Raw genomic sequence first — 57,671 nt, forward strand, 5'->3', positions numbered from 1 at the left:
GATATGATCAAAAATACGCCGATATAACGCAGCAGTGATGTAGGGTCGCCAAAGGCAAAAACGCCCACCAGAAACGTACCGGCAGCGCCAATGCCGGTCCATACAGCATAGGCTGTCCCCAGTGGAATATCCCTTTGCGCCAGATACAGTAAGAAACCGCTGACACCCATAAATGTAATCGCCATGGCGATGCCACCCCATTTGTACTGGCCGCTTTGAGATAATTTCAGGCCCAGAGGCCAACCAATTTCGGTTAACCCTGCCAGCACCAGATAAACCCAACTCATCGTTTTCTGCCTGCGACCGCAAGACAGGGAAAGTGCAGCCGGCAGTAATTCAGGCAATCAATAATCTTAAAAATGAAGCAAATAGACATGGTTTTTGACCATAAAACGCGGAGCGTGCCGGTAGACATCATTTCGCCAGGCGGCCGCCAGCACGGGCCCGTAGCGGAATAGTTTAGTAATGAGTTGAAAAGACGCTGGCGGAGGAATTCTGAGGATCAGATTATCCTCAACTCTTATCTTTTTCGCCCACTTCCGCCACGACCATCCAGTACAGCACCAGCATGACGACGACAAAAACAATTGTGAAAATCATACCCAATACCGTGCCTCCACCTGCATGAGCCGGCGCAGCAAGAAAGAAAGACAACAAGAGTAAATACAGTTTCATAACGTCCCCTTTGACATTGTGCGGATTTCGGGCCAGACCACGACTGGACGAAACTCTTAATTGGCAGAATCAAAAGTAAACCCGCAGAGGAACAATAAACAGGTACAGAAAGCGTACATTTTTCTATAACAGATCGTTTATTCGCTTGTTATAATCTGATGAAGCTTTGGCCGGAGTAAGCAATGGCGAAATATAAAATTTTAGCCGGGCAAATAAAAGAGCAGATCGAGCGGGGGATCTGGCTGGAACATGAAAAGCTTCCGTCGCTGCGCAAGCAGGCCCGCCAAACAGGTTACAGCCTGATGACCGTGCTCCATGCCTATCAGATGCTCGAAAGTCAGGGTTTGATCAGCTCCCATGAGCGCTCCGGCTTTACAGTTACATCAGCAGCCCGCCCGGCTGATGAGAACAAAGTACAAACAGCGGAAGCGGTGAGCATTAATGATTTTGTTTATGAAGTGCTTCAGGCATACCGCGACCCGCATATGTTCAGCTTAGGGTTTGCTTATCCCGATCCTGCTCTGTATCCCAGGCACCATCTGAATAAGTCCATCGTCGCAGCTGCACAACAAATTTCACTGACCAGTGCGATGGATAACCTGCCACCGGGTAACCCTGAACTCAGACAAATAATTGCCAAACGCTATGCGGCGCGGGGTGTGAATATTTCCCCTGATGAAATTGTTATCACGGCAGGCGCACTTGAAGCACTCAGTCTGAGTTTGCAATCCTGTACCAGGCCGGGTGACTGGGTAGTGATTGAATCTCCGGTGTTTTATGGCGCTATGCAAGCACTGGAACGGCTTGGCTTAAAGGCAATTACAGTAACGGTTTCGCCGCTGAACGGGCTGGATATTGACGCACTCGAGCGGGCTTTTCAAAATCATCCGGTGAAGGCGTGCTGGCTGATGAGCAGCTTTCAGAATCCGGTAGGCTACTCACTTAGTGATGACAAAAAGCAGCAGATTGCGAGGTTACTCAAAACCTATGGGGTAACACTAATCGAAGATGATGTTTATGCTGAATTGTATGCCGGACAGACACCACCGTTGCCTATTAAACATTTTGTCGAAGACGGCTACAGCCTGCTTTGTTCGTCTTTTTCCAAGTCACTGGTAGCAGGCTATCGCATAGGCTGGGTGGCTGCCGGCCATAAGTCGCTGGACATTCAGAAACAACAGCTGATGAGTACACTGGCTACCAGTGCGCCTGTTCAGCTGTCACTGGTTCACTACCTGTCTTCCAAAAACTACGAGTCGCACTTGAAGCAACTTCGTAAGAAACTGATAACCAGAAAAAAAACTATGCAGGCCTGCCTTGAAGCACTTTTACAGGACGTTGCTAAAATTCATTCGCAGGACGGCGGTTATTTTTTATGGATAGAATGCCAGCCTCACGTTAATGCGATGGATATCTATTTTGAAGCATTACGCCTGCACATTACGATTGCCCCCGGAAAGCTGTTCAGCCTGCATGATGAATTTAATCATTGCTTCCGGCTGAACGCCTCGTTGGAACTAAACGGGGCGCGTCGTACGTTACTTAAGAAACTGGCGAGTTATATAATTGATATCACTCAGTCAGGGAAATAGCTGCTAAGAAGCAACCTTCCTATAGGTACTTATATTCTCAGTAAAACGCCGGTAAAAGGGAACGTAAAAACCTAGCTTACAATTAAACCAAGAGGACCGAGCAGGGATTCCTGCTGCCAATCACAAATTTTCACGCCAGTTAAATCTATTCTGCGGATGTCGAGTCCATGTAAGTCCACATGCCGGAGATCACAGTTTTTCAAGCTGAACGTGCCCCAGTGGTCTGAAGAAAAATCGCCACGGCTGAGATCTGCGTCATCCATACTCACGCCGCTGAGGTTCGCGCCGCGCCAGATGTTTTCTGATAATTCGCACTTCTCAAGCAGCTGTCCTTCGAAATCCGCATAACTCAAATTACAACCGGTTATCACTACAGAGCAAAAGAAAGACTTCGTAGTGATAAAGTTCGCAAAAGAAGCTTGTCTGAAATCAGCACCTTTTAAATCACAATCTCTGAATTCAGCACCAAATCCGTCGGCACCACGGAAACTGGCCAGTGCCAGACGACAATTACGGAAGCTGGTATCGCGAATGTCAGCAAAAGAAAAGTTGCAACCTTTTTCGCCGTCTGAAGTGGTAAAGGCACAACCTGATAATTCTGCGCCTGACAATTTTGCGCGGGTAAAGTCGCAATCGATAAACCGGCAATTTTCGAATTTTACAGCTTCGAGATCTTCATCAAAATGTTTTCCCTCAAACTGCTCGCCTTTGTAATGCATATTAAAACTCCACGAATATTTCTTTGCCAGGTAACCATGAATCCGCAACAAGCGAGAGAACAGCCCTGTTTTCAGCCAACGTCAGGCACAATCACATAGGTGAAGCGCCTGAATGTCAATACGAAGTTAGTAGCAGGCTCATTTTCAATCCATAAAAAAACCGCACCTGCTCAACTATCAGGTGCGGTTTCAACGGTTGTTACAACTTCAATCAGAAGCTATAACGGGCACTCAGTACAAAACGTCTGTCCAGTTCCTGAACAAAGAACGTGTTGTTTTGTGTACGGCCATACTGACGCTGACCTTCTTCCAGCAAGTTGATGACATCGAGGCTCATGGTGAAGTCATCTGTGAAGTCGTAACTGACGTTCAAATCTAACTGCTTGTATTCATCAATGAACAGCGGGTTACGCTGTGACGATACAGAACGGTTAACTTCTGCCAGGAACGCGTCACGCCAGTTGTAAGCGATACGGGTAGACAGGCCATTCTTCTCGTAAATTAATACGAGGTTAGCACTGTCACTTAAGCCTTCCAGAGCGAACTGCTCGATAGCTGGGCTCGCACCTACATCGTAACCGATATCACCGTCTACGATGGTGAAGTTAGCCTGGTAACCGAAGCCACTGTCGCCAAAGAAATGCTGCCATGCGAACTCGTAACCTGAGATACGTGCACTCTGGTTGTTCACAGGTTGAGTCACCTCAAACTGCATTTCCGGGTCACCGGCTTGCGGCTCGACGTTATTTGACGCAAATACTGCATCAGCGAATGCTTGACCTTCTTCGAACTCATCAGCACCACCCGGGAAATTATCCGGGTTGGTTAACAGAGCTGTCATGGTAAAGAAGTTACGCTCTGTCACTTCTACACCACGGGCTTCAAGTTCAGCAATCGCTTCAGCAGATACCGTACCGGCTGCACCGGAAGTAGGGTCAAGCAGACCGAACAGACCTTGAGAAACCTGCTGCGTACCTACGAAGTTGTCTACGTCTTTACGGTAGTAACCCACAGACACCATAGACGCATCACCGTAGTAATACTCTAATGACAGGTCGAAGTTATTTGATTCCAGCGGATCCAGCGCGGCGTTTCCACGGCTACCGGAACCCTGGCCACCTAAATAGGTAGGACGACCCGGCGCCCCCACTGTGGTAGCAGTGTACATCTGGTTGTAGGCCGGACGGGCCAGCGTCATGCTGTAAGAAGCACGGGCTTTTAAATCGTCTGTCAGGTTGATCGAGAAGTCAATATTCGGCAGGAACGCTTCATAAGAGTGTTTCTGCGACAGTGCCTGTGTTTCGTCACCTAGTACAGTACGGAAGTCGTTGTCTGATACCCAGTTGATTTGCAGTGGGACGGTTTGTAAAGAAATCGACTCGACGTCTGTTTTTTCATAGCGTGCACCAACTACCAGGTTAGTCTCGAAACCACCCAGTTCGCCGTCCATTGACGCCATACCGTATAAAGACAGAATGTCTTCTTTCACTGTGTTATCAGCTGAAGAAATCGCATTGAACGTATCCAGAGTGTAACCGTACATAGGCGCGATGCTGTTAACCAGCTCTACTGCATTACCCTTGAACGACACGCTACCCAACGGAATAGTTGATGAGCCGGCCGGAACAGCCATGGCGTCAGCACCAGCTACGCCAGTGATATTCGTGTCTTCAAACGCACAGGCAGTACAAGTGACTTCCAGCAGACCTTCCGGAATATTACCTACATCAGCGACACCCCAGCCACCAAGCTGCGCTTCGGATTCGAAGCGGTTCTGGTTCATCTCGGTTGAAATATAGCCAACACCAAAGTCGATTTTCACGTCTGCGCCCTGATCCCAGGTACCGTCAAAACGGACCTGATCAACAGTTTGCTTCTGATTGGATTCAATGGCGCGTGCAACCTGAGGGCCTACATCCGGCATATCGAAAATACCGTTATCGTTACCCTTAATGGAGTCGTCTACCACGATACTCACTTGCGGGAACCCTGAAGACATATCAACTGTCTGCCAGCCTGCAGTTGCACCGGCAACGTTCATTCGCACAACGTTTTTACCGGAAGGGCCGTCACCACCACTTTTTGCTTCTGATGACGCAACGTCAAAGCGCAGGTTTAGTTCATCAGACACCCACCAGTTCGCATTTAAGCCGAAGGAGTGCAATTCATCTTTCGCGGCCAGCGCCAGGTTCTGGAAGAAAAAGTCTTTACCGCCGTCGATGTCTTCGCTGAAACGGATAGGTGTGGCAACAACAGGGTTACCATCGAACTCCATATCAGTGAACTGACGGGCAAACCAGACACCGTCTGTGATAGACGTGGCCTCCATGGTGTTGCTTGCGTACGTCGCATCAGCAGTAATGGTTAACGTATCTGACGGTGCATATTGCAACGTAACCATGCCGTTTAAACGCTCACGGTTGTTTTCGTTAACACCGTAACCTACGTTAGTTGGCATCGCTACCAGCTGACCTTCTTCCGGTGGATTGGTCACATTCGCACCATCGACCAGACCAAAGGTACCCGGTGAAGTGGAATCCCAGTTAAACAGCTGATACTGAGACACGTTCATCACGCGGCTACCGGAATTACGTTCCTGATAAGAACCAAATACTGCTACACCCAGGGTATTGTCGTCGTTAGACCAGTTACCCATACCACTCAGTTCCGGCGTTACGCCATCACCACTTTCGTCTTTCATTGCCTTAGCACCGAAAGACATGCGGTTTTCACCCTGAGACAGTGGTTTAATGGTGTTAATGTTAATTGTTGCACCGATACCACCTGACGGTACTGCTGCACGGCCGGTTTTGTATACTTCAATACCGCTTACACCTTCAGAGGCAAGGTTAGAGAAGTCGAATGAACGGGTAGAGCCGGAGGCCCCCTGGTCATCTGAGTTACCGGTAATTGATGCTACGTTTGCAGCCGGCATCTGACGGCCGTTTAACGTGATTAAGTTGAAGTTACCACCAAAACCACGCACGGTAACTTCAGAACCTTCACCGTTTACACGGTTAATTGATACACCGGTAATCCGTTGAAGTGATTCTGCCAGGTTAGTATCAGGGAATTTACCCATGTCTTCTGCCGAAATGGCATCAACAACACCTGATGACTGACGCTTCACGTTCATAGATTGAGACAGTGATCCCCTAACACCACGGACTTCAATCTGTTCCATTTCTTCAGGCGCTTGCTGAGCAAAGGCCTGAGACGCAACCACAACGCTTAGAGTACCTGCCACCGCGCATGACAGTTTTGATTTTTTAAACATTATTTGGTTTCCAATTGAGTTTTTGTGACACAAATGAAATGCATGTCCCTTACTGAGCGCCCCGTGATATCGATGTCATCATGGTTTCACGCTTTGGCTCTCAGACCCCATCACACATTTCGCGTATCGGGCTATTTCTCTCTTTATCGCCCTTTTTGTTGCATTAAACGGCTTAAAGGTTAATTTAATGTAACAGGTAGGTTATATATTAAACATGCGTTTGATTGCAAGCATTTTGTAAAGGCGCTTAACAAATGATATCGATAGCCAATTTTATTTTTAGGGAGAAAAAGCCGGAAGGAGATATGGCGGACAACATGTCCGCCAGGAATGAGAATTGATTGAGTTAATGGTTTCGAAATTACGAGGATACAGTCAGTTTGATGATACCTTCGTATTTACCTGGCTTGACTGGCGTAACTTTTCCGTCAACAGTCATTGTTAACTTACCGTTTTTAGCTTTCATTTCCGCGCCTTCTGCAATAGTCAGGGAGGTGATAATACTCTCCCCTGTTACCAGCCAAACTCCCGTGTCTTCAAGCACAACTTCGATATCGTTGACACCATTGAAAAAAGGCTTGTTTTTAACATGTCCGAGATAATAGTACTCAGCATCAGTGAATTGAGTGTTCTGGTCCCCATGTTCATCGATATGAATAGCGCTCGTACTACTGATAGCACCAATGATGATGGACCTGTTACCCATAGTAACTGTGAGTTTATCGCCTGGTTGGTTTCCAAAATAACCTGTCGCGTTGTAAAGGTCACCTTCAAGCTTAATGCCTTCTGCTTTTAACGTCACATTGGCGCGTTTTTCATCAGTCACAGACTCAAGTGAATAATCGATACCGGGATAGCCAGCTTTCTCGGTGAACGTAGTATTAAAGTGAAGTGCAACCTGAGACTTAGGATCGATACCCACCAGCATGTCATCGTTGTCCATCATTTGAAGTAATACCCCGTTACCCGGAGTGAGTTCAGACCGATCTTTTACTGTTATATCAACATTACCGTCTTTAAGCAGGAAGGTACTTTTGCCGGTCTTCACTTCTGTACCTTCGGCTATCACCAATTTGCCATCGCCATGAGACATCCAGCCAAAATTGTCTGAATAGATGTAAGACTTTTTACCTTTCCCGGTGATCTTTGAAAACGCGGGCGTTTCATCAATCTGAATATCAAATACCTGTTGTTCGTTGCCGAAAAAATCAATGAATGTTTCACCCGTTGGAATTTGTAAACGGGGATAGATATTTAATGGCTCGTCAAACGTCGAGTCACCGTAGTAAGCCTCACCTTCCCGCACAATTCCACCGTAGGTACCGGCGTGAATGGTTACACCGTAATAGAAGTGCTCAGATCCCAGAATATAACTGCCATAACCGCTGCCATAACGGGTACTAAAGAGGTCTTTTTCACCATTTAATGTCAATGAGGAATCTACAATAGTCATCAACATTGCAGCGCCCATATCAGTAGACAACACCCCCCAGTTTGCAGCTTCGGCTTCACTACGCACCATGGTAAACGTCGTACGGTTTCCCATCATGTTAGTGCCACGTGCGCTACCTTTGATACCCAACACCCAGGGAGGAGCAAGCATCGCAGAGAAGTCAGCCGAGTTAGGGTACCCTTCATAAAGTTCCCCACCATCTACTTTGAATGTTGAGTCTGTGATCAATAAGTCTGCATCTTCATATGCATACAGGGCCAGACGTGCCACACCCGACACATCAATGTTGCTGTTTGAGATAGCCAACCGGGCGCCGTTATAAGCTGCAAATGCTGCACCATAGCCGGAAAAATCGCTGTTATCACTGCCATCGGCATCAGAGCGGAAATCAACGTTTGCACCGTCAACACGATAACTCACGTTGCCATCGACCATCACACCATTGAAATTTCCGCTATCAGATACCAATGTGATATCTTTCGCCTCCGACGCAGAATATTCGCCGCCCTGAATGGCTTGAATGACTGAACGTTTTTCATCAATCCCTTTCCCGGTAATTAGCAAAGCTGTGCGAAAATTGTCGACTCCCCGGTCATTTTTACCAGTCGGGCTTTGGTAGAACTTATCGGTAATGACCAGTTCCACATTATTATATTTACCCGGCAACATAGCGGTTTCCTTGCCATCAACCAACATCGTAACGGATTTGCCAGGTCGCTGAATGGCCGCGCCTTTTTCCAGAATGAGTGTGTTAACGCGAGTATCCTGGAAAATCTTCCACGGCTCGCCGGCCTTCACGTGCTGCTCATTTACTGAAACATCGAAAGCGTGTGTCGCTCCCGCGAAAGCAATAAGGGTCGCTAAACAGGTTTTTCTAAAAACTGAAGGTAGAGTCATACATATTTCCTGATAAATTAAATAGTTTCGATTATGAGATTGCCGCCAGAGGGCTGACTGATTTTCCCGGGCTTCAGATGAGATGAACGAATAGTTACCGTTACTCCCGGGTTGGTTTGTATTTGCTTGAGGCCCATTGCATTGTCCACCTCAATAACGCTGTTACCTGTTGCATGCCAGGCGCTCGTTTCATCAATGCTCAATGTCACATTGGATAACGCACCATTTAGTACCGATCGTTTATTCAATGAAACTACGAGTCCTCTTTCGCTGTCCTGATTGACGACATCACCCGATAGCTTGCTGTTTTCAATCGACAGAGCTGTTCCGGGTACGCGGGCTCCGTTTACCTGGGTACGGAATTTGTCCTCATTGACTTCGGCCAACAAAAGCACACCAGATTCAGACACAATAGAGGTGTTTTTTAAGGTGATGACTGCGTTCGCGCTTTTCACCCAAAATGCAGCATCTTCTGCATTGTGTTTCCCGCCATCAACAACTAACCGCCCTTTTTCCTGCGGATTGCCCATGACTGAGTGAATCATGACTACGTTGCGACCCGAGCTGGATTCGCTATTAAAAAAGGCCATTTCAGCCTCTCCCGCAATCACGCCAGCGTACGTTGCCACATCAAATACAGTACGGTTTGCCACCACTTTTGCACCAAAATCTGCATAGGCGCCATATCCGCTATTATTAACAGTGACCTGACTGTCGTTCACTTCAAGGTAAGCTTCTCCGCCAGCGGCATCCGTAGACAATGCACCCCACCCATCAGCAATGAATTCACAGTTGTAGAAATAGCTCCGGGCATTACTCATGGTAAGCAATGTTCTGGCGGTACCGGTAATACCCAGCGGGGCCGGAGGCTCTTTCATACCGGGACCAATGACCGGCACGTAATCTTCAGGCAGCTGTCCGCCATGAGAAACGAACTTACTATTAAACCCTTTAAGCGTTGCACGCTCCGCAGCCACAAGTGCACTGGATACCACACCCGACGTTATAATTTCACTGTCATACACATAAGCCACGCCACCGGTAACAAGTAAGCCCGCCCCTTTGCCCAGAAAGTCGTTGCTGCCGTCTCCACTCAGGTTGACAGATGTATCGCTGATTTTGACTAATGCGCCCGGCTCCTCAATGATGATGGCATTGAAGTCATCTTCATGTGATTTTAGCGTTAGTCCATTGATTGCAGATTTGCCTACTTCACCGCTAACAGTTACTTCTGCAGTTTCGCTTCTTTGAACCGCTTCACCTGCGATTGTTATATAGCTTTTATACTGCGTGTCTTGAATACGCGGCATGGCCGGTGGAGGGCCAGGAGGCCCGTTTGGCGACTGTTGCGCCAGGGCACTTCCTATCATCACGACGCCTGCCAGCAGCGCGAAAGCGCTACTGGCAGATTGCTTGAGCTTACTACCCGTTAAAGTATTCATCTTCGTTCCTGAAAAATTTAAAAGCGATAGTTTAGTGACACACCAGTAGTTCTTGGTGCTCCGCCGACCACATACCCTGTGAAGAAACCAGTCTTGACAGCTTCATCAGTAAAGTTTTTCACATAGCCTGAAACACTTAGTTTATCTTGTGCATCATGCCAGGTTACGGTTATATCTCCTGTGAAGTAATCACCTTGCAAGGCAATATCCTGATTGCTTGGAGCAACGTATTGCTCAGTGACGTACCTCATTTCGATTCTGGGGATCAACAGCCAGCCACCGTTACCTTCATAAATGTATTCGTAACCTGCTTTGATAGTCAGATCCGGTGAATGTGGTAGCCGTTCCCCCTTAAAGTTAATCGCATTGGCCCCTAACCCGTCACATTCTGCGTCTGCCGCGCCGGTGTACCCGCTTGGATTAAGACAAAGGTCTGACTCAATTTCAGAGTTTAAGTAAGCGAGAGAGAAGTTGATTCGGTGGGCGTCAGAGGGAATTGCCAACATTTCCAGTTCAGCTCCCCAGTTCACCGCGTCAGCATTGTAGAAACTTAGATTAGGTCCCGTGGCTGTGATAAAGAAATCAACGATTTGGAAATCGGAATAATCGTAATAGAACGAACTGGCATTAAGCTGTAATGCACCATCCCATAGTCTGGATTTGATACCTGCCTCATAGGATAAAAGCTCCTCGGGGATGATGGTATTACCGTCAAACGGATTTACGCCACCGGGACGGAAACCGGTTGCAGCCTGTACATAGACCAGTGCATTATCAGAAAGGTCATGCTCAAGTCCCAGCTTCCAGTCGAAAAAGTTATCGTCCCTCGTACCTGCGTACCCATAAATTGGAGCTGGCGCAGTTCCTTCTGATTCTCTCTCGTCCCAGGTATAGCGCGCACCTGCAGTTATCCTCCAGTCTTCTGCGACAGGGAAGGTTACCTGACCAAACAACGCATCGGAATCACCACTGGTAAAACTTGAATCTTCAACACCACTGGTTGTACCGTCTGCATATAATTCCTCGGCGACCAGGCTCTGCTCATAATCGTAATGGAAAAAACCCACAATCCATTCAATGTCTTCGCCAGGAAGACTGCCATAGCGCACCTCCAGAGCATTTTGTTCTACATTTTTAGGATCGTAACCGGCAGTCCCCCTCCCGGCAAAAATTGCCTCATTCGTACCATCTCCAGTCTGATATGAAGGCAGAATAGTGAGTTGTCCGGGCCCCACATTCCATTGCAACTTGGCATAATACTTATCCGACGTATAATCCTGCCCATCACCAATTCCCGAATCATCAGTGGTGTAGTAGTCACCACTCTCCCAGTAGGCACTTTCAGTGGCACCCGCTCCCATGCCATCCAGATGGATTCTGTCGTAACCCAACAGTAAGCTGAAATCGTCACTCGGCTGATATAGCGCCTTGATTCGCTGACCATCACCTTCTAAATCGTTATGCCCGTTTGATAAAAAGCCATCTCGTTTTACGATAGTACCCGCCACACGCACCGCAAAATCTTCAGACACCGGTATATTGACGGCCCCCTCTCCCCGGCGAAAATTGTAGTCGCCGGCGCTTACTCCAACATGACCACCAAACTCCCCTAATATCGGAGAGTGTGATATAAAGTTAATCACCCCGGCTGTAGCGTTTCTTCCATAAAGTGTCCCCTGGGGGCCGCGCATGACTTCGACACGTTCTAAATCATAAAACCCTAGCTGACCAGCTTCCGCACGAATGGAGTACACCTCATCGTAATTGGTAGATACCGAACTTTCGCCAACACCCGGGGGTAAATCGGAGCCCAGGCCGCGAATAGCAAACACTTTACCTCTGGCTGCTCCCTGCACTTCGACCCCTGCTACATTGGCAAGCACGTCATCTGCTGACACGCGGGCAGCCTGAGCCAGACGCTCGCCATCCACTACAGAAATAGCAGCAGGGACTTTTTGCAGAGGTTTGTTCGTTTTCGAAGATGTAACCATAATTATTTCGAGGTCTTCTTTTTGTTCTGCAGATTCTTGCGCTGTGGCGGTTGCACAAGTTGCAGATAAAACCGAAATAGCTACAGCACTCAGAAAGAAGCGATATTGCTGTTTTTTCATCTCAGACGTTCCTTTATTTATTCGAAGATCACTGACGCAGAATGATTAAAATTAAACCACTGCACATATGTATTTTTTTATTTAATTATTTGTTAATAACCGCATTTTTATTTTGCTAAATTGAAACGAAATTTAGAATTCGAATTAACAAATAGAGAGATTTTGCGGAACGAATAAAGGGGGTTGATAAAATAGAAATAGAAAAGGGCGACCTTTTATTGAGATCGCCCAAGGTAAAGTTAATTTTACTTGCTAGTGAGGAGAACCCAGTGACCGTGTTTTCCCATCAGATGTATATGTAAAATCCAAATAAGATACCGTTAGCTTTTTAATTTTCCCGAGATGATTAATTTTATAAATAATGGACCCGTAGTAATCAAAGGCATCACCTTTTTTAATCTTACCGAACGGTGAATTTTCATCATCCCGGATAACGGTAAAATGAGCATGCAGATCAACAGCAAGGGTATCGCCGTCAAAAACAAATTCATTCACAGTTAAGTCTTCTTTCATCAATGACCAAAGGCCGTGATAGTGTTTTTTTACCGCGGGTATACCTTCTAATACCAGGCCTCCATTTATATACACAATATCATCAGAAAAATAAGCTTCGAATGCCTGAGGGTTTTTCTCATTGAACAGTTTTATGTAATGCATATAACTGGCTTTGTTTCTTATACCGAACGTAGGTAAATCTTCGTCATTAATCGTTTCCATAGCACTGGCAGAAACAGGAAACATTGAGAATACTGCCAGAAAAAATACTACTTTAATTTTATTAAACATTATTACTTCCTTTATATTATCGAGTCTGATCACGCGCCATTTTTAATGGCAGAGTTAATACCACTATTCTTTTTTGGTAGCGTTACTATAGAGATAACAAACATGGCCAGCGCTACTCCGGCAAAAACTCTAAAGCTTTCAAGGTGACTACCATTTGCCAGGTTCGCGAGCACCCAGGCAAAAACGAGCGTTGTTACGAACTGGCCGGTGGCAAACGTGGATTGCCAAATACCAGCGCCCCGCGCCCGAACAGCATGACTCAGCGGTTTAACGGCCCAGGTAAGCATGGTGGGAAGCAGCATGCCGGCGCCAAACTGGTTCAGGAACCCGGCAGCTACGAAAATTTTGTAGTCAGGTGCACTGGCCATCGAGAAGAAACCCAGCGCCAGAATGCCAAATTCGAGTGCGATAAGATTTTTAAGACCCAGCCACTGATGTATGTAACGATATGCAATTGCTCCCATAGGCACGCCGATACTGGCGAATGACAGTAACCACCCGGTGATAGCTGAGTTATCTATATCGAACTCACCCAGAGCTGCAGCCATTTGAAATTGAAGCAGGTAAAAAAGAATACCGCCGATTAAAGTAAAACCGCACACTGTGCCCATGTGCCCCCAAGGAAACCTATTTACATGCTTAGTAACGCGGGCTTCAGATTGGACTTCCTCATCTGACTGAGAGCCAGTTTCCCACGTAAACAAAATAGTCATTACCGCTAATGGCAAACTAAGCGCGTACAGTGCGAAAGGTCCTTTCCAACCATAGGTGGCACCAAGATATCCTGCGAGAGGAAACAGACACATAGCAGTGAGAGAGGCAACGGCAGCCTGACTTCCTAACCATTTATTCCTGTCATCGCCCTTGAAATAGTCCCCGATTAACGTTGTGGAACACGTCATCAAAAAGGCTTCACAGACTCCAACCAGTAACCTGGAGCCAAAAACCATCCAGTAACTATCAAGAAATAAGGGAGATACGCCACAAACCGCGTAAACAAACATACTCGCAATCAGCAATTGACGGCGTCCGACTTTATCAGCGATATAACCGGCCAGAGGAGCACCGAGTGCGATGCACAACGCTGGCAGAGAAAGAAGTAGAGGTACCCAATAGTTTGCATTTTCCATATGCCCAAATGCCTGCATGAGCTGCGGCACGATAGGAGCGAGAAGCACGGAACCCATGGTACTGAGGGTAATAGGTAATATTAGCACGATGCCCTGAAGGGTACCGGCTCTGCGATCTTTAATCATGGATTTGCCTTTTGTAGCTTTAAGTTATTAATTACCAGCCAGTCGGAAAAATGCGCGACAGTATTCTGCAATAGCATTTGAGCAGGCGAACTATTCAGGACAAGACTAACTGCAGTATCAGTGTGCCGACAAATTCGCCTTACGAATAAGGTTCATATAAATAACAAATTGATAACAAATAAAGCCGAAAGAACAGAATATTTACAATACTGATAATGTCATTCCGAACAATCGATAGGGTCTTAATTGTGTTTGTAAGATTCGATGAGTAATCATAGTGCAGATAACTACTGACTAATTAGCCACGACACGCACAAATCGCTGTCGATACAGGAGCACGACATGTTTGAACCGTTCAAAGGAAATTACGTCTGGAATCTTCAGGTTAATCTCGCCCTTGCATGCGGAGGGAATCACGGCGAAGTAGATGCCGCCTGTCGCCCTATTTTTGAGGCCGCCGCCAACGGTGAAGATGCGGGTACAGAGTTACTTTTTGACAGCTGGATTGCCGTCGCAAAGCAAGTAGAAGAGAACGCCCGCAAAGATGAAGAACAAGGCTATTTTTTGTCTGCCGGAACAAAGTACGCCCGTGCATCCGGTTACTATCTGTCTGCCGAACGCATGCAATCCAGAGATTATGCTCCGCGTTGGGAAGCCTACGACAAAGGCCTGGCGCTTTACCGTAAACACGTAGAGTGCAGCGGTTTGCATGTGGATTTTTTGGATATTCCTTATGAAGGCACGTCTTACCCCGCTATTTTCGTTCACGATGGCAGCGGCATTAAGCGCCCGGCGCTGGTTTCGGTAAATGGCCTGGACTCAATGAAAGAACAGGTGAACATGGCCGGTCATGGTAAATCTAACCTGGACCGGGGCATGTACACTTTGTTTGTCGATCAACCAGGTACCGGTGAAGCACTGCGTAAACGTGGCCTGACTGCAGTGTACGATACAGAAAAATGGGCAACACCGGCATTCGACTATCTGGCATCCCGTGATGATGTGGATGAGAATCGAATAGGTATTTTTGGCCTTTCTCTGGGTGGCTATTATGCGCCACGCGCGGCTGCGAACGAACCCCGATTTGCACTGTGCGCAGTAATGGGCGCTAACCATGTTTGGGGCCAGAGACAAAAAGAGCGTATGGAGCGTGAAGGCGAGAATCCGGTGCCACACTACTGGGATCATGTACTGTGGGTATGGGGGAAGGAAAACCTTGATGACTTTATGGCCTATATGCCAAAAGTCACTTTGGATGGCCAGATCGAAAAAATGAAAATGCCGTTTCTTATTACGCATGGTGAAGGTGATCGCCAGATACCAGTAAGCAACGCTTATCGATCCTACGAGCAGGCAGTATATTCAGTTAACCGTCATCTGCGAATATTCACAACCAAAGACTTTGAAATAGAACACTGTGGCGCAGACAACGGCACCGGTATGCGGGATTATGTTGCCGACTGGTGCGCAGCGGAATTTGAGAAAATGAAGTAACTTCTTTTAAACTGAGCATCAAAAAGCACACTGGAATCCTCGCCGGTGTGCGCGTTCTATCTGTCTCACCAATTGTTTATTTCCTGTATCTGAGTTGTAAATAACCTTCATCCAATCAAGCAATTTCCAACTCCTCATCCACCTCTCTACACTACTTTTAAGTTAAAGAAATAATGGATTTACCATGAATATAGTTGGTTTAGACGAACTGGTATTCGGTGTTGACGACGTACAGGCCTGTTGCCAGTACCTCACCGATTACGGCCTTGTTCCTGTGGGTGTATCTGATAAAGGTGGCCGCTTCGAAGGACAGGATGGCACCGCTGTTATCATCAGGCACAAAGATAATGAAAATTTGCCTGCCCCCTTACCTACTGCATCAATGCTGAGACAAACCGTGTATGGCGTAGATAACCAGGCCACACTGGATGCCATCCGTGCGGAACTGAGCACTGACCGTGAAGTGATCACCGGTGAAGACGGTAGCCTGTCTACCGTGGACAACAGCGGTTTTGCACTGAAGTTTCAAATCACTTGCCGTAAAGCGTTTACCGGTAAAAATGAGCAGATCAATTCTCCGGGTTTTGCACCACAGCGTCCGGTAAATGAACCCGGCGCAGATGACAGCTACGACATCATTCCTGCCAGCTTGTCCCACGTCGTTTATTTCGTTCCGAATATTAAAGAGGCAGAGTCGTTCTACATCGACAGACTGGGCTTCCGCGTCGCCGACCGCTTTACCCAGCTAGGCCCTTTTCTGCGCCCGCAGGGAACCCTTGATCACCACTCCCTGTTTCTCATCGATACCCCGCCACATATGCAGGGTTGTGAGCATTTCACTTTCCACCTGGCCGGGCCTAACGAGCTGCTGCTGGCGGGCAAACGTTTTCAGGATAAAGGTTACGAAACCTTCTGGGGTCCGGGCCGGCATATCTTCGGCTCAAACTACTTCTGGTACTTCAACAGCCCCATGGGGGTGCACGTTGAATACGATGCAGACATGGATTTGCATGATGACAGCTGGACGCCACGGGAAGCCATGGCCAGTGCAGACACCTCGCAAATTTTCAATTTCACCCTGGTGAAAAAATGGATGCCCGGTGGCGATCCGCACTGATGGCATCACCCTGTGTGCGCTGGACGATATTCCGCTGAATACCAGTAAAGGCTTCAGCACCGGCGCACAGCAGGCAGCGTCTATTTTTGTTGTGAGAACCGGCCATAGCAGTATTGCTGCTTTTCGTAACAGTTGTCCGCACAAGGGCTACGAACATGCGTCCATGGCCTGGAAAAAAGATTCTTTTCTGGACGGGTCTGGCCAGTTCATTAAATGCGGCTCACATGGCGCACTGTTCGAACGCAACACCGGTTTATGTATTTCCGGCCCCTGTAAAGGGAGTCACTTAACGCCGGTACAGGTAGAAATAAACAGTCACGGGGATCTGGTCTGGTACCCGGACTCAGAAACAAAAAGAGCATGAACATGACATCATCAGTAAATAAAGTGCTAATTGTCGGTGGCGGCTTCACCGGAATGTCTACAGCCATTCTGCTAAGTAAACAGGGAATAGAAGTACACCTTGTTGAGCTGGATGAAAAATGGAAAACAGACGGTGCCGGTATCACCGTAAGCGGTCCGTCGCTGCGAGCCATAGAGCAGATTGGCCTGATTGACGAATTCCGCCGCCACGGTGCTATTTGCCAGAACGTCGACATGCTCACTGCAGACGGTACATTCCTGCGTCAAATTGTTACCCCTGCGGTGCCCGGCTCAAGTATTACCGGAGGCGGTGGCATCATGCGCCCGGTACTTGCCGGTATTCTGGCTGAAAAAGTGCAGCAAAGCGGCGTGCATGTACACCTTGGCTGCACCTACGAAACACTGACAGAGCAGGAAGACGGCATTAAAGCCATGCTGACAGATGGCTCTGAGCATGTGTTTGACATGGTACTGGCCGCAGATGGTGTATTCTCTAAAACCCGTGAACAGTATTTTGCCGGAGCACCGGTGCCTCAGTATACCGGTCAGGTGGTGTGGCGCGCGGTGGTGGAACGCCACGGCCTGGAACGTCCGGCATTGTTTTACGGTAGCAATGGCAAACTCGGTTTTACCCCGGTGTCATCCACCCACATGTACCTGAATTACACCGAACAACGGCCGCAAAAGTCCCGCATCGCTGATGAAGAATTGCTGCCTTACCTGCAAAACTTGATTGCGCCATTTACTGCACCGGTGATTGAAGCAGTGAAAGCGGAACTCTCTGAATCATCCAGCATTCTGGCACGCCCGCTGGAAGGGATGATCATGCCCCGTTCCTGGTTTAAAGGCCGGATATTGCTGATGGGAGATGCAGTTCATGCCACAACACCCCATCTCGCGTCGGGTGCAGGTATGGGCCATGAAGATGCTGTGGTGATAGCCGATGAAATTGCATCAGGTGGCACGGTAGAAGAGATCTTCACCCGCTTCGAGAATCGCCGCTGGCCCCGATGCAGCATGATTGTGACTAACTCAAAGCGCTTAGGTGAAATTGAGCAAACCGGCGGTTCAAAAGTAGAGCATATTCAGGTTATGGCGTTAACCATGAGCGCATTAATGGCGCCCATTTAACACCTGCTTATTAGTAATACGAAAGCCTTAAGTAAAATAATGTTTTCTTTGTTGTAATCATATAGTTAAAAAATGATACTAGTGCTTTAGGGCTTTCATGCAGGTTTTCTTATGCGTTTAAACAGACTCGACCTCAATTTACTGGTGGCACTGGATGCCTTGCTGACCGAACGAAGTATTACGCTGGCAGCTGAACGTATTTGTTTAAGTCAGCCTGCCACCAGTGGTGCACTGGCGCGGTTGCGGGAGTTTTTCAATGACGATTTACTGGTACGGGTGGGTGCAAAAATGCAACCGACGCCATTAGGTGAGAGCCTCGCAGAGCCAGTTCACAATATCCTTTTACAAATTCAAGCCACCGTCGATCGCGGTGTAACCTTTGATCCGTACACCTGTAACAGAAAATTCAAATTTATCGCTGGCGACTACAGTAGTACGGTATTGCTTACCGCGGTAGCTAAGCAGATTAATTCACTTGCCCCGGGGATTCAGTTTGAATTTTTTATTCCGAGCAATAAGCCTGCAGAAGTATTAGACCGGGCAGAAGTAGACTTCATGATAATGCCGATGTCGATAAAAGTTGATCATCATCCATGCGAGGAATTATTTTCTGAAAAATTTGTATGTATTGCATGTGAACAGAACGATGCAGTTCATGAAAATATAACACTGGACGATTTTTTGAACCTTGGCCACGTCACTGTAAAATTTGGTACGAGTCGCGTAACCAGTCAGGATCAAGTACTCATGAGGGATAAGTGGGGAAAAGAGCCAAAAGTAGAAATTATCACATCGACTTTTAATGCAATTCCTCAATTTTTACCCGGCACAGCGCGCGTGGCAACTGTTTATCAACATCTTGCTGAGCACTGGCAGGCACTCATCCCCATCAAAACCGTTCCGCTTCCGGAGCCTTTACCTGAGATATCGTGGGCATTGCAATGGCATAAATACCGGGACCAGGATCCGGCGCTAATCTGGTTAAGAGAACAGATAATAGCTACTGCCCGTAAGACCTTTGCCTGACACCACTGCCGGATTATTGGCAAAACAAATAGTCCGGCTTTACCGAATCAAATATTCCGCCTCAGGTGTGCCTGTTACACTTTATTCACAATTTTTTGTGGAGAAAGAAAATGCCGGGACATCAAAACAGAATTGCAGTTATTACGGGCGCCGCCGGTGCGTTAGGACGGGAATTCGCTCTGGCTCTGGCATCACGGGGATGCGATATCGCCATAGCGGACATTCAGGATGCCTCCGCCGTGGTGGCAGAAATTCGTGCCACCGGTCAGCGGGCTTACAGTGAAATTGTTGACTTGTCAGACGCAGAACAGGTTTCGCAGTTTGCTGATAACGTACTCAGTGAATTCGGTCAGGTAGACATTCTTGTTAATAACGCGGCTTTTATGCCGGTAATACCGCTGGCTGAACTTGATTTAGCAACGTTCAGAAAATTTGAAGCCATTAATGTTGAAGCGGCATTCATTCTGGGCAAAACCTTCGGCATGGGTATGGCAGAAAGGGGTTACGGACGCATCGTTCAAATCGCTTCCAGCACCACCGGCACGGCTATGCCCGGGTTTTCAGCTTACGTGACAACCAAAATGGCGGGGATCGGTCTGACCCGCGCACTGGCAGCGGAATTCAGTTCCTCAGGGGTCAGAGTCAATGCCCTTTCGCCCGGACTTACCCGTACGCCGGAATCAGCGAAAAACCTGCCCCCGCAGTTATTCGATAACGTGAAAAATAACCTGCAACTGATAAAACAAACCGAAGAGCCTCAGGATTTAACCGGCGCACTGTTGTTTCTGACATCCGAAGAATGCGGCTTTGTTACCGGACAAACGATTAACTGCGATGGCGGTGTTAACTTTTAAGGAGAATGCGATGAAACTGGCAACACTGAAAAACGGCACCCGCGACGGAACCCTTGTAGTGGTATCCCGTGATTTAACCCGGGCAGCAGACGTTTCCCATATTGCTAAAACCATGCAACTGGCACTGGAAAACTGGGATGCGGTGCTTGCTGATCTCACCGCCGTTTACGACAAGCTCAACGATAATGCGGTTTCAGACGCATTCACGTTTAACCCTCAGGATGCTATGGCTCCCCTGCCCCGCTGCCACCAGTTCATTGATGCTTCGGCATTTCTAAACCATGGCAACATTATGGAAAAGGCCTTTGATCTGGATGTGAAGAAAGATCCGAACATCCCTATTCTTATTCAGCGTCAGAGCGATGACTTTATGGGCCCCTGTGAAGATTATGCTTTCCCTTCTGAAGAAGATAACGCCGATTTTGAAGGGGAATTTGCGGTGATTACCGGCGATATTCCTATGGGGGCTTCCGCCTCTGAAGCGCTGGATAAGGTAAAACTGGTCACCATTTTAAATGACATGAGCATGCGTAAGCATCTTTTCCGTGAATTACAAATGGGCTTTGGCTTTATATTGGCAAAGCCGGCGACGGTGTTTGCACCGGTGGCGGTTACCCCGGATGAACTGGGTGATGACTGGAAAGAAGGACGTGTGCACCTGAACATGGAAGTGAGACGCAACGGGGAATGGTTTGGTCACCCTAATGGCGGCGAAATGGACTTTTCTTTCGGGCAAATCCTTCAGCACATCACGTACAACCGCAACATCAAAGCCGGTATGATTTTAGGTTCGGGAACGGTATCCAGTAAAGACTGGAAAGAAACAGGATCGGCCTGTCTGGCAGAGCGTCGTGCACTGGACATACTGGAATTTGGTGAAGTGAAAACCGATTTTCTAAAATACGGTGAATCCCTCAGCTTCGACGTGAAAGATCACCTGGGTCAGAGCGTATTCGGCAAAATTGACCACACCATGGTAAAACCATGACCGCTAATGTCCCTTCCCTGTTCAGCGTTGAGAACAAACGCGTGGTGGTGACAGGTGCACTGGGCGGGATTGGCAGTGCCGTTGCCCGCCTTTTTCTTGAGGCTGGTGCAAAGCTTATTCTGGCCGACCGTGAGCACAGTTTCCCGGACACGCCGCCCGGCACAGTGTATATTCCTGCGGATTTCAGTGCTGAAGGCGGTGCTAATTCACTCATTCAGCATATTCAGAATGCGCCGGTAGATATTGTTATTCACACTGCCGGCATTGAAGGTCATGTGGGAAGCATGGACGACTGCGCTGAGGCCGACTGGTTGCGCACCATGAGAATTAATCTGCTGTCAGCCCAGTTGCTGTCTGCTGCCGCTGTAAAAGGTATGCAACAACGGGGGGGCGGCCGGCTGATCTACGTGGGCAGTATTGCAGGCAAACGGGGTACATCGGCCTTGGGGCTGTATTCGGTCACAAAGGCCGGGCTGTCTCAACTTGCCCGCAACTACGCAGTACAACAAGGTAAATATGGCATTACTGCCAATTGTATTTGCCCTGGCCTGATAGATACGCCGTTATCAAAACATCTGCAGGCCGACGCGGCGTTTATGACCAAACGTATGCAGCAAACCCCCCTTAACCGCCTTGGCACAACAGATGAAATCGCCGCTACCGCACTTTATCTGGCCAGTGCTGCCGGTGGTTTTACAACAGGTCAGGATATTGTGGTGGACGGAGGGACACTGATCTCAGATTGTTAGCTGTTACCTGCCGGAAATAACGGTATAGCCTTACTGTTATCATATGAAGCTAATTAAAAAACCCCGCTACAGAAAGACTGTCGCGGGGTTTTAAGTGTTGTACTATGGGTAATGTGCATGCTCAGTTTAGTCTTTGCTGAACAGCATTTTTACGATTGTCATGAACTTCGCCGGAGATAGCGCCATCTTAGCGGCTCTGCGTAAATCTCCGGGCCCCAGGCGGGCAGTCAGTGGCATGGTGCCGAAGGTTTTACCCCGCACCACCAGCTCATCATCTGTTGTATCAATGCTGTCCACCGTCATCAGCTCATCATCGTTTTCGTCGAACAGTCGCACCGCACCGTCATCCGGCGCCTGTGTTCTGGCTTTCACGGTACTTTTGGATTTACTTTCGCCGGTCTGGAACGTGCTATCAAAGTCCATACCCAAATCTTCGAACATCACCATGGCAGCGGCGCGCCCGGCCCCCACCACACCACCGGCAGGCGGCATTGACGGGCCAACCAGATACAGTGAATCGATTCCCGGCACCTTAAACTGACCAAGATCCGGCGTAGGACGGTGTCCTACACTTTGGTAGAAATAAGGCGCCACACCGTGAACATCACCTTCTACCATGGAGTTCGGCGAGTTTCTTTCCAAATCCAGTGGCGTGTAGAATTTGTGGGCGATGATATTATCGCTGTTAAGGTTCGACACAAACTTGCCTTGTTGCTTCTGCCGCTCTTCACCGTAAGCTTCACGAATTTCATCCCAGCGGCTGCTGCCACCTTCAAGAAGATTGAATGGTGCAAAGCCGGTGCTGTGCCACATGCCGGCGCCTTCCGGTACACGGGAGGGATCCGTTTTAGACTCATCGTTACCTGCAGAAAACATCATGTCGGTCAGCTCCCCCCGCTTTACAGCATCAAAGTCGCGCTGCATATCCGCCATGGATTCGTGTTGACAAAGAGTAAGCATAATGGCTTTTTCCACATCTTTTTCTGCAGTACGAAATTGTATGGGTTCGCGAAGATCGTAGTGAGCAACAAACAAACTGAACGCCGCCAGACTGGCATTTTCAGCACGCTTGAGTACGGGTTCAGACACGCCATCAACAAACTGACGGATTTTATGGGGATGCATGGAGCCGATGACAGCGTCACGGGCCATGATTTTCTCGCCAGTGACCAGCTCAACGCCTTTGGCTTTACCGCCTGACACCAGGATGCGCTTGATTTCGCTGTTGTAGCGAATTTCGCCCCCGGTAGCTTCGATAGCTCTCACCATAGATTCTGACAATTTACCTGAGCCACCCCAGGGTTGGGCTACGCCGTAGGTGTGCATGAGCGCCGTAAACATCACAGTCCCCATACCAGTGCCCAGCTCATCAGGTAATTGCAGGTTTTCAGACACCGCACGGGCAATGTGCATTTTGATTTTATCGTGAGTAAACCAGGTATTGATAATATCCATGCTGCTGCGTTGCATCATGTCCATCATCACGCGGCCTTCTTCACTGCTGTCCAGCATTGCCATCAGCGCGCCCAGAGGAGGCTGAGGTTTGTACATACCCGGCATAATCATCGGCAGCATGCTTTGGCCCAATTCTACAAAGCGACGGTAAGCGTCAGCATCACGCTGAGAAATTTTTGCCATACCTTGGCAGGTTTTATCCAAATCTTTGTAGGTCATCAGCGCCGTCTGGTCGGCAAAAATCGTGGCGTGGGGTACGTCTGAATATTTGTAATCCATGCCGTACTTTTTAAATAAATCCAGTTCATCGTTAGTGATAAGTGGATTCGCCTGAATCATGATATGAACACTGGAGTGCAAATCGTGGTGATAACCCGGGGTCAGAATTTGCTGGGTGGCAGCACCGCCACCTGCGTAGTCATGGCGCTCCAGCAGCAATACTTTCTTTCCGGCTTTTGCCAGATACCCGCATGTTGTCAGACTGTTATGGCCTGCGCCCATTGCGATTACGTCAAAATCAGCCATTTTTTATTCCTTTTAAGGGTGGATTTCCGGCAAAGGTTCACCGTTAATTTCGACCGCAGTTGCTTCTGTGAGTACAAAAACAATACGGCATACTTCGTTCTCAGACGGATTCCGCCATAAATGGATAGTACCCCGCTGTACTACGATATCACCGGCATGAAGCAAGGTTTTATTTCCATCATCCAACTCAAGTTCCAACTGGCCCTGCATCACAATGCCATAGTCCAGACTGTTGGTGCGATGAAAGGGCGACGCCGATTGCGGCAGCATATCCACCACACGGATCACAGAACCGCCGTTCAATGTGAGTCCGGCATCACGGTTGCGACCGTCAGTTTCATCATTGTTTTCCACCGGTAAATCAGGTGCTGTCCAGACAAGTGTAAACTCGGCATCACCACTGGGAATTAGTTTTGTTTCAAAAGCCTGATCGTCTTTGAAAATCGATCTGCCATTCTCATTGTGCCCCGTTACCACACGGCGTACATCTTTAAGTCGTCCCATCGCTAACCTTCATCTGAACATTTATATATTATGACTCAAAGTGTACTTACAGGCTGTACGCGCACAAATCGGTTATGCAGATATCGCACATTCCAATAACAAATGATTCACAAAACCGGCCCCGTTTGCCTGTGACATCACACTATCTGTAATGGGAATTCAGCTCATCAGCAACGCAAATTTTCAAATTTTCGCAACATTTTTTACACTTAGTTTAACTATTACAGGGGAAAGTATATGCATAACGAAAGTACCAGCATTTCTGAACAAAACGGCCGTCTGGCAGGGAAAACTGCACTTGTTACAGGCATTGGCGATGGCATCGGTAAAGGTTGCGCTCTCATGTTCGCCAGGCAAGGCGCAACGGTCATTGGCACAGATATAAATGAAGAAGCAGCCTTGCGCACGGTAGAGGAAGCGCAGGCACAAGGTTTGTCTCTGCAGTTCGCGTGCCCCGCTGACCTCACCGATGAAGATGACATCGCCAATTTGCGTGAAAGAGTAACGACGCTAACCGGTTCCCTAAATATCATCGTCAATGCTGCGGCTACTGCTGTGTTTAAATGGATAGAGGATATGACCTATGCAGACTGGCAACTAACCTTAAAAGCAGAGTTGGACTCGGTATATCTGGTCACCCGGGCATTCTGGCCACATCTGAAAGCATCAGGATCCGGGTCTGTGATTAATTTTGCTTCGGCCAACGCTTACCAGGCATTAAAAGGCTCTGGCGCACTGGCGCACTGTGCGGGCAAAGGAGGTGTGTTGGCAATGACCCGCCAACTGGCGATGGAAGGTGGCCCTCATGGTGTTCGGGCAAATACTATATCACCCGGGCTCATTGTAACAGGCGCCACAGCTCCGGTGATTGACGATGAAGAGTTCCTCAGTAATGTCATGGCAAAAAACATGCTGGGCCGCTTAGGCAAGCCGGAAGACATTGCCTGGTGCGCCACCTATCTTGCCAGTGACGAAGCCAGCTTTGTCACCGGCGCAGATTTTTCTATTGATGCGGGGGCCATTGCCTGGTAAGTGTCGTCTGGCGAATAGCGGGCAAGACATTGCCCGTATAACCCGCCAATAAAAAACCCCGCTGTCAGTTAACTGTCAGCGGGGTTTTCTCTTATCTGTATATCAGAAGTTGTACTTAGCTCTGACACCGTAAGTACGTGGTGCTTTCAGTGCTGCATAAGTAGCGGTTGATGCCGGGCGATGTATTGCGGCAGTCAGTACCGTTTCGTCAGTGATATTGTTTCCGTACACAGTCACTGTCCAGGCCCCGCCGTTGTCTAGGGTAAATGATAGATCTGTGACACCAACAGCATCCTGTTTTTGTGAATCTTCGTAACCAATATCTAGATAACGTTCTGTTTCGTAGTGATGCCAGACTGAGCCCACCAGATAAAGCCCGTCACTGAGTTCGAATGTGTGTTCGTACCCCAGATTCAATGTCCATTCAGGACTATTGAGTGCCGGTTTACCGGAACAATCAACCACCAGAGTAGTACCGTCATCATCGGGAGTAGTTGCACACGTGGTTACTGTTGTGTCTGCTCCAGCTCCGTCATAAATGAACTCATCGTAACTGGCATCCAGATACTGAATATTCGCTTTCAGCAAACCGTAATCGCTGACAGCATACTGAATATCTACCTCTGCCCCCTGCATGGTGGCAGCACCGGCATTACGGGTGAGAGAACCAAATGCGCCAGACGGTAAGTAACCCAGATAAGTCACCTGCTGATCTTTATAGTCCCAGTAAAAAGCTTCAATGTTCAGCTGTAGCTGATTATTCATAAAGCGATTTTTACTACCGGCCACCAGCGCGCCGATTTCTTCCGGTTCATAGGAGTTATCGACAGAGTCAGCAAAGAAGCCGCCCGATTTAAAGCCGGTTGTGTAGTTTACATACAGCATGGAATCTGCATTCACATCGTATTCAATTCCCGCACGGTAGGTGAAGTTGCTGAAAGAGCGCTCGTCTTCAGCCTGCACAGTGTCGGGCGTATTGTTAAAGTCGTATAAGTTATACGTTTCCAGCGTCAGCGGGGACTGACGCACCTGCATCTCTTTTTCTTCTTCTGTGAAACGGGCACCTAAAGTAAAGCGAAGGTCATCAGTGGCAGACCAGGTCATTTGTCCGAACACCGCCTGACTGTCTGTGCCTAGATCAGAGTAAACATACTCACCAGCCGGCCCCCATAATGAAGCAGCAAAGGAAAAAGGCGCCGCCCAGGACAAAGATTTTTGATCTTCAGCGTAAATGAATGCACCGGCAACGTACTTAATTGCGCCGGTATCGTTTGAGGCGAAGCGCACTTCCAGTGAACTTTGCTTATTCTCGTCCTGATTGATAACCGGAAAGCCAGGCAAGTAGAAGGTTGTGTCAGGCTCAGCCACGCGGTAAGAAGGAATAACCGTCAGCGTGCCACTGTCAAAGTGAGCGTTGATAGTGGCGGACACCCCCCAGAAAGTACTGTCCTGATAGCCTTCGTAATCAACGCCCTCGTCAGCGTCATAGAAATTGAAGGTCTCAAAATCCATGTAAGTACTGACAAACTCAGGGCGGCTGAGGAAAAAGGAGGTGGGTTGGGCTGCTTCAAATGCCGCTATACTTACCGGATCGGCACCACCAATCCGCTCATCAATTGCCGGCGCGCCGTCAGAGATCAGCACACTACCCGCACCTGTGCCGCCAGCCTTGTAGTAGTCACCGCTCAGCAATACGTCATATTTATCATTGGGGGCATACAGGTAGTGCACCCGCAACGCTTTTCCGTCTTCGTCATCATAACCGTCTGATAAATACCCGTCGCGGCTGACCCACTGCCCGGAAATGCGCAAAGCTGAGTTGTCACTGACAGCAACATTTACCGCGCCCGCCAACTGACGTGAATTATAATTTCCAACACTGCCGCTAATGTAGCCCTCTGTGTAGCCCAACTCAGGCTTGCGGGAAATAACATTGATAGCACCGCCGGTAGCATTACGGCCGTAAAGCGTTCCCTGAGGTCCTTTCAGCAGCTCAAGTCGCTCAAGGTCGAAAAAAGTTCCCACCACAGAGCCCGGACGGCCAATGTAAACACCGTCGTAGTTGAAGGCCACCGCGTTTTCAGCAAACGCGTTCGTTCCCTGTGTACCCACGCCCCGTACATAAAAACTGTTTCCTGTACCGCCGGTTTTGTTGATTTGCAGTGCAGGCACTAAAAATGACAATTGATCAGGCTGCGTGATACCGCTCTTTTCCAACTGCTTTGTGGAAATGGCCGATACCGCCAGTGCTGCTTTCTGGACATTCTCAGTACGGTGTTGGGAAGTGATTTCAATGACTTCCAGGCCGGACTGAACGTTTTCATTGTCTGACTGGGCGTAAGCCGGGGTCACGGCAGCAGCTACAGCCAGGGCGAGCATGGTAGGGATTCGCGTTTTGTTCACAGGTTTTTACTCCAGGTTCTCTCATCCGTTTGTGAAACGCCATACGATTTTTATTTTCCTGGCGACGAGATAGTGCGCCGGTTAACCGCTTGAAGCATTCACAACCCTTTAACAACTCAACAACAATAGAGAAACGGGAGAATTAAATTAAATCGCCATTTCGGATGACATATATCCGTAATTGCAATAGTGAATTCCGGGCGAAAAAAAACGGCAGTGTAACAATCACACTGCCGTTAGGGTCAACAGAAACGCAGGCAGTCAGCTTCTGTTTTCTTCTACAAATTCAATAAGGTTTCCTGCACAATCGCGAATAAAGCAACCTTTACCAAACTTCTCTCTGACCACGAATGCAACATCCGCCCCCCGAGCTTCCACGGCTTCGAGAAAGCGTTCCAGATCAGGTACTTTAAACGCCACATGCTTATTGCCGTGGGTCTTTACATCTTGCGGTGGATGTCGCCTTTCTTCAGGTAATGAAGCCGCCCCTTCCACTTCAAATATTTCGAAGCGCAAATCGCCCCGTCGTACCATGGCCACTTTCGCCTTTGCAGCCTCAATGTAAAATTCCCGCTCGGTGGCGAAGTCCAGCACACTGGCATACCATGCTTTTGCCTGCTCAAGATCAGGTACACTTACACCGCCATGATGAAATGTAAATTCCGGTAATACGTTAACAGTCATATTTACTCCGCTGTCCAGCCACCATCAACTACCAGGCTGGTGCCGGTCATTAATGCGGATGCATCTGATGCCAGAAACAATGCCGCGCCCATAAGATCCTGCACATTACCCAGTCTGCCGATTTTAATTTTCTCAAGCACAGAAGCCAGAAAGGCTTTATCTTCAAAGAATGGCCTGGTCAGCGGCGTTTCGATAAACGTAGGGGCAATAGTGTTAGTGCGGATCCCGTGCGGAGCGAGATCAAGGGCCATGGCTTTATTCATGCCTTCCAGTGCCCATTTCGATGCACAATACAACGAGCGGTTAACGCCGCCCACATGGCCCATCTGCGATCCGATGTGAATCAGCGACCCTTTGATGCCACCTTCAATCATGCGCTGAATACAGGACTGTGCGACAAAATAGGCGCTTTTCACATTCAGATTAAGTACCGCATCATAGTCGTCTTCGGTGACGTCAGTGACCGGTTTCGGCCGGTTGGTACCGGCGTTGTTGACCAGCACGTGAAACGGGTCGTGCCGTTCGAAAAAATCGCGCACCGCGTTAAGATCACTGACATCCAGCACCTCTGCCTGCGCTTTATCTCCCCGCGCACAAATCGCCTCTGCCGCAGTTTGAATTTCGCCGGCCGAACGGGCAACCAGTGTTACCGACGCCCCGGCTTCCGCCAGTCCGGCGGCAATGGCCAGCCCAATGCCCCGCCCTGCGCCGGTAACCAGTGCCCGTTTACCCTCCAGACGAAAGTCCGGTAATGCCGGTAACGTACTGTTTGTCATAATGACTCCTAAACCTTCGTTTTTGCGGTGGGTGTAACCGTTCCGGCATACGGCACATCAATATTGCCGTAACGACGCACCCGCAGGTTTGCCTGTTCACCATGACCGGCAAAGCCTTCCAGGCCACACAGACGCGAGCAATATTCACCGATTAATGCAGAAGCCTCGTCGGTAACCACTTTTTGATAGGTACAGGTTTTAATGAATTTGCCGACCCACAACCCGCCAGTATACCGGGCCGCTTTCTTCGTTGGCAGCGTGTGGTTGGTGCCAATGGCTTTGTCGCCATACGCCACATTGGTACGCGGACCAAGGAACAGCGCGCCGTAGTTAGTCATGTTCTTGAGGAAGTAATCCGGATCAGCCGTCATCACCTGCACGTGCTCACTGGCAATTTCGTCAGCAATCTGCACCATTTCTTCGTAGCTTTCTGCCACGATAACTTCACCGAACGTTTCCCACGCTTTACGGGCATGGTCAGCAGTAGGCAGAATTTCCAGCAGACGCTCAATTTCTGCCATGGTTTCTCTGGCCAGTTTTTCTGAATTGGTCAGCAACACACCAGGGCTGTCCGGTCCGTGCTCTACCTGACCAAGAATATCAGTAGCACACATTTCACCGTCTACCGACTCATCAGCAATGATCAGGGTTTCGGTAGGACCGGCAAATAAGTCGATACCCACACGGCCATATAACTGACGCTTCGCCTCAGCAACGAACGCATTCCCCGGGCCAACCAGAATATCCACACCACTGATGGTTTCTGTGCCCAATGCCATTGCGCCGATAGCCTGAATACCACCCAGCGCATAAATTTCATCCGCACCGGCCAGTGCCTGCGCCGCAACAATGGCAGGAGCAGGTTTGCCTTTAAAAGGTGGGGCGCAAGTTATTACACGGGGAACACCGGCCACTTTTGCGGTGATAACCGACATGTGAGCGGAAGCCAGCAGCGGGTATTTACCACCCGGCACATAACAACCGGCAGCGTTTACCGGTAAATTCTTGTGTCCCAGAATCACTCCGGGCAGAGTTTCTACTTCTACATCTTTCATGGAGTCGCGCTGAATTTGCGCGAAATTACGCACCTGCGTCTGGGCGAATTCAATATCTTTCAGATCTTGCGGGGACAGCGAGTCCATACAAGCCTGAATTTCTTCCTTTGTCAGCCGGTAGTCTTCTCTGTCCCAGTTATCAAACTTAACGGATAAGTCGCGGATAGCCGCATTGCCCCGCTTTTCAATGTCTTCAAGTGTCGCTTCTACAATCTCGCGTACTTTGCGGTCAGCATCTGCTTTAACCTGCGCTTCCGCGCCCCGCTTTAACCAAATAGCCATGGTGGTCTCCGTTACAAATAGGGTAATTAAAAGCCGTCTATCACTGTTCTGGTGTGAACCACCGCCGGCGGGGCAATAAAGAACTCAGACACCAGCGACCGCCAGGCTGCAAAGCCTTCAGACTGCCGGAAAGTTTCCATATGCGCGTCGACAGAGTCCCAGCGCACCAGCAAAACATATTCGCCTTCGTTCTCAATCACTGCATCCAGAGCAAAGCTGTGGCAACCTTCTGCTTGTTTGAAGTGTTCCACAGCCAGAGAGACCGCTTTTTCAAAACGACTCTTGCTCTCAGGAGAAACGACCAGTCGCGCCATTTCTGTCACCATACTTTCACTCCAAAATTCCCAGGTTAATTGCTTTGTTAATTCCAGACATATTTGCCTGATAAACAAATTCACGCAGTCAACAGTTATAAATCAGTGAGTGTATTTATAAGAAATTAAGGCATGAAATCCGAATCCGAATTATTAATAAAATGTATCTGGAAAACGAATATTTAACCTTTGAAAGGTGTTTTACTATTTGTATCCACAATGAGAAGAAGGTGAATGGAAATGAAAAAAGTGGTGGTAACCGGTGCTGGCGGTTTCGTAGGGCAAAAGTTGTGTGACGCTATTCTGGCAAACCCGGACTGGCAGCTGATTGCCATTGATATGATATTGCCCGATTTCCTGAAAAATCATGGCAGGGTGGCGGCATTCGAAACTCCTTTTTCTGATGAAACTATGCTGTCAGAAGTGTTCTCATCACCCTGTGATATTCTTTTCCACCTTGCAGCCGTTCCCGGCGGTGCAGCAGAAGAGAACCCTGCACTCTCCAAAACGGTAAATCTGGATGGCACACTGACCCTGTTTTCAAAAGCGTGCGAAAATGGTCACCGTCCACGTATAGTGTATACCAGTACGATAGCAGTCCTCGGCGCTCCTATGCCTGACGTGGTAGACGACAATGCCCCGATAGTCCCGGCCATGACCTACGGTACTCACAAAGCCATGATTGAATTGGCGCTGGCTGATTTTTCCCGCCGCAAGCTGGCCGATACCGTTACAGTGAGGTTACCCGGCATTGTCGCCCGTCCTCTCGCCAAAAGCGGCCTTAAATCGGCTTTTCTGAGTGATGTATTTCATTTGCTCAAAGCGGGCCAGCCTTATATTTCCCCGGTGTCTGAACAGGCAACCATGTGGCTGATGTCAGTGAACCAGTGTGTGAACAACCTTTTGAATGCTGCCGTGCTGGACAGCTCACGAATGCCGGTAAGCCGCGTGGTTACGCTGCCTGCAGTGAGAACCAGTATGCGCGAGTTGGTTAAGGAAATTGCCTCGCAGACAGGCGCGTCTGAAGAACTGGTCAGCTGGAAGCCTGATGCATCGTTGGAAGAAGGGTTTGGAAAACAGCCGCCGTTGTTCACGCCAGCCGCAGAGCATGCGGGATTCCGTCACGACGGTGACATTACGGCACTGGTAAAAAACACACTTTTGTAAATTTATTGTTTCACCCTTGTAAAGCTATTGATGTAGCGGTATATTCGGTACATCTTACAGACGGGAGACATTCCAAATGATGTATTTTCTTTGCGATATTTTAACGATGTGCAATCCGGAAATTATTGAAAAAAATGAAGATGCGGAATCACCGGAAATTTCAGAATCGCCGTCATCATAATTGCGAAAAGAATTAAGAAAAGCAGCTTTATAAAGCTGCTTTTTTTTGATTTAAAATTCACTCAACACATATACAAGCGATTTTTATCGAAAAAGCCAACTCCCGGCGAGTTGGCTAAGGATGAGATTAAAACGCCCAGGAGGCTGCCAGGCCAAGAGAGCGCACTGAGTTGAGCCCCCATGTTTGCTGAATTGAAGTTAAGCCACGGTTATTTTCACCGGCATCAAAGGCCATAGAGACGGGGTATTTCTCATCAGTACAGTTATTACAGAATACCCACACTCGCAAGCCCTCATCGGTTTCAAAACCAGCGCTAATATTAAATGTAGTGATGGCATCCAGTTCTGTTGAAGGCGATGCAATACCGTAATTAATATCAGACCGGTAATATACGCTGGCATTCAGGAATCCGTAGACCGTAGCCGTGATTTCCTGCTCGTATTGAGCTTTCAGCGTGGAAGTGAAATCTGCCGCCAGTGGTGTGGAATATCCGGATGCATCGAAGAAGGCATCATCCGGGCCACACTCTGTTGAGTCCGGTGTACAGGATGCCTGTGCAAATTCATCGAAGGTTGAATCTAACAGGGCTGCGTCCCAGTAAAAGGTCAGGTTATCACTGGCCAGTGCTCTTACTGAAATTTCAGCGCCCCGCGAGGTTACAGTAGCAGCATTCTGTATGATAAACGCCTGGGCATCGAGATTAAACGACTGCGCCTGGTAATTATCAAAATCGGTATTAAACACAGACACATTGAAGATCACCTTGTCATCAAGCACTTTGCTCTTAAAGCCCGCCTCAATGGTTGTCGAAATTTCATCTTCTACTGCGAACGGAATCGCTTCGTTATCCTGATTGTCGGTATTGAAGCCCGGCGCTTTGTAGCCTTGTCCTACAGAAACATACATCATCAGGTCCGCGTCGTACTGATACTGAGCGCCAAGCTTCCAGCTCAGATTAGTGTTATCTACCGATTCGTAGAATTGACCACGGGGTCCACCTATACCTACATAATAGTCTTTCTGCATTTGCAGCACATCAGATGAGACCTCATCCTGCGTAACCCGTGCACCTGCGGTAGCAGTAAGCTTATCCGAAAGATAAAAATCGAATTGCCCGAATGCGGCATAACTGGTTTGCGTCAATGTAGTAACAGAGTCATTTCCCAAAAAGACATCGTTGCTATAAGGACAGCCCGGCGGCGGACCAGAAATCTCAGCTTCCACACAGAATGGGAAACCAACGGCCACAAACGGTGGCGGGCCCTGCACTTCCAGACTGTTAGTCATGTTCGATTCTGAATCAAAATAGAATAAACCTACCTGACCGGAATAGTTTTCAGTGGCAGGTAACACCAGACGCAACTCGTTAGAGAACTGTTCATACTCGTTTGTGTTCGGGTTATTTACGATATCAGGCAATGATGAAAAGTCGTTATGTAAGTTAGCGTCACTGTCGAAGTAACGCCATGCAGCAATGTTGATAAGCTCCATACCGTTATCAAATGCGTAAACCACCTCTCCCTGCAGACCACCGGTTTCTACGTCCAGAAACATTTCACCATCGGAATTGTTGGTCATGTTTTCCGGTCCCGCTACAATATTATCTGCCTCCAGCAGCGCAACGATCTCACTGTCAGGATCAACTGCACGGAACGTTCTGGCATAGCGCTCTCCGGTGCCTTCATTCTTATTGTAATCACCAATAAAATAGAGGCTCAGCGGACCATCTTCATACAGATACTTCACCTTAATCCCAGACTTTTCCTGATCTAAATCCGTGCGTTCAGTATTGGGATAAACGTTGTCAATAATACTGTCTTGCATCGAATACAAGGCGTTAATACGCAGAGCAGAATTTTCGGATACCGGCAGATTAATAGTGCCCTTGGCAATTTTACCCGTAGCATCTGTTGGCGTGGTATCTCTTAAATTGTACTCAAACGAAATATTGCCAGAGGTTTCATCAATTACAGGGCGCTTTGTCGCAATATTGACAAGACCTGCAGACGCATTTTTACCAAACAGTAACCCTTGCGGTCCGTTCAGTACTTCCACTGAGGCGATGTCGTTGAAGGGCTGGCCGGCCAGCGCATTTCGGCCCAGGCTTACACCGTCAATTGCCAGCGCTACACTGGGGTCGATAGTCTCGGCAAAAACCTGGGAACCTATGCCACGAATGGCGTAGGTGTTATCCTGCCCCACCTGCAGCGTGGGCGCCAGAGCCGAGAGTTGTGTCAGTTCATTGATATTCTGTTCTGCCAGATCAGAGCCATAGAGCACCTGCACACTCACCGGGACTTCCTGCAGATTTTGTGTGGTTCGCTGCGCTTCCACAAGGATAACTTCAAACCCCTTAGACTCTTCCGCTTCAACAGCATCCTGGGCGTAAAGCACCGGACTGGCGATCGCTGCTGCCAGCGCCGTTACTTTGAAAATTTGCGTGTTTTTCATTTTGGTTTCCTGTTTGTCTTCACCTGCAAATGCCATTAGCCGGGTTACCGCGATCTTTGCTGCGTTTCACCATGCCACCGGACATTACTCGCATCGCCTTTGTTAAACCCGTGTTCCTAATGACACATTCGATTAACAAAAAAACAAAATACAGGATTTCCCGCTATCTAAAACGCGAATTTAATGATGAGAGGTATCAATGAAATTAATACCATCATAGATAAAAAGAATTTTAAAAATCTAAGAAAGAAGAAACGGCCCTCAGATTGTACCCTCTTGCAGCGCTTTCACTGCTTAACCTGCGGAACTGGCTGTATGTCCCATCCAGGTATGAACAGAGTAGAATCCGGGGGCTCTCTGAAATACTTGCTTCAGGCCGAAGACAATAACTGAAACTCAGGGGAAACGGTTGCGAAAGTGAACATAAGGGAAGTCCGTTTTCGCAACCGCTATGGGTGACAAGCAGGTCTGACGACCTTCAAGACTCAACTGGAATGATAAGCTTATAGTCACTGTGATAATATGACTAAAATGCTGGCTGATTAGAAATTGATTCTTTAAATAGTATCAATTAAAAAGTGCAATGCTGATTTCATTTTTTAACTTTCTTAAAGTGACACCGCTTTTAATGCCAGTAAGATCAACACCCCGCCAGTGACTTTATCAATAATGCCTGCTTTGGCCTGAATCCGTTGTACTACCACCTGACTCGACATCACCACGGCAATCAGCGTGTACCAAAGCCCGTCAATTAATGCAGGGGTTGCAACGATAACCGCTGTTTCCGCCATGTTGCCGGCCACACCGATAAACTGACTGAACAGGGCAATGAAAAAGAGTGCTATCTTAGGATTGAACAATGATATTGCCAGGCCATCCCCCGCTGCTGCCAGCGCAGAGACTTTTTTGCCAGACTGCATTTGCGCCTGAATGCCGCCTTTCGACATCAGCGATTTTACACCAAGCCAGGCCAGATACCCGGCTCCCAGCCAGGTGAGTGCTTTAAACAACACCGGTGAATGTTGCAGTAACACGGCCAACCCTGAACTGGTTAATAACGCATAGAAGAAAACGCCCGACGCATGAGCCCATGCAGTACAAAGCCCGTTAAAGCGCCCGCCGGACAGCGCATGTTTAGTCACAACCGCCAGACTCGGACCAGGAGACATGGCTCCCAACAAACAAACAGAAAATAAAGTGAAAAATACAACGATGGTCATGATGCCCCTCCAATTTCCGGCATTGTAGAAGCATCATAAGCATAACTGGAAATCATAAGATATCATTACAGTTATGATTTAGAGTAATACCAAAAAGCGGTCAAAGTTGGATTGAGCTTTCGCAATGGGCAATAGCGTCTTTTACCTGCTCCCGCGCCCATTTATGTCTGATGTCGTTATCATATTTTGGATGCCAGATAAGCCAGTACTGGTTTTCGTCAACGTCGAAAGGCAGTGGCTTGTGCACAATTTGCCAAGTGTCAGCAAGGCTCTCAGCAATGTGCTCTGGCATCACCATCAGCCCGTCGAATACTTGTAAATGGCTTAATGCCGCATTGAAGAAGGGTACCCGCAAATGAACCCGACGCTGTAAATCATGCTGCCGTAGCATGTCATCAACAAAGGTATCTTTGTCAGCCCCACCAGTAATTTTAATATGCGGATAAGCAATCAATTCATTCACGGTGACATGCTTTTTTGAAGCCAGTGGATGTGACTGGTGCATCACCAGCACCGAATGGTCCGCGCCAATGCGGATACCAGAAATGCCATCCGGCTTTTGCGGCAACATGGTGGAGGCGATATCGATATTGAGTTCGTGGAGCCGGTGAATGTATTCGGGCTCCCATAGTCGCAAACTCACCGCCAGATTTGGCGCCTGCGTATTGAGCCGCTTGCATACGTCCGGCATGACATACTGGGCGACATAATCACTCGACGACAGCACCAGCTCGCCAAACCAATTTTCAGGGTCGAATACGGTTTCAGCCAACAGCAAATCGAAATCGTCCATCAGCGTGTCGAGCTTCGCTTTGAGCATTTCGGCTTTGGGCGTGAGGATCAGCTGGTTGCCATTTCGCACCAGCAACTCGTCCTGCCAGATATCCCGAAGCTGTGCTAACTGCCTGCTCACCGCCGACTGGGTGATATGAAGACGTTGCGCTGCTTTGCTCACATGGGCTTCCTGCAATAATACATGTAACGTACGAAGCAAGTTGAGGTTGGTATTTCTGAGCATGATAACGGGCTCTGGTGCGACATTATGTCGCATTGTAGCAGACCCTGTGAGAAGGAATAATCCGCGCTGATTTTTAAACTTTCGGTCAGAGATTTTATGCCTTTCAAAAACGCCCGCTTTCTTCCTGTTTCTCCCGTTTTGCTTTTTCCGCTTTCCACTTTGTTTATCGCATTATCGCTGAACGCTCAGGAAACGGATGCGACAAATGCAGACAATAGCCGCAAAGGCGACATAAGCTTTTCTGTTGGTGAACGGATTAAAGTGACAGCGAAAGCATCTGCAGACGCCAGCCGGATGCTTACCTCTGTAGACCGTTTATCCGGAGATGCGGTTCGTCAGCCAGATATTGATTATGCCCGGCGTGGTACTTACCGAATTTAACCAGGGCACCACCAGCGGAAAGCTCTCATTTCGTGGATTTAACGGCGAGGGCGAAGTGAATGCGGCCAAACTATTAATCGATGATATTCCGTCAAACGCAAATAGTGGCAACATGCCCTATCTCGATATGATCCTGCCCATCGAGATTTCCACCCTGGAGCTGGTGCGGGGCACGACTGACCCACGCTACGGTCTGCACAACATTGCAGGCAATGTGAACTTCATTACCCGCACCGGTGGCGATTACACCGACGCAAGACTGTCTGCAGGTAGCTTTGGCAAATGGGCTCAGGCGCTTATCTTATTCCGCCTCGCCAGACCAATCTGGAACCTTCAGTAAACCGTGGCTGGGAGGCGGGTATCGCCTACAAATCAGATGCCAGCACGAGTGCCCGCCTTACGCTTTGGAATCAAACAGCTAGCGGCGAACTGAAACGTCGACTGAACGATCCAAATGGTGATTTTGAAAACCTGGGGGCCACTGAACGGCAAGGTATTGATTTGCAGGGTGCATGGTCGCCATCGAAAGATTCTTCTCTGTGGGCAACACTCGCCTGGCAGCAAGCCGAAATTGAGACGCCCTCTCCGGATCAACCCGAACTGGCGGGCAACGATATTGATCATGTTCCTGAGTGGGTTTACTCTGCCGGTGCCGATTATTATCTGAATGAAGAAATCATGCTGTCAGCGGTATTGCGCGGCCAGACAGATTACGAACTGAACTCTGCCAATAACGCCGGAACATTTAGTGATTTCACTCTGCTGAATCTGCTTGCCCGATACCGCGTGTCAGAGAACACCGATGTGATGCTGGAGTTGAAGAACGTAACTGATGAATATTATGAGTATGTTTGGTGGGATGGTAGCCAGAGTCTGCATAGTCCGGGTGAAGGGCGCGCCGTCGCAGCGTCAGTCATGCTGAAGTTCTGACGATATGGGCATCAACTGGCGAAAGGTTCACAGACGAATCCACCTGTGGTTGGGTTTGTCTGTGGGGTTACTATTTACCGTCATCGCGCTATCCGGCGCGATACTTGTTTTTTATAACGAACTCGACAGCGCTTTAAATTTACCCGCCACGCAGTCACAACACGCAGCAGCCTCGCCAGACTATGACACCGTGCTTAAAACACTGCGTGCAGCCTACCCTGATAAAACCCGTTCATGGCGCTTTGAAGTCACGAACTACGCTGACGTTATTCCGGCCCGCTATTACAATCCAAAAGAGACAGCAGGAGAAGACTTTGCACCTATGATGGTGTGGCTAACCGCCGATGGCACCACCGTTTTACGGCGTGATTTCTGGGGGCAGTATTTCGTTACCTGGATTTACAATCTGCACTTTCGTTTATTGCTGGGTGAAACCGGCGGCATCATAGTGGGATACCTGGGCCTTGCGTGCACATACTTGCTGATCAGTGGCTTGATTGCCTGGTGGCCCAAACGGGGACAATGGGCCAGGCAACTGCGTTTTAAGCGCAAGGCGAATAAAATCGGGCTGCTATACGACTGGCACAAAACCCTTGGTTTAATCAGTGCTATTCCGCTTCTACTGCTCTGTGTGACCGGCGTCATGTTGGCACTACCGAAAGAATCCCGCTTTGTGCTGGAACCTGTTTTTGGTCAATCGCAGTTCGCAAAATTTGCCTCGGAAAATGCCACGTCTGCACCACCCGTTATTTCTCCGGCACAGGCACTGGCTATTGCAAAGCAGGCATTGCCTGACAGTAAAGGCGCCTGGATTGAGACACCGGATGCCGAAGGCTCCCGCGCCCACTACCGCATTCGTTTGCAAGTATCAGGCGACCCTTCCCGCCGCTTTCCTCACAGTTATGTATATATCGATGGTGCGTCCGGAAAGGTACTGGAGGTGTTTGACTATCAGCAACAAGGCGCGACGAATACCATCATGAACTGGCTGCATCCGTTACACGACGGTACCTATTTCACTCTGGCAGGCCGGATATTGTGGTTACTCACCGGCATGCTGACACTGGGGCTTTTTATACTGGGTTGCTGGCGCTGGATGCTGCGCGCCCGCCGCTGACATATTGATAATAATTATCATTTAACTTAAATTGATGCTTTGTTCAGGTTAATTGGATAAGTATGTCTACTCCCCCCGAAACTATTTCCTATTCTGATGGCAGACCCGGCATACTCGTTATTGAAGATGACCAGTCTCTGAATGATCAATTATGCGAATTTCTGAACAACCATGGCTATCTGACGACACCCTGCTTTCGCGGGGATGAAGGTCTCAATCTTGCAGTCTCCCGTACATTCAACCTGATCCTTCTCGATATCATGCTACCAGGCCAGGATGGCCTCACTGTATTGAGCATTCTGCGTAGCTGTAATGACACGCCAGTGATGGTTTTATCCGCCAAACATGCAGAAGAAGAACGTATTCGTGGCCTGAGCGCCGGCGCTGACGACTACCTGTCAAAGCCATTTAATACAGAAGAATTGTTATTACGGGTAGATGCCATACTGCGACGCTCTATGAAAGGAAATTCGCTACAACATGGTGAGTTGCAAATCGATGATTTAAAAACCGTTAGCAGGCAACAGGAAATTTTTGCAAACGGGCAAGCATTGCAGCTTACACCCACTGAATATGGCCTTTTGACTACCTTAATGCGAAATCATACTCAGGTGCTCAGTAAGGTATTTCTTTATCAAACCATTTTGCACCGCGCATTCAGTCAGTACGACCGGAGTTTAGATATGCACATGAGCAGAGTCAGAAAAAAGCTAAGCGGGGCCGGATGGGATGGTAGCCGCCTGCAAACCGTCCACGGCAAAGGATATTGCCTGAGATGAACCGGATATTGTTCTGGAAGTTATTTCTTATTGTCGGCACGGGAGTGGTCGCGCTTTTCTATCTTATTGATATCGCAGTGACGCAAATTGAAAGTGACATGAGCATGTTGCAGGAAAGTGATGTCACCCGGCTCAATGCGTGGCGTGACAGCGCTGAAAAGCTCCTTGAGGCCGGGAATGATGAAGCACTTGAAAAATGGCTTTCTGAACTGCAGCGAAAGGAAAATATCTGGGCTGCTGTCACGCGGGCGGAAATTACACACCTTGCAGGAAATACGTCCCGCAGAGATGAATACACTGGCTACAATATGGGCCGGAGTACCGAATGGCAAATTCACCTGTATTTAGATTACTTTCCCATTATGGAGCTTCCATTCTCGGACGAAAAAACCAGTCTTTTGGTTGAACTGCCTGAGCGGATGAGGCCGGGCTCATACTGGACAATCACGCGGGTCTCCTTGCAGGTATTTTTGCCTCTCATTTTACTGATTACGCTGAGTTATGTGCTTTACAGACATATTATGTCTCCCCTGAAAACGCTGGAGAAAGCCACCCGCGCATTCAGTGCCGGAAAATTTGATGTCAGAGTAAGAGAGCATTTAGGTAAGCGTGATGATGAGCTGGCGCACTTATCCACGACTTTCGATAAGATGGCAGACAGAATTGGTGACTTAATTATTCACCAACGGCAGCTAATTACGGATTTATCACATGAACTGCGTACACCGTTGACGCGGCTCGACATTGCCATCGAAAACCTGCTTACCAACACCCCCCGTTCTCCACAAGAAATGCAAACCAAACTGACACGGGTTCATAGAGAGTCTCAGCACATACGCAAGCTGGTCGACGATACGCTAACGTTGTCCTGGCTAGAAAACGAAGCGCCGGAATTACGTAATGAATCTATCGACTTAGTATCTTTGCTCGATGTGCTCATCGAAGATGCCAGATTTGAATTCCCTGATCGCCAGATAATTGGCTCACTGCCAGAAGAAGCAACGATTTATAATAGTAACCATCGTGCACTGGGTCAGGCCGTAGAGAACATTTTACGAAATGCTCTGCGCTACACGCCGGCCGGAAAAAGCGTACATCTTAGCCTGGAAAAAGCAGTGGATGGTTACCGCATTACAATCATCGACGAAGGACCGGGCGTGCCCACCGAATTCCTGAATGCCATTTTTCGCCCGTTTTTTCGTGTAGATAAATCAAGGCCTGCAGAGAGCAACAGCTTCGGACTAGGTTTATCACTTGCTGAGCGACAATTAAAAGCCATATCGGCCGCAGTATCAGCATCTAATGGCGCTGGTTCAGGTCTTATAATGACTGTGGATTTACCGCAAATGTAACAAATGTAAAAGTCCTGTCTCTTGCCCTTAAGGTTAATGATAATAATTCTTATTCATAAAAGAAAAGGACTCAACCGTGAACAAAATCGCGCTTGCCGGCTTTATTTGTGCGACATCAGCCCCTACATATCATCTCTATGCGCAAGCACTCCCTGAACAGCAATCCGTTGAAAAAATAACGGTTGTCGGAGCGGCTACCAATCTGAGCATAACGGCTGAAGACATTGAGCATTATCAGGCAAACGATTTGGAAGATATTTTCCGCTATTCGCCCTCAGTAAGCGTTGGCGGCTCGGTGGGAGTAGCGCAAAAAATCTACATTCGCGGCCTGGAAGATGCGCTGCTGAACGTGACAGTGGACGGCGCACAACAGACTTCTACTTTATTCCACCATATTGGACGTGTAACGCTCGACCCGGATTTACTCCAACAAATCGATATTCAGGCCGGAGCCGGTGAAGCGACGAGCGGTCCGGGGGCTATTGGTGGTTCTATTCGTTTTAAGACGAAAGATGCGAATGATCTTCTCGCTACAGGTGAACAGTTTGGCGGCAGGCTGAAAGCCAACTATTTTACGAATGACGGGCGCAGATTAAGTGGCACCGTCTATGGCAAGCTAAGTGATTCCTGGGGCGTACTTGGTTATTACAGTGATATTGATCGTAACGATATGGAAGATGGCGAAGACAACGCGATCCGCGGGTCATCAGCGGATCAAAGCATGCTTTTCATCAAAGCCAGCGGCAATATTTCGGCAAACCAGTATCTTTCCCTCAGTGTTGAACAACGTGACGAAGAAGGGTTGTTCTCTGCCCGTCCTAACTGGATAGTTCAACCAGAGGACCCGCTTTATTCCAGTGAAGCAAAACGTGACACCTACGTCGCAAACTACCGCGTGAATGTGAATACACTGGTGAATATAGAAGCGACTGCTTACTCGACCAGTTCCTCTTTCCGTGGCGGGCGCTTCGACTGGCTGGCTGAAATTGACACCTATGGGTTCGATATCCGCAACACCAGTGATGTTCAGGCCCACCGGTTTATTTATGGTGTTGATTACCGCAATGATGAAGTAGACAGTGGCTATGCCGTTGCACAACCTGAAGAAGATCACGGAGAAACAGGAAGTGTCACAGGCATTTACTTTCAGGGCTACAGCGACATAACCAGCGACTTACTTTTGAGCTACGGCGTGCGTTATGACAACTACCGCTATGAGCAAAAGATCTTGCTTGACGATTATTACGGAACACCGATAACAGAACCTGCAGCAAAACTTAACGACACAGAAATGAGTTACAATGCGGGACTGGCCTATTCGCTCACAAAGGCATGGACACTGGGGCTCAGCTATGCCGAAGCGGCAAGAGGCAAACAAATCGGTGACGGCTTTACCATCGACAGCTATTTGTACGATCGCTCTGAGAACCCGGTCGTCAACGACGGGTTAAAACCAGAAACGGCAGAGAATATTGAGGCGTCCGTAGAATATCAGGCGAATAACTTACATGCCCGTGCAGCCGTTTATCACTCTGCGATTAATGATGTCATCTATGACGGAGCCAACAGCACCTCTGTCTACAACAATATCGGCACCATCGATTCAAAAGGCTTTGAATTCGATTTAGCTTACCGCTGGTCTGACTTTGACTTCTTCGTTGGCTTTTCTTCTATGGATGCAGAGTTATCGCCGAGGAGTTCGCTGTACTCAACAGATTACGGCAGTATTGATATCAATGGTTATGAGTTTTTAGGTTTAGGTAATAGCCGTGGCAATACCTGGGTAGCGGGCGTCGAATATTTAATCAATGCCGACGCGACTATAGGGGCAACGGTGACCAGAGTAGACAGTTTAACCATTGACACTCTGCATGCCGATTTAGATAACGGTTGGGTTGATGCATTGTACGCATTAGAGAAACCAGGCTATACCACTTTAGATCTTTTTGCCCAATGGCAGATATCTGACAGCTTCATCGCCAATGTTGCTCTTACTAATCTGTTCGACAAATTGTATCGCGATCACTCCAGTGTCGGTGATTACAGTGGCGTTGCAGGATACGAACTAGTGGTTGGCCCCTACGAAGCGGGGCGCGATATTCGCCTCACGGTCACGTACGATTTTTAATATCAGTACGCTTTACCAAAATTAGTCCTGAATAAGGCTGCACTAAGATATGCAGCCTTCTTTGTTTTCACTCTTTACCCCAACCACTGATTCAGCACCACGTGGGTTTTGATTTTGATAATGTCGTCGATGGTATCGATATGTTCGCGGATTTCATGTAGCCGGCGCATGGTTTCTGCTTTTATCAGCACAATCAGGTCGCACTCGCCGGTAACACCGTAGCACGACACTACCTCAGGAATGGCGCGAAAATAGGGCACCACATCCGCGCACCGTGCCCGCTTGTGTTGGATTTCCAGATAGGCTGCAACGCCTTCTTTTTGCGATTCTGACAACATAACCTGATAGCCGCGGATCACATTGTTCGATTCCAGCTTCTTAATTCGTTCTGTGACAGCGGAACGTGACAGGCCCACTTCATCAGCAATAGCTGAAATACTGGCCCGGGCATTTTGCCGGAGCTGAGCAAGAATAGCCTGATCGAATTTGTCCATCGTGATTCCGTCATTTTGCAGGTAAAAAGTCTTTCTGCCGTCAAAGTGACGGCAACAACGCGCTGAATGCACGCAAAGTAACACGTTATGAAGCGCAAAAACGCAGTATATTACGCAATTGAAATTAACGCAGTACGATTGGGTTTGTTTATCACCATGCACGATGCAAATAACAAAATTGGACGCTGGCAGGGCGCAGGGCTGCTGACCACCACTTTGCTGGGTACCAGCGTATTTATTCTGCCACAGATGACCATCAACACCGCTGGCCACTGGGCGATGATCAGCTGGCTTGTGCTGACAGTGGCAATACTGCCCGTTGCCATGGTGTTTGCTAAACTCTCCTCCCGCTACCCTCATGCGGGCGGCCCGGCCTATTTTGTTGAAAAAGCGTTTGGCAAATCTGCAGGCAGAACTATCGGTTTGCTTTTCTTATTTGTGGTACCTATTGGCGCGCCCGCGGCCATCATTATGACGTACTGGTTTATCGAAACGCTGTTTGGTCTCTCACCAGACTGGGCGCTGCCCGTTCAACTGGGCATCATCGCGCTGCTGTTTGCGCTTAATTATCGGGGTATTCAGTTTTCTTCGACCCTACAGCTCATGCTCACGCTCGTTATTACTCTGGTAGTTATTGCCATGCTGGCAGGTCAGCCTGTGGCGTCGGGCGAACAGCTCCATGAGGCAACGACGACGCCCTTTGATATGAATCCTATGCTGGCCGCCATGGGTATCGCGTTCTGGAGTTTTCTGGGCATAGAAGCCATTTCCCATCTGGCCGACGATTTTAAAAACCCGGGGCGGGATTTAGTCCCCGCAATTATGACCGGCACATTACTGGTGGGGTTAATTTACCTGGGCTGTACCTGGCTGCTCATCGAAACGCCAGTGTCTGATGCTTTGAGCATGGTCATCGTATTTGATCAGATTTTCTCCGGTGGCGGTGCGGCGGTTATCGGTGCACTCGGTGTGGCTGGGGGTCTGGCAACCGTGAACGTATACACAGCCAGTCTGGCCCGGTTAACCTGGAGTTTAAGCAACGATAAAGTTTTACCGGGTTACTTCCAAAGCCTCAACCAGCACAACGTGCCTCAGCGGGCACTGCAATGTGTGCTTGTCGTCATGACTCTCACTTTGATAATCACTCACTACGGTGCCTATAATCTGGAAGACCTGATTGGTTGGGTTAACGGCGTATTTGTACTGATTTATCTGGCAAGTATGCTGGCGGCTGTCCGCCTTTTATCAGCAAAGCACCGTCCACTGGTAATGCTAAGCTGCCTGTTCTGCGCCACCATCGCTGTGGGACTGGGTACAAAGATGCTTTATGCGCTGGGATTATTCTGCGTGTGCGCGCCACTGCTTTGGTATCAGCAGCGCCACCTGCAAACGAAGCTCAACAGTTGTCAGTGAAAACAAAAAGAAAAGGCCGCCTGTGGGTTTGGGCGGCCATTGTTATCGTTAGTTGCTCTTTTCAGGCGCAAAAACAGGCATTTTACTCAGCTCGCTTCTGTCGAAGGCCGGCGCTTTAAATAAGTACGGATAAAAGTATTTCCGTAATGATTCATGGTAATCGCGCACTTGCTGTTCGTAATGCCATGCCGCTACCGGATCGGTTTCCGCTAGCCGGGTAACACTTCTTGAAACCCAGCTTGCTGGCGACAATACCGACAACCAGGATGCTGCCTCGTACTTCTGTTTCGCCACTTCGCGGTATGCGAGAGACAAAGGCTCTGCGGCCTGATCACCGGTCTGCTGAAATGCGTAATACCATTTCCAGTCCCACAATGAATCCATCTTTGTATAAGGCTTCCACTCGGGGTGACGGGCGGTAAAAGCATCCATTGTAGTTTCAAACGGGAGCTCCCATGCACCGTTTACCGCTTCCCTTTGAGTCATCAAGATTTCGCCGCCCTGTGGTCCTGTAAACATACGCTCAATGGCCACACTTCCCAGCGCCGGCAAAACGAAGCTGCTGACCAACCATAAGCCCAGAAGTGCAGACGCCAGATGAGGTGCTGAGGAGTCTTTCTTACCAAACCAGTAACAGAGTGCTGCCCATAATGCGATGTGCAATATGGTGATCAGCGACACCAGAACAATATGGATAGCCAGCGCCCCGTTCCACACCGCGCCAATCCAGAACGGGATCAGCAGCGCCAGAGACAGGAACGACACCATGGAAACGGTTCTTGGCAACCACAAACCAAACTTTCGGCGGGCTGACACCACCAGCAATGCATACCGGCCGGACGCACGTTCGGCGGCGCGGATATCATGCAATAACAAGATGGTGATCAACGGGGCAAGAATACTAATGACGAACGTGAAATCGATACGCCCTGCCATAGCCATTTCGGGATTACCGGTATCAGACTCGTAAATTTGCCCTTCCAGTGCAAGCGCGCGGATGCGGTGCTTCCATGGATAAGAATCACGGCTTCCCAACCCGGCGAATGCGAGGTTTGAAGGCGGATCGTAAGTCAGACTAAAGGCATAGTATGCCACACTGCCATAACCGGTTTTCTGTTCCAGCACTTCAGCGCGGTCGATGCGGTCGGCGTCGATAAGCCGTGATATTGTCTCACGCTGTTTTTCTACTTCCTGCGTGCCTGTCCACACCGAAAATGCCGACAGAGCAAACGCAACAAACAGCAAGAAAACCACACTCTTTTTAGTCAGGATAAGCCCTGATTCACGCTTTAAATCCGTCCAGTTCATGCGCGTCTCCCTGCAAAAAATACGGCACCAAATAAAACAACAATCAACACACCTAACTGAAAAAATGCCGTACTGCCAGAGGCCAGTCTCTGTGTCACGGATTCGGGCTCAAACGTATAGGCTTCCAGCATTTTCCAGTTTGCAGAGTCGACTTTTGCTTTCTGACGGTTTGCTTCACTCTGGTACTTATTCGCGTCATCCGCATAAGACAAAGCTTCGGCATGGAGTTTGTTCAATGACTGCACAAAATCGTAACGCACGGCTTCTGCTTCTTTCAGGAACCGGTGATAGTTTTCCAGATCGGTTGCTGCAAGTTTCATCGATAAGGTCTGGATAGCAATGGTAGGAGAAATCCAGCCAAACTGGCGGGCAACATTAGCCTGCGCCTGCTCCTCATTCATGCTTTGCGACGCAAACCGGTTGATCACTGCGGTGAGGTCTGCTTCTGACTTTTGTGCTACAACGCCTTTGAAGTTAACCGGCAAGTCCTCAATACTTTCTACATTGTATTTAGCCAGCAAATCACTTTTAAACTTCTTAAAAGCAGGATCACTGTCGTCGTGACCGTCGCCTAATGTACGTAATTCCTCGAGAACAGCAAAATCAGTCTCCAGCTTCCCGGGCGACGAGACGGCCATTGTGGCTGCACTTACAGAAACTCTTGGCAGAACAAGACAAATAGCGATCCAACTGAAAATCAGAACACCAAAACTGCTCCGGTTGGTTGTGGCAAGCACGGAAACCAGCATAACTAACGCCACCCAGACCATCAGATAGAGTGCGTAACCCGCTAAGAATGAAAGTGCAGCAACGATACCCGCGCCCTGAAATGTAGCGTAAAGCGCGCCAAGGGCCAGCGGTAACAGTACCACCCCGGCGGCCATGAACAAGGCCAGGGTCTTACCGGCAATCAAAGTGAGTGGTGATACACCCTGCACTTTGAGGAATGTGAACGTACCCGCCTCTTTTTCGCGGGTAATCACGCTGTAGCCCATGACAATAAGTAACAGAGGCGCAAGTATTTGTAAAACGGTTGCGGGCGATAGTTTACCCAGCCAGTTAAGTCCGGTACTTTGCTGCTGGCCCGAAAATGTCGCGCCGTTCTGACGGTGACCTTCTAAAAAGATGGCAGTACCTGTGTATGTATCGATGCCCGGGTCAATGCGGCCAAGAGGTGTTGGCGTACGAAACAGATAGTGACCGAAATGCACCATCCGGTGAGGATGGCGGTCTGGCTGGTCTTCAAAAGCGTGCTCTGACTCAGACTGCAGAATATGACGGCTATGATTATCTGCGTCCACCGTCATTGCAGTAATCACCACTGATGCCAGCGTAAGAATAACCGTAAAAATTAATACAGTAATAGCCAGTTTCGTCCGTAACCAGTATCGCCATTCATCTTTTGCGATAGTAATTATTTGCCTGCTCATGCTGCAACCTGTCCCTTCGCAAAAGCTGCGTGTACCGCTTCAGTATCAATACTCTCGCCGGGGTTAGCAGTGAACGTTCCTACGATTTCACCGTCACGTAACAGGCCAATCCGGTGTGCCACATGGCAGGCACCATATACATCGTGAGTAACCATGAGGATGGACTTACCTTCACTGGCAAGCTGGCTGATAAGACGGTTCAGTTCATCGATAGCAACGGGATCCAAGCCAGATGTGGGCTCATCCAGAAACAAAATGGGCGTATCGCGCAGCAGCGCAAGGGCGATAGCTGTCTTCTGACGCATCCCTTTCGAATAATGACTCATCTTCTTGTGCCATGCGGTACTTTGCAGTGCCACACGTTTCAGGGCTGACTCTATATCGCCGGCACTGCGTGTCAGTCCTGCCAGAGAAATGAAGTATTTGATGTTCTCAATAGCACTCAGGTGCTCATAGAGCATGACTGATTCCGGCAAATAAGCCACTTTCTCGCGGATGATCTCCGGATGTTGTGCCACCTCTTTACCCTGCACTTTCGCAGAGCCGGAAGAGGGTGAAATAAGACCCAGAAAGGTTTTCAAGGTTGTCGATTTTCCCGCACCGTTCCCGCCTAACAGCGCCAGCACTTCACCCTTTTCAATATGAAAAGCGACATTTTTTAAGATTTGTTGCGTGCCGAGCGTGACACACAGATTATCTGCCTGTAACGCATATGCTGTTTGTTCCATTTTCTCTGTTCCGTTATCACACTAAATATAAAATGTTATAACGTAACGATATGTGACCACAAGCAGCTTATCGCACATCTCGCTATATTAGACGTGCGAGGCTTAGTTAAAGCCTCGAATGAATAGCACTGCGGTACGCATCGATGGCAGGCAGCAGCGAGGTAATAAGCGTCGCTACTACCACAGCACCAATAACCATTGCACTGTGTGCGTTAAACACATTGGCAGATAAAAACAGGCCGTACTCACTGGCCAGCCAGCCTTTCGCGCCGGCAAAAATAGATGTGACTAATCCCAGTGACACGACACTGGCACTGACGGCAATGACAATGGCTTCGGTTAAAATAAGTAAAAACACCACGCCGGCTCCGGCACCTAATATACGGAGCACTGCGATCTCTTTTTCCCGCTGCTGCATAGAAGCCAGCAGCATGGTAGACAGGCCGAATAGTGACGACACCAGGATCAGTACGCTAATCACACGCAAAATATTCTCTACCGTGCCCATCATTTTCCATAACTCAGCCATAGCGACGCCGGGCAGAATGGCCATGAGTCTGTCATCTTCATAATTGTTCAGCGCCCGCTGTAAAGTGAACGTGGCAAATTTCGATTTAAGTCCCAACAACACGGCCGTTACGCTGTCAGGCTGAACCAGCGGATTGGAAAAATCATCGGGGTTTGCAAGGATGGCTTTCAGTTGGGAAGGTGCCAGATGCATGGCCTCGATACCCGCTAAACTCACATGTACAGTTTTATCAACCGGCGAGCCGGTAGGCGCGAGGATACCGGTAATAGTGAAAGGCGACTGGTCGTGATTAGTAAAGCTTACCGCCCCGGTACCATGGGCAATAACGATCTTATCACCTGTCTTGTAGCCCAGCTTCTTTGCCACATCCGCACCGATGACGGTGTCGAATATGCCTTTGAACGGTTCGCCGTCAGCAAAGGCCAAATGCTGCTTATTGCCGTACTTATACTGATCGAAGTAGGTTTGATTGGTCCCTAACACGCGGTAACCGTGATGAGAGTCTCCCAGTGCAATGGGAATTGCCCAGCTCACCTGTTCGTTATTTTCGAGCATTTCAAAACTGTCGTATTCCACGTTATTGGTAGGACTGCCCATACGGAAAATACTGTAGAGCATGAGGTTCATCTGTCCGCTTGGCGCACCGACAATTAAGTCCACACCGGACACCGTGCGGTTGAAGCTGGCCTCTGCCTGCAAACGGATGTGCTCAACACTGAGTAATACACTGATACTGATGAGCAACGAAAGAAAAGTAAGCAGCACTGACTTCGCGCGGCTTCGTAAACTGCTTACTGCAAAAGATAACAACATTATGCCACCTCACTGAATGAGCATAACGACTGCAAAGACACTGATGACGACAGATACTGCGCGAGGCTTTTGTCATGACTGACGAAGATAAGCGTAGTGTGATGTTGTTTACACAGATCAATCAGCAGAGTCATAAATGCATCACGGGCATCGGTATCCAGCGCAGAAGTCGGCTCATCCACCAGCAGAATTTCAGGTTCATTGATGAGCGCGCGGGCAATGGCCACACGTTGCTGCTGTCCCACACTTAAGCTTTTAGCTGACTGGGTTAACACTTCTTCAGACAGTTTAAGGGCGTTAATTAAGCCCGCTGCTTTGCTTTTGATATTGCCATTGTTGCCACCGAAATAAGCGGCCAGTTCGATGTTCTTCAATACACTGAGATGAGGCACCAGGTTAAATTGCTGGAATACCACCCCGATGTGCCGGGCACGGAACCCGTCGCGCTTACCGGATGACAGTGAAGAGAAATCCTCGCCCAGCAAGGTAATATCACCGCTGTCTGCGTTCAGTACACCGGCCAGCATATTCAATAACGTGGTTTTCCCCGAGCCCGACGGGCCATGCAAAAAGATGCGGTCACCTTTTTCCACTGTCCATTCCGGCAGTGTCATGCGGGTTTTACTTTTCGGGTACTGATGAATCACATCTTTGAGATGTATCGCGACAGAAGCCGACGAAGTGCTTGTATGCTGACTATTCAAACTGAACTCTTATCGTTATTATAGAATCTAGTGATGTTATAACATCGGATATTTTATCTAACCAATAGCGACGCTTTTAATGAAACGAATCCTGAGACAAACCGCAATTTTAATGTGTATAAGTGCGTGTCCCTTCAGCGCGTCACTATCTGCTGCCGAATATGAAGAAATAGAGTGGACTGCGTTGATGCCGGCAAGTGATTTGGCGGCGCTGCTGGACCCACCTGACTATCTAAGCAATGTTAAGGACGGATCTCAACAAGATTCTGTAAAGGCATTCACACAGAACTCGTTTGAAGATGAGAAAGTAGAGCGTTTCAAGCAGGCGTTAAGCTCTGTGCAGGTCATTCCTGAATTTGACGGCCGTTCAATTAAAATTCCGGGCTACGTGGTCCCCCTTCAACAAAATGAAGAAAAGTTGGTGACCGAATTTTTCATCGTTCCCTACTTTGGTGCCTGTCTGCATATGCCACCGCCACCGCCTAATCAGATTATTTATGTGAGCTACGAGCAGGGACTGGAGTTAGAGGATTTACAGCAGCCTTTCTGGTTCGAGGGCGAAGTGGATATTCAAACCCGTCAGCATGAATTAGGCACTGCAGCTTACACACTGAAAGTGGACAATTATGAACTTTTTGAATAAAGCGCTGCTGATTCCGGCAGGAGTGATGAGCATTGTTTGCACCTCCGGCGCATCAGCCTGTGATTTTCACGGAGAAGGTATGGCAGGTTTTGCTGCTTACCACCCTATGATGCAGCAACACATGCAACAGACGCGATTCGACAATATCAGTGTGACTGTACCCGGCAAGGTAAGTACCTCAACAGGGGTAGAAACAAACAGCGAATTAGCCTTCTTTGTGCCAACATCTTTCTACGATGTCAGTGTCAATATCAAAGGCAGCGAACATATAAAATTACTGTCGGAAGAATCAATTCGCATTGCCGGGATAACAAAAAAATCAACGATGATTTTCCGTGCCATGGAAAAAGGAGAGCATACAATAACCGTGATCCTCACGGCTAAACGGGGCTCAACACCGGTGAAAATTGAGAAGACGCTTAAAATTCAGTCGGTGTAGGCAGGCCTGAAATGCACGCTAAAGCAGGATTAATCGTTGGCCTGGCTTTACTGGCAGGCGTAGTTGCCGGGTTTCTCCTGACCGGCGGTTCACCATTTCCGGCTGAGTCATCCGGCCTCAGCAAAAATGCCATTTTTGTAAGCAGCAATGAAGATTTGCGAAGTCAGTTTGAAAATGAAAAGCCATGGCATGCAGGTTGGAAAGACTTACTGCCGGAAAACGAAGCATCCCTCATAAAGCAGTACCAGCCCGACAAAACAAAGCCAATGAATGAACAGGTTTTCACATCCATTCAGGCGTCTTTCGATGCTGACTACCAGGCAACGCTGACATCTACAACTACCGTGAAAACGTTGCACAACAGAGCCGTTACAATCAACGGCTTCATCGTACCGTTAGAGGTGAATGACCAGCGTGAAATCCTGTCTTTTTTTCTTGTCCCTTATTTCGGCGCCTGTATTCACTTCCCTCCCCCGGCACCTAATCAAATGATTTATGTCCGCTCACCTGAGGGCTTTACCATGGACGGCAGCAGCGATGCGTATACCATTAGCGGAATTCTGCAGGTGGCCATGTTTGAAGACCCTGTGGGGACGTCTGCTTACCTGATGGACGCTGTAAGTATTCAACCTTTTTCAGGTAAACCCGACGACGTAAGGGATCACGAGTTTCAGACTTACTGAAATGCCTTACATAAAATCCAGTGTCATGATCAGGCGTTTTTCACCGCTTTCCAGCAACGGTGATCGGTGCACAATGGCTCCGTGCTCATTGCCTTCCCATGCGGAACCTTTCAACAGCGCGATGTCGCCTGCCTGCATGGTTTGAACATCCAGCGCAGATTTCATTAGCCCTGACTGATCGTCCGGCAACCCTTTACTGGCATGCCCCAGCATGGCGCGGTTAACCGCATGATTCGCTAACCATTGTGTGCCTTTGCCAGCGTAGGTCGTGATAAAACGGCAGGGCACACGGTCGATATGAAACCGGGGACACATGGCACTGTCCAGTGTCCGGATCCGCAGGCCAACCCGTTCAATGTCAAAGAGATAGGCAAACATCTCTGTCATCCGGGCGATATCGTCTGATAAGGCACTCCCCCAGGCTTTCAGCTGGTCAATTTCATCAAGCTGCTCTGGTATCTTGCTGGTTATGATTTCTTCGGTTACGTTGAGCTTTTCACCCTGTGCCAGCCGCGCTTCTAAAAACTGAAGCAATTGCGTATTAAGGCTGCGCTCCCAAATTACAAGGTTATTGTGATCCCGGTATATTTCCGCCAGTACCTCCGGCACCTCGCCGGTAACACACTGGCGGATGTCGTCAAATTGCAATGCTGCACTCATGATGCTGCCTCCCATTTTGGAAACGGATCATCGAGCATTTGCCAGACGGCTTTTCCCTGCACCATCATTTCATCTTCCAGCAAACAGTCATTCAGTGCACAGGTAATCGCCTGCTCATCAAGATCCTGCCCGATAAAAACCAGCTCCTGTCTCATATCGCCGAAAGGCTCTTCCCATTGCTCAGCAATACTTTTCAGGTAATCTTCATCATCCGGCCACTGGCTTTTATCAATGGCTTTCCAGAACATGCCGCCGAAACCATAACGGGCAATGCCTCCTGCCTGACTCCACTGCCCGGCAAACTCCGGGCGGCTGGCAAGCCAGAAAAATCCTTTCGAGCGCAATAACTTCCCGTAATTTTCACTGCCATGTAAAAATTGATAGAACTTGTCCGGGTAGAAAGGCCGGCGCGCTTTATAGGTAAAGCTGCTTATGCCATATTCTTCGGTTTCAGGTACGTGCTCTCCGCGTAGTTCTTTGAGCCAGCCCGGCGCTTGTTGCGCTTTGGCGAAATCAAATAAACCTGTCCCCAACACCTCACGAATATCAATCTGACCATTTGCAATGGGCAAAATCTTTGCCGATGTATTCAGCGTTCTGAGGATAGCAGTGAGCTTCTCTGTTGCCTGCGGCTCAACCAGGTCGGTCTTACTGATCAAAATGACATCAGCGAATTCCACCTGATCGATGAGCAAATCTGATACGCTTCGCTCATCATCATCGCCCAGTGATTCCCCTGCTTCCTGCAAGTACTTCGCTTCATCGAAGTCACGTACAAAATTCACCGCATCCACCACCGTCACCATGGTGTCCAGGGTGGCGACATCAGACAAAGACACGCCGTCTTCGTCGGCAAATGTAAAGGTTTCAGCTACCGGCAATGGCTCTGAAATGCCCGTAGACTCAATCACGAGGTAATCGTACTTGCCGCTTTGCGAGAGCTCTCTTACCTCAATCAGCAAGTCTTCACGCAGCGTGCAGCAAATACAGCCATTGCTCATTTCAACCAGCTTTTCTTCGCTGTGATTCAGTGATACGTCACTTTTAAGCAGCGAGGCGTCGATGTTGATTTCACTCATATCATTCACAATCACCGCCACGCGCAAACCATCGCGGTTATTAAGAATATGAGTTAAAAGAGTCGTTTTTCCTGCTCCCAGGAAACCCGACAGTACAGTAACGGGTAACTTATTGTGGTGCATGGTGGTGGTGCCTGTTCTGAGAGTTTAACAATTGGTATTTCAGGAGTGCTCACAGCGGGTGAGGTTTCGCTTTCGGAAGTTCTGAATATGTGCGATGACGATAAATAATGAGGCGATTATGGTTAACACCGTCTCCCCCGCCTCCCCGACAGTGTCATGAGCAACCGTGCCGGCGAGGGTAAGCAGTAACAAACCTGCCAGTCCGCAGGAAAGTACTTTGCCATTCTTGTGGTGCCGGTAACCGGCAAGTAACGCCACAAGACCTACCGGTATAACAAAAAACAGCAGGACCTGATGGAAGACTTCGTGGTCGAGGATTGCCAGCCCGCCGAAAGTGGGTAAGGCGATGATTAATAATGGTGTGAGTACGCAGTGAACAACGCATAAAGATGAAAGTGCGATAGCGATTTTATCGCCCACTTCCTGAATCCGCGGCATAGTATTTCCGTTGTAGAGAGGAGTATTTTGCATGTGATATTTACCAGCTTACTGTTGCGCTCTGAGGTGTAGCGTCAGCCATCCCCTGACCTTTGTCGTTTACCCACTGAACTTCCAGGGCTGACAATGATGGCGCCAGACGAAAAAGGGTTATCGTCATTTCAGAAATGTCGTCACTACAAGATAATTGATAGGCTAACGTAACATCTTCGTGATGGTGCGCATCATGATGATCCTCGTCGTGATGATCCTCGTCGTGATGCTCCCCGTCATGGTGTTGCTCATCTTCATGCTGCAGGCCATGAGTTTCATGGCCGACGTCGTGTTCAGGAGAGTCGTGGTCGGGAAAGTCGACCTCCTGACTGACCAGCTGGCAATTTCCGTCTACAGAGAAAACGTTGCTGTACTCACTTATTTGTTTTTCGATTTGATGTACCTGCTGCATCTGTTCATCACTTTCCGGTGCATGCTCGAAACCCAGTAAATCCGCTGCAGGAATTGAAAATTGAAGCTGCCAGTTACTCTCATCCTGGGCAACGAGTAACTGTCCGTGTCCGTGAACATGCTTGCCTGCCAGAGCATAGGCTGCAGAAAAAGGAGCTAAACATAAAAGAGCGGCTGCGGATGTGGCTGCAAGCCCTGGTGTATGACACAAAGAAAACATAATTTTGCTCCTGAGAGTTAGTTTGAAGGAATACGTCGCATTCCATTTGGTTTTACCGGTAATGCGACGCCCGGGGGTTACAACATGTTACTCGTGCTCAGCGGCAATCCCGAGCCAGCTTAGAGAAGCAGGAACGAAACCAGGTTCAATTTCTCCGCTTACAGCAGCAGATTCGATATCTACAATCACAATATGAGAAGCAATCGGGTCAGCGACATAAACCGTCCCCGCGCTCTGAGAAACTGTCATCGAGAAGTTAAGGCCGTCAGGCATGGTGGAAATATCCGCGTCACTGATATCCACCCGCGCCTCAAGCTCCCAGTGCATATGGTCATCATGGGCGTGGGCTGCCATTACCGACAAATAACCCTGACTATCTAAGATAAGAAAATGCACACCATCATAGGAAAAGCCGTAAGAAACCGGGGTGGCGTCCGTTTCCGGCTCCCAGTCAATCTCTTCCATCTCACCGTCATCAGCATGAATGGCCGTAATAACGGCGGCACCGCCACCGTGACCGGAAGCAATACCAACAAAAGACGCGGCGTCATGGTGGGTGTATACAGACCCGATGCGCATGTCACCCACGGCCTCAATGTTGGCAATTTTCGATGATGAATACACTTCATCAGTTGCCGAAAGAACAAGTACACCATCATTGCATCCGAAAACAGCAAAACTGTCATTCATTGCTGCACCATGCAGATCAGGACATTCACCGGCAAACAGTTGCTCCTGCTCATAAACACCGTCATGCAAGTGATAAACGCCAACACTGTCTGGCAGCACCGGGTTCGCTGAAGTGGTTTCGCTGTCATCCCGTCGAACCGTACTTATCAGCATGTCACCTGTTGGTTCAGCAACACCGTGCATATTAACATCGTAAGTCAGGGTATTAACGGAACTTGCTTCGGCTGCAATGTTGGTATCTGTTACCACCTGAACGGATGCAGGTGAACTGCTGTCAGCATCACCGTCAAAAAACACTGCAAGCTGGCCGTCGTGACCCACTACATGGGTAGGACGACTGCCTGTCAGCGCAAAAGTCGTCATCGCCGGTGCTTCTTCATAGTCATGCAGGTGCTCAACATGATCTTCCCGCCAGAGGCCGCCATCCACGAATTCAACGAGGTCATTGGTGCGGCTGGTGATAACAGCAAACCGGCCTCCAGCTGACGTAGCCAGCGCACTGTCGCTGTAGGTTGTTGAAAAGGTGTCAAGAAGGCTGTTGTCGTCGAGATCAAATATTGCCAGCGTGTTTGATTCTGCATCAAGAACGGATAACCGGCCGGCACTAACAATTGTATACCCGTCATCATGATCGTGGTCGTGATCGTCATCGGACTCATCCACTATAGGATCCTGCTCAATGATGGTGGTTTCTGCGTCACCGCAACCGGTAAGAAATAAGGCACTGATCACGCTTGCAAGAAAGCTGAGCTTTTTCGTTGTATTCATTTTCGATTCCATTGATGAATTCAGGTTTAACATTAGAAGTAACCTCTCAGACCAACACCAAAGCTGCGGCCTGGACGGGGAGCAAGATCTTTAAGAAATGATGAGTGGACTCTTGCTTCCGTATCGGTAAGGTTGCTGCCTTTCAGGTACAAAGACACGTCCTGAGACAAGACTTGCATGTCGTAAGACACAAAGGCGTCCACAAGGGTGTAACCGTCAGTAACGGTTTCATAGTCTGCAATGCGGTCTTGCTCAGCGTAACGGGTAATATCGAGGTTTGCGGTAATCACTTCCGACTGATAGCTGAATTGTGCTCCGAATCTCAACGGTGGCGTTCGGGGTAAATCACCGCCATCTTTCAGGCGGGCGCGTACATAATCC

General features: G+C 48.7%; 53 protein-coding genes (2 of these 53 cut by a window edge). 22 read left to right on the forward strand and 31 right to left on the reverse strand.

All coding sequences use genetic code 11. The features are described from left to right. Nucleotides 1–287, reverse strand: the 5' portion of a protein-coding gene (locus ACXAGC_RS08135) for a DMT family transporter (protein ID WP_474843953.1). It extends 28 nt beyond the left edge of the window; only the first 287 of its 315 coding nucleotides appear in the window; its start codon is at nt 285–287; its stop codon lies beyond the left edge, outside the window. 226 nt (nt 288–513) lie between these two features. Then, on the reverse strand, nt 514–675 hold the full coding sequence (locus ACXAGC_RS08140) for a hypothetical protein (protein WP_474843954.1): 162 nt from the start codon (nt 673–675) through the stop codon (nt 514–516). A 182-nt stretch (nt 676–857) separates the two neighbouring features. Here ACXAGC_RS08140 and ACXAGC_RS08145 point away from each other — a divergent pair, with 182 nt between their 5' ends. After that, a complete protein-coding gene (locus ACXAGC_RS08145; protein ID WP_474843955.1) occupies nt 858–2,267 on the forward strand; it encodes an aminotransferase-like domain-containing protein in 1,410 nt (469 codons plus the stop codon). Nucleotides 2,268–2,338: 71 nt separating this feature from the next. Here ACXAGC_RS08145 and ACXAGC_RS08150 read toward each other — a convergent pair whose 3' ends face one another. The 7 genes from ACXAGC_RS08150 to ACXAGC_RS08180 form a co-directional block, all read right to left on the reverse strand. Continuing rightward, nucleotides 2,339–2,986 carry a Qnr family pentapeptide repeat protein gene (locus ACXAGC_RS08150; RefSeq protein ID WP_474843956.1) on the reverse strand — a complete coding sequence of 216 codons (648 nt, stop codon included), beginning with the start codon at nt 2,984–2,986 and terminating at the stop codon, nt 2,339–2,341. 211 nt (nt 2,987–3,197) lie between these two features. After that, nucleotides 3,198–6,263 (reverse strand): TonB-dependent receptor, encoded by a 3,066-nt coding sequence (locus ACXAGC_RS08155; protein ID WP_474843957.1) that lies wholly within the window; start codon nt 6,261–6,263, stop codon nt 3,198–3,200. Between the two features lie 361 nt (nt 6,264–6,624). Next, nucleotides 6,625–8,613, reverse strand: a complete 1,989-nt coding sequence (locus tag ACXAGC_RS08160; protein ID WP_474843958.1) for a hypothetical protein — start codon at nt 8,611–8,613, stop codon at nt 6,625–6,627. A 17-nt stretch (nt 8,614–8,630) separates the two neighbouring features. Continuing rightward, a complete protein-coding gene (locus tag ACXAGC_RS08165; protein ID WP_474843959.1) occupies nt 8,631–10,055 on the reverse strand; it encodes a hypothetical protein in 1,425 nt (474 codons plus the stop codon). A 17-nt stretch (nt 10,056–10,072) separates the two neighbouring features. Next, nucleotides 10,073–12,166: a TonB-dependent receptor gene (locus ACXAGC_RS08170; protein WP_474843960.1), complete on the reverse strand. Its 2,094-nt coding sequence runs from the start codon at nt 12,164–12,166 to the stop codon at nt 10,073–10,075. 252 nt (nt 12,167–12,418) lie between these two features. Continuing rightward, nucleotides 12,419–12,952, reverse strand: coding sequence for a nuclear transport factor 2 family protein (locus ACXAGC_RS08175; RefSeq protein WP_474843961.1), 534 nt, complete (start codon nt 12,950–12,952; stop codon nt 12,419–12,421). Nucleotides 12,953–12,981: 29 nt separating this feature from the next. Continuing rightward, nucleotides 12,982–14,208 (reverse strand): MFS transporter, encoded by a 1,227-nt coding sequence (locus tag ACXAGC_RS08180; RefSeq protein ID WP_474843962.1) that lies wholly within the window; start codon nt 14,206–14,208, stop codon nt 12,982–12,984. 342 nt (nt 14,209–14,550) lie between these two features. Between ACXAGC_RS08180 and ACXAGC_RS08185 the strand changes: the two genes are divergently transcribed. The 8 genes from ACXAGC_RS08185 to ACXAGC_RS08220 all read left to right on the forward strand — a co-directional run bounded on the left by ACXAGC_RS08185 (nt 14,551) and on the right by ACXAGC_RS08220 (nt 21,930). Beyond that, nucleotides 14,551–15,702 (forward strand): alpha/beta hydrolase family protein, encoded by a 1,152-nt coding sequence (locus ACXAGC_RS08185; protein ID WP_474843963.1) that lies wholly within the window; start codon nt 14,551–14,553, stop codon nt 15,700–15,702. 184 nt (nt 15,703–15,886) lie between these two features. Further along, the gene (locus ACXAGC_RS08190) at nt 15,887–16,819 is read left to right on the forward strand and encodes a VOC family protein (protein WP_474843964.1); all 933 of its coding nucleotides are present in this window, start codon (nt 15,887–15,889) and stop codon (nt 16,817–16,819) included. After that, on the forward strand, nt 16,803–17,183 hold the full coding sequence (locus ACXAGC_RS08195) for a Rieske (2Fe-2S) protein (protein WP_474843965.1): 381 nt from the start codon (nt 16,803–16,805) through the stop codon (nt 17,181–17,183). The genes ACXAGC_RS08190 and ACXAGC_RS08195 overlap by 17 nt, the downstream gene beginning before the upstream one ends. A 2-nt stretch (nt 17,184–17,185) precedes the next feature. Next, nucleotides 17,186–18,313 (forward strand): FAD-dependent oxidoreductase, encoded by a 1,128-nt coding sequence (locus ACXAGC_RS08200; RefSeq protein ID WP_474843966.1) that lies wholly within the window; start codon nt 17,186–17,188, stop codon nt 18,311–18,313. A 111-nt stretch (nt 18,314–18,424) separates the two neighbouring features. Further along, the gene (locus ACXAGC_RS08205; protein WP_474843967.1) at nt 18,425–19,339 is read left to right on the forward strand and encodes a LysR family transcriptional regulator; all 915 of its coding nucleotides are present in this window, start codon (nt 18,425–18,427) and stop codon (nt 19,337–19,339) included. 110 nt (nt 19,340–19,449) lie between these two features. After that, nucleotides 19,450–20,193, forward strand: a complete 744-nt coding sequence (locus tag ACXAGC_RS08210; protein ID WP_474843968.1) for an SDR family NAD(P)-dependent oxidoreductase — start codon at nt 19,450–19,452, stop codon at nt 20,191–20,193. A 10-nt stretch (nt 20,194–20,203) separates the two neighbouring features. After that, nucleotides 20,204–21,181, forward strand: a complete 978-nt coding sequence (locus ACXAGC_RS08215; protein WP_474843969.1) for a fumarylacetoacetate hydrolase family protein — start codon at nt 20,204–20,206, stop codon at nt 21,179–21,181. Next, nucleotides 21,178–21,930, forward strand: a complete 753-nt coding sequence (locus tag ACXAGC_RS08220) for an SDR family NAD(P)-dependent oxidoreductase (protein WP_474843970.1) — start codon at nt 21,178–21,180, stop codon at nt 21,928–21,930. Before ACXAGC_RS08215 ends, ACXAGC_RS08220 begins: the two co-directional genes overlap by 4 nt. Before the next feature lie 126 nt (nt 21,931–22,056). Here the strand turns inward: ACXAGC_RS08220 and ACXAGC_RS08225 are convergent, their stop codons facing one another. Together ACXAGC_RS08225 and ACXAGC_RS08230 are read right to left on the reverse strand one after the other, a co-directional pair. After that, nucleotides 22,057–23,910, reverse strand: coding sequence for a phytoene desaturase family protein (locus tag ACXAGC_RS08225; protein ID WP_474843971.1), 1,854 nt, complete (start codon nt 23,908–23,910; stop codon nt 22,057–22,059). A gap of 12 nt (nt 23,911–23,922) precedes the next feature. Further along, nucleotides 23,923–24,414 (reverse strand): cupin domain-containing protein, encoded by a 492-nt coding sequence (locus tag ACXAGC_RS08230; protein ID WP_474843972.1) that lies wholly within the window; start codon nt 24,412–24,414, stop codon nt 23,923–23,925. 237 nt (nt 24,415–24,651) lie between these two features. Here ACXAGC_RS08230 and ACXAGC_RS08235 point away from each other — a divergent pair, with 237 nt between their 5' ends. Then, nucleotides 24,652–25,446 (forward strand): SDR family NAD(P)-dependent oxidoreductase, encoded by a 795-nt coding sequence (locus ACXAGC_RS08235; RefSeq protein ID WP_474843973.1) that lies wholly within the window; start codon nt 24,652–24,654, stop codon nt 25,444–25,446. Nucleotides 25,447–25,548: 102 nt separating this feature from the next. On the opposite strand, the gene ACXAGC_RS08240 is transcribed toward ACXAGC_RS08235, so the two are convergent. From ACXAGC_RS08240 to ACXAGC_RS08260, 5 genes are all read right to left on the reverse strand, one after another. Then, entirely contained in the window at nt 25,549–27,849 is a 2,301-nt protein-coding gene (locus ACXAGC_RS08240; protein WP_474843974.1) for a TonB-dependent receptor, read from the reverse strand. A 261-nt stretch (nt 27,850–28,110) separates the two neighbouring features. After that, nucleotides 28,111–28,533 (reverse strand): VOC family protein, encoded by a 423-nt coding sequence (locus ACXAGC_RS08245; protein WP_474843975.1) that lies wholly within the window; start codon nt 28,531–28,533, stop codon nt 28,111–28,113. 2 nt (nt 28,534–28,535) lie between these two features. After that, on the reverse strand, nt 28,536–29,309 hold the full coding sequence (locus tag ACXAGC_RS08250; protein WP_474843976.1) for an SDR family NAD(P)-dependent oxidoreductase: 774 nt from the start codon (nt 29,307–29,309) through the stop codon (nt 28,536–28,538). A gap of 8 nt (nt 29,310–29,317) precedes the next feature. After that, nucleotides 29,318–30,646, reverse strand: coding sequence for a histidinol dehydrogenase (gene hisD, locus ACXAGC_RS08255; protein ID WP_119499553.1), 1,329 nt, complete (start codon nt 30,644–30,646; stop codon nt 29,318–29,320). 26 nt (nt 30,647–30,672) lie between these two features. Then, a complete protein-coding gene (locus tag ACXAGC_RS08260; RefSeq protein WP_474843977.1) occupies nt 30,673–30,972 on the reverse strand; it encodes an antibiotic biosynthesis monooxygenase family protein in 300 nt (99 codons plus the stop codon). A 222-nt stretch (nt 30,973–31,194) separates the two neighbouring features. Here ACXAGC_RS08260 and ACXAGC_RS08265 point away from each other — a divergent pair, with 222 nt between their 5' ends. Next, nucleotides 31,195–32,127: an NAD-dependent epimerase/dehydratase family protein gene (locus ACXAGC_RS08265; protein ID WP_474843978.1), complete on the forward strand. Its 933-nt coding sequence runs from the start codon at nt 31,195–31,197 to the stop codon at nt 32,125–32,127. 307 nt (nt 32,128–32,434) lie between these two features. Here ACXAGC_RS08265 and ACXAGC_RS08270 read toward each other — a convergent pair whose 3' ends face one another. The 3 genes from ACXAGC_RS08270 to ACXAGC_RS08280 all read right to left on the reverse strand — a co-directional run bounded on the left by ACXAGC_RS08270 (nt 32,435) and on the right by ACXAGC_RS08280 (nt 37,030). Continuing rightward, the gene (locus ACXAGC_RS08270) at nt 32,435–34,759 is read right to left on the reverse strand and encodes a TonB-dependent receptor (RefSeq protein ID WP_474843979.1); all 2,325 of its coding nucleotides are present in this window, start codon (nt 34,757–34,759) and stop codon (nt 32,435–32,437) included. Nucleotides 34,760–35,367: 608 nt separating this feature from the next. Then, nucleotides 35,368–35,979: a LysE family translocator gene (locus tag ACXAGC_RS08275; RefSeq protein ID WP_474843980.1), complete on the reverse strand. Its 612-nt coding sequence runs from the start codon at nt 35,977–35,979 to the stop codon at nt 35,368–35,370. 100 nt (nt 35,980–36,079) lie between these two features. After that, on the reverse strand, nt 36,080–37,030 hold the full coding sequence (locus tag ACXAGC_RS08280; RefSeq protein WP_474843981.1) for a LysR family transcriptional regulator: 951 nt from the start codon (nt 37,028–37,030) through the stop codon (nt 36,080–36,082). A 63-nt stretch (nt 37,031–37,093) separates the two neighbouring features. On the opposite strand from ACXAGC_RS08280, the gene ACXAGC_RS08285 reads away from it, so the two are divergent. The 7 genes from ACXAGC_RS08285 to ACXAGC_RS08315 all read left to right on the forward strand — a co-directional run bounded on the left by ACXAGC_RS08285 (nt 37,094) and on the right by ACXAGC_RS08315 (nt 43,684). Beyond that, nucleotides 37,094–37,378, forward strand: a complete 285-nt coding sequence (locus ACXAGC_RS08285) for a hypothetical protein (RefSeq protein WP_474843982.1) — start codon at nt 37,094–37,096, stop codon at nt 37,376–37,378. Continuing rightward, a complete protein-coding gene (locus ACXAGC_RS08290; RefSeq protein WP_474843983.1) occupies nt 37,350–37,718 on the forward strand; it encodes a TonB-dependent receptor plug domain-containing protein in 369 nt (122 codons plus the stop codon). The genes ACXAGC_RS08285 and ACXAGC_RS08290 overlap by 29 nt, the downstream gene beginning before the upstream one ends. After that, nucleotides 37,661–38,308 carry a TonB-dependent receptor domain-containing protein gene (locus ACXAGC_RS08295; protein WP_474843984.1) on the forward strand — a complete coding sequence of 216 codons (648 nt, stop codon included), beginning with the start codon at nt 37,661–37,663 and terminating at the stop codon, nt 38,306–38,308. The genes ACXAGC_RS08290 and ACXAGC_RS08295 overlap by 58 nt, the downstream gene beginning before the upstream one ends. 4 nt (nt 38,309–38,312) lie before the next feature. Further along, nucleotides 38,313–39,425, forward strand: a complete 1,113-nt coding sequence (locus ACXAGC_RS08300) for a PepSY-associated TM helix domain-containing protein (RefSeq protein ID WP_474843985.1) — start codon at nt 38,313–38,315, stop codon at nt 39,423–39,425. A 62-nt stretch (nt 39,426–39,487) separates the two neighbouring features. Continuing rightward, nucleotides 39,488–40,204 (forward strand): response regulator transcription factor, encoded by a 717-nt coding sequence (locus ACXAGC_RS08305; RefSeq protein ID WP_474843986.1) that lies wholly within the window; start codon nt 39,488–39,490, stop codon nt 40,202–40,204. After that, the gene (locus ACXAGC_RS08310) at nt 40,201–41,556 is read left to right on the forward strand and encodes a histidine kinase sensor domain-containing protein (protein WP_474843987.1); all 1,356 of its coding nucleotides are present in this window, start codon (nt 40,201–40,203) and stop codon (nt 41,554–41,556) included. The genes ACXAGC_RS08305 and ACXAGC_RS08310 overlap by 4 nt, the downstream gene beginning before the upstream one ends. 76 nt (nt 41,557–41,632) lie before the next feature. Further along, nucleotides 41,633–43,684, forward strand: a complete 2,052-nt coding sequence (locus ACXAGC_RS08315; protein WP_474843988.1) for a TonB-dependent receptor — start codon at nt 41,633–41,635, stop codon at nt 43,682–43,684. A 74-nt stretch (nt 43,685–43,758) separates the two neighbouring features. On the opposite strand, the gene ACXAGC_RS08320 is transcribed toward ACXAGC_RS08315, so the two are convergent. Then, nucleotides 43,759–44,178 carry an Lrp/AsnC family transcriptional regulator gene (locus tag ACXAGC_RS08320; protein WP_474843989.1) on the reverse strand — a complete coding sequence of 140 codons (420 nt, stop codon included), beginning with the start codon at nt 44,176–44,178 and terminating at the stop codon, nt 43,759–43,761. A 156-nt stretch (nt 44,179–44,334) separates the two neighbouring features. Between ACXAGC_RS08320 and yjeH the strand changes: the two genes are divergently transcribed. Continuing rightward, complete coding sequence (gene yjeH / locus ACXAGC_RS08325) at nt 44,335–45,591, forward strand: L-methionine/branched-chain amino acid transporter (protein ID WP_474844152.1); 1,257 nt, start codon at nt 44,335–44,337, stop codon at nt 45,589–45,591. A gap of 48 nt (nt 45,592–45,639) precedes the next feature. On the opposite strand, the gene ACXAGC_RS08330 is transcribed toward yjeH, so the two are convergent. From ACXAGC_RS08330 to ACXAGC_RS08350, 5 genes are all read right to left on the reverse strand, one after another. Beyond that, nucleotides 45,640–46,899 (reverse strand): DUF3526 domain-containing protein, encoded by a 1,260-nt coding sequence (locus tag ACXAGC_RS08330; RefSeq protein WP_474843990.1) that lies wholly within the window; start codon nt 46,897–46,899, stop codon nt 45,640–45,642. Beyond that, a complete protein-coding gene (locus ACXAGC_RS08335) occupies nt 46,896–48,329 on the reverse strand; it encodes an ABC transporter permease (protein ID WP_474843991.1) in 1,434 nt (477 codons plus the stop codon). Before ACXAGC_RS08335 ends, ACXAGC_RS08330 begins: the two co-directional genes overlap by 4 nt. Next, the gene (locus ACXAGC_RS08340; RefSeq protein WP_474843992.1) at nt 48,326–49,057 is read right to left on the reverse strand and encodes an ABC transporter ATP-binding protein; all 732 of its coding nucleotides are present in this window, start codon (nt 49,055–49,057) and stop codon (nt 48,326–48,328) included. Before ACXAGC_RS08340 ends, ACXAGC_RS08335 begins: the two co-directional genes overlap by 4 nt. Nucleotides 49,058–49,163: 106 nt before the next feature. Continuing rightward, nucleotides 49,164–50,399, reverse strand: a complete 1,236-nt coding sequence (locus tag ACXAGC_RS08345; RefSeq protein WP_474843993.1) for an ABC transporter permease — start codon at nt 50,397–50,399, stop codon at nt 49,164–49,166. After that, nucleotides 50,399–51,103 (reverse strand): ABC transporter ATP-binding protein, encoded by a 705-nt coding sequence (locus ACXAGC_RS08350; RefSeq protein ID WP_474843994.1) that lies wholly within the window; start codon nt 51,101–51,103, stop codon nt 50,399–50,401. Before ACXAGC_RS08350 ends, ACXAGC_RS08345 begins: the two co-directional genes overlap by 1 nt. Nucleotides 51,104–51,215: 112 nt before the next feature. On the opposite strand from ACXAGC_RS08350, the gene ACXAGC_RS08355 reads away from it, so the two are divergent. From ACXAGC_RS08355 to ACXAGC_RS08365, 3 genes are read left to right on the forward strand one after another with little or no spacing between them, the layout of a single operon-like run. Continuing rightward, nucleotides 51,216–51,746 (forward strand): DUF3299 domain-containing protein, encoded by a 531-nt coding sequence (locus ACXAGC_RS08355; RefSeq protein WP_474843995.1) that lies wholly within the window; start codon nt 51,216–51,218, stop codon nt 51,744–51,746. Then, nucleotides 51,730–52,185, forward strand: a complete 456-nt coding sequence (locus tag ACXAGC_RS08360; RefSeq protein ID WP_474843996.1) for a hypothetical protein — start codon at nt 51,730–51,732, stop codon at nt 52,183–52,185. The genes ACXAGC_RS08355 and ACXAGC_RS08360 overlap by 17 nt, the downstream gene beginning before the upstream one ends. A gap of 11 nt (nt 52,186–52,196) precedes the next feature. Further along, complete coding sequence (locus ACXAGC_RS08365; protein ID WP_474843997.1) at nt 52,197–52,868, forward strand: DUF3299 domain-containing protein; 672 nt, start codon at nt 52,197–52,199, stop codon at nt 52,866–52,868. Nucleotides 52,869–52,874: 6 nt separating this feature from the next. On the opposite strand, the gene ACXAGC_RS08370 is transcribed toward ACXAGC_RS08365, so the two are convergent. From ACXAGC_RS08370 to ACXAGC_RS08395, 6 genes are all read right to left on the reverse strand, one after another. Further along, nucleotides 52,875–53,528, reverse strand: a complete 654-nt coding sequence (locus ACXAGC_RS08370; protein WP_474843998.1) for a DUF1826 domain-containing protein — start codon at nt 53,526–53,528, stop codon at nt 52,875–52,877. Next, nucleotides 53,525–54,730, reverse strand: a complete 1,206-nt coding sequence (gene zigA / locus ACXAGC_RS08375) for a zinc metallochaperone GTPase ZigA (protein WP_474843999.1) — start codon at nt 54,728–54,730, stop codon at nt 53,525–53,527. The genes ACXAGC_RS08370 and zigA overlap by 4 nt, the downstream gene beginning before the upstream one ends. 39 nt (nt 54,731–54,769) lie before the next feature. Continuing rightward, on the reverse strand, nt 54,770–55,168 hold the full coding sequence (locus ACXAGC_RS08380) for a MerC domain-containing protein (RefSeq protein ID WP_474844000.1): 399 nt from the start codon (nt 55,166–55,168) through the stop codon (nt 54,770–54,772). A gap of 40 nt (nt 55,169–55,208) precedes the next feature. After that, nucleotides 55,209–55,832: a ZrgA family zinc uptake protein gene (locus ACXAGC_RS08385; protein ID WP_474844001.1), complete on the reverse strand. Its 624-nt coding sequence runs from the start codon at nt 55,830–55,832 to the stop codon at nt 55,209–55,211. Between the two features lie 87 nt (nt 55,833–55,919). After that, entirely contained in the window at nt 55,920–57,290 is a 1,371-nt protein-coding gene (locus ACXAGC_RS08390; RefSeq protein WP_474844002.1) for a 5-methyltetrahydrofolate--homocysteine methyltransferase, read from the reverse strand. 32 nt (nt 57,291–57,322) lie between these two features. Beyond that, nucleotides 57,323–57,671, reverse strand: the final stretch of a protein-coding gene (locus tag ACXAGC_RS08395) for a TonB-dependent receptor (RefSeq protein WP_474844003.1). Its footprint extends 2,048 nt past the window's final position; the window shows 349 of its 2,397 coding nt (coding positions 2,049–2,397); its start codon lies off the right edge, out of view; the stop codon is at nt 57,323–57,325.

The organism is Alteromonas sp. AWJ4_197, from assembly GCF_056160285.1.

Excerpts from the sequence above, each read along its gene's own strand:
- ACXAGC_RS08140 (WP_474843954.1), bottom strand. The coding sequence starts at position 675 with ATGAAACTGTATTTACTCTTGTTGTCTTTCTTTCTTGCTGCGCCGGCT.
- ACXAGC_RS08145 (WP_474843955.1), top strand. The coding sequence starts at position 858 with ATGGCGAAATATAAAATTTTAGCCGGGCAAATAAAAGAGCAGATCGAG.
- ACXAGC_RS08150 (WP_474843956.1), bottom strand. The coding sequence starts at position 2,986 with ATGCATTACAAAGGCGAGCAGTTTGAGGGAAAACATTTTGATGAAGAT.
- ACXAGC_RS08155 (WP_474843957.1), bottom strand. The coding sequence starts at position 6,263 with ATGTTTAAAAAATCAAAACTGTCATGCGCGGTGGCAGGTACTCTAAGC.
- ACXAGC_RS08160 (WP_474843958.1), bottom strand. The coding sequence starts at position 8,613 with ATGACTCTACCTTCAGTTTTTAGAAAAACCTGTTTAGCGACCCTTATT.
- ACXAGC_RS08165 (WP_474843959.1), bottom strand. The coding sequence starts at position 10,055 with ATGAATACTTTAACGGGTAGTAAGCTCAAGCAATCTGCCAGTAGCGCT.
- ACXAGC_RS08170 (WP_474843960.1), bottom strand. The coding sequence starts at position 12,166 with ATGAAAAAACAGCAATATCGCTTCTTTCTGAGTGCTGTAGCTATTTCG.
- ACXAGC_RS08175 (WP_474843961.1), bottom strand. The coding sequence starts at position 12,952 with ATGTTTAATAAAATTAAAGTAGTATTTTTTCTGGCAGTATTCTCAATG.
- ACXAGC_RS08180 (WP_474843962.1), bottom strand. The coding sequence starts at position 14,208 with ATGATTAAAGATCGCAGAGCCGGTACCCTTCAGGGCATCGTGCTAATA.
- ACXAGC_RS08185 (WP_474843963.1), top strand. The coding sequence starts at position 14,551 with ATGTTTGAACCGTTCAAAGGAAATTACGTCTGGAATCTTCAGGTTAAT.
- ACXAGC_RS08190 (WP_474843964.1), top strand. The coding sequence starts at position 15,887 with ATGAATATAGTTGGTTTAGACGAACTGGTATTCGGTGTTGACGACGTA.
- ACXAGC_RS08200 (WP_474843966.1), top strand. The coding sequence starts at position 17,186 with ATGACATCATCAGTAAATAAAGTGCTAATTGTCGGTGGCGGCTTCACC.
- ACXAGC_RS08205 (WP_474843967.1), top strand. The coding sequence starts at position 18,425 with ATGCGTTTAAACAGACTCGACCTCAATTTACTGGTGGCACTGGATGCC.
- ACXAGC_RS08210 (WP_474843968.1), top strand. The coding sequence starts at position 19,450 with ATGCCGGGACATCAAAACAGAATTGCAGTTATTACGGGCGCCGCCGGT.
- ACXAGC_RS08215 (WP_474843969.1), top strand. The coding sequence starts at position 20,204 with ATGAAACTGGCAACACTGAAAAACGGCACCCGCGACGGAACCCTTGTA.
- ACXAGC_RS08220 (WP_474843970.1), top strand. The coding sequence starts at position 21,178 with ATGACCGCTAATGTCCCTTCCCTGTTCAGCGTTGAGAACAAACGCGTG.
- ACXAGC_RS08225 (WP_474843971.1), bottom strand. The coding sequence starts at position 23,910 with ATGGCTGATTTTGACGTAATCGCAATGGGCGCAGGCCATAACAGTCTG.
- ACXAGC_RS08230 (WP_474843972.1), bottom strand. The coding sequence starts at position 24,414 with ATGGGACGACTTAAAGATGTACGCCGTGTGGTAACGGGGCACAATGAG.
- ACXAGC_RS08235 (WP_474843973.1), top strand. The coding sequence starts at position 24,652 with ATGCATAACGAAAGTACCAGCATTTCTGAACAAAACGGCCGTCTGGCA.
- ACXAGC_RS08245 (WP_474843975.1), bottom strand. The coding sequence starts at position 28,533 with ATGACTGTTAACGTATTACCGGAATTTACATTTCATCATGGCGGTGTA.
- ACXAGC_RS08250 (WP_474843976.1), bottom strand. The coding sequence starts at position 29,309 with ATGACAAACAGTACGTTACCGGCATTACCGGACTTTCGTCTGGAGGGT.
- hisD (WP_119499553.1), bottom strand. The coding sequence starts at position 30,646 with ATGGCTATTTGGTTAAAGCGGGGCGCGGAAGCGCAGGTTAAAGCAGAT.
- ACXAGC_RS08260 (WP_474843977.1), bottom strand. The coding sequence starts at position 30,972 with ATGGTGACAGAAATGGCGCGACTGGTCGTTTCTCCTGAGAGCAAGAGT.
- ACXAGC_RS08265 (WP_474843978.1), top strand. The coding sequence starts at position 31,195 with ATGGAAATGAAAAAAGTGGTGGTAACCGGTGCTGGCGGTTTCGTAGGG.
- ACXAGC_RS08270 (WP_474843979.1), bottom strand. The coding sequence starts at position 34,759 with ATGAAAAACACGCAAATTTTCAAAGTAACGGCGCTGGCAGCAGCGATC.
- ACXAGC_RS08275 (WP_474843980.1), bottom strand. The coding sequence starts at position 35,979 with ATGACCATCGTTGTATTTTTCACTTTATTTTCTGTTTGTTTGTTGGGA.
- ACXAGC_RS08280 (WP_474843981.1), bottom strand. The coding sequence starts at position 37,030 with ATGCGACATAATGTCGCACCAGAGCCCGTTATCATGCTCAGAAATACC.
- ACXAGC_RS08285 (WP_474843982.1), top strand. The coding sequence starts at position 37,094 with ATGCCTTTCAAAAACGCCCGCTTTCTTCCTGTTTCTCCCGTTTTGCTT.
- ACXAGC_RS08290 (WP_474843983.1), top strand. The coding sequence starts at position 37,350 with ATGCCCGGCGTGGTACTTACCGAATTTAACCAGGGCACCACCAGCGGA.
- ACXAGC_RS08295 (WP_474843984.1), top strand. The coding sequence starts at position 37,661 with ATGGGCTCAGGCGCTTATCTTATTCCGCCTCGCCAGACCAATCTGGAA.
- ACXAGC_RS08300 (WP_474843985.1), top strand. The coding sequence starts at position 38,313 with ATGGGCATCAACTGGCGAAAGGTTCACAGACGAATCCACCTGTGGTTG.
- ACXAGC_RS08305 (WP_474843986.1), top strand. The coding sequence starts at position 39,488 with ATGTCTACTCCCCCCGAAACTATTTCCTATTCTGATGGCAGACCCGGC.
- ACXAGC_RS08310 (WP_474843987.1), top strand. The coding sequence starts at position 40,201 with ATGAACCGGATATTGTTCTGGAAGTTATTTCTTATTGTCGGCACGGGA.
- ACXAGC_RS08320 (WP_474843989.1), bottom strand. The coding sequence starts at position 44,178 with ATGGACAAATTCGATCAGGCTATTCTTGCTCAGCTCCGGCAAAATGCC.
- yjeH (WP_474844152.1), top strand. The coding sequence starts at position 44,335 with ATGCACGATGCAAATAACAAAATTGGACGCTGGCAGGGCGCAGGGCTG.
- ACXAGC_RS08330 (WP_474843990.1), bottom strand. The coding sequence starts at position 46,899 with ATGAACTGGACGGATTTAAAGCGTGAATCAGGGCTTATCCTGACTAAA.
- ACXAGC_RS08335 (WP_474843991.1), bottom strand. The coding sequence starts at position 48,329 with ATGAGCAGGCAAATAATTACTATCGCAAAAGATGAATGGCGATACTGG.
- ACXAGC_RS08340 (WP_474843992.1), bottom strand. The coding sequence starts at position 49,057 with ATGGAACAAACAGCATATGCGTTACAGGCAGATAATCTGTGTGTCACG.
- ACXAGC_RS08345 (WP_474843993.1), bottom strand. The coding sequence starts at position 50,399 with ATGTTGTTATCTTTTGCAGTAAGCAGTTTACGAAGCCGCGCGAAGTCA.
- ACXAGC_RS08355 (WP_474843995.1), top strand. The coding sequence starts at position 51,216 with ATGTGTATAAGTGCGTGTCCCTTCAGCGCGTCACTATCTGCTGCCGAA.
- ACXAGC_RS08360 (WP_474843996.1), top strand. The coding sequence starts at position 51,730 with ATGAACTTTTTGAATAAAGCGCTGCTGATTCCGGCAGGAGTGATGAGC.
- ACXAGC_RS08365 (WP_474843997.1), top strand. The coding sequence starts at position 52,197 with ATGCACGCTAAAGCAGGATTAATCGTTGGCCTGGCTTTACTGGCAGGC.
- ACXAGC_RS08370 (WP_474843998.1), bottom strand. The coding sequence starts at position 53,528 with ATGAGTGCAGCATTGCAATTTGACGACATCCGCCAGTGTGTTACCGGC.
- zigA (WP_474843999.1), bottom strand. The coding sequence starts at position 54,730 with ATGCACCACAATAAGTTACCCGTTACTGTACTGTCGGGTTTCCTGGGA.
- ACXAGC_RS08380 (WP_474844000.1), bottom strand. The coding sequence starts at position 55,168 with ATGCCGCGGATTCAGGAAGTGGGCGATAAAATCGCTATCGCACTTTCA.
- ACXAGC_RS08385 (WP_474844001.1), bottom strand. The coding sequence starts at position 55,832 with ATGTTTTCTTTGTGTCATACACCAGGGCTTGCAGCCACATCCGCAGCC.
- ACXAGC_RS08390 (WP_474844002.1), bottom strand. The coding sequence starts at position 57,290 with ATGAATACAACGAAAAAGCTCAGCTTTCTTGCAAGCGTGATCAGTGCC.